This is a genomic window from Bacillus sp. FSL R5-0422 (assembly GCF_038610765.1).
GTDB lineage: Bacteria > Bacillota > Bacilli > Bacillales > Bacillaceae > Bacillus > Bacillus pumilus_O.
In genome coordinates this window covers 1,036,478-1,094,148 of sequence record NZ_CP152014.1, presented here as the reverse complement: position 1 = coordinate 1,094,148, position 57,671 = coordinate 1,036,478, and the positions used below count along the sequence as shown (strand labels likewise).

General features: G+C 41.9%; 61 protein-coding genes and 1 riboswitch (2 of these 62 running past the window's edge). Of the genes, 21 read left to right on the top strand and 40 right to left on the bottom strand.

The window, feature by feature from the left end:
- From MKX52_RS05390 to MKX52_RS05380, 3 genes are all read right to left on the bottom strand, one after another.
- Positions 1–260 carry the beginning of a BMP family ABC transporter substrate-binding protein gene (locus MKX52_RS05390; RefSeq protein WP_211063171.1) on the bottom strand. 703 nt of this gene lie to the left of the window's left edge, so the window shows 260 of its 963 coding nt (coding positions 1–260); it begins with the start codon at positions 258–260; the stop codon falls past the left edge of the window.
- 90 nt (positions 261–350) lie between these two features.
- Positions 351–926: a nad binding enzyme gene (locus tag MKX52_RS05385; protein ID WP_342491625.1), complete on the bottom strand. Its 576-nt coding sequence runs from the start codon at positions 924–926 to the stop codon at positions 351–353.
- Positions 927–1,001: 75 nt separating this feature from the next.
- Complete coding sequence (locus MKX52_RS05380) at positions 1,002–1,742, bottom strand: hypothetical protein (protein ID WP_342491624.1); 741 nt, start codon at positions 1,740–1,742, stop codon at positions 1,002–1,004.
- 211 nt (positions 1,743–1,953) lie between these two features.
- Between MKX52_RS05380 and MKX52_RS05375 the strand changes: the two genes are divergently transcribed.
- Positions 1,954–2,148 carry a YjzD family protein gene (locus tag MKX52_RS05375; protein ID WP_003211779.1) on the top strand — a complete coding sequence of 65 codons (195 nt, stop codon included), beginning with the start codon at positions 1,954–1,956 and terminating at the stop codon, positions 2,146–2,148.
- A gap of 113 nt (positions 2,149–2,261) precedes the next feature.
- Here the strand turns inward: MKX52_RS05375 and MKX52_RS05370 are convergent, their stop codons facing one another.
- The 13 genes from MKX52_RS05370 to MKX52_RS05310 all read right to left on the bottom strand — a co-directional run bounded on the left by MKX52_RS05370 (position 2,262) and on the right by MKX52_RS05310 (position 16,737).
- Positions 2,262–3,527: an MFS transporter gene (locus tag MKX52_RS05370; protein WP_342491623.1), complete on the bottom strand. Its 1,266-nt coding sequence runs from the start codon at positions 3,525–3,527 to the stop codon at positions 2,262–2,264.
- A 169-nt stretch (positions 3,528–3,696) separates the two neighbouring features.
- Complete coding sequence (locus MKX52_RS05365) at positions 3,697–3,876, bottom strand: YjzC family protein (protein WP_003211282.1); 180 nt, start codon at positions 3,874–3,876, stop codon at positions 3,697–3,699.
- Between the two features lie 102 nt (positions 3,877–3,978).
- Positions 3,979–4,929: an ornithine carbamoyltransferase gene (gene argF, locus MKX52_RS05360; protein WP_342491622.1), complete on the bottom strand. Its 951-nt coding sequence runs from the start codon at positions 4,927–4,929 to the stop codon at positions 3,979–3,981.
- A complete protein-coding gene (locus MKX52_RS05355; RefSeq protein ID WP_342491621.1) occupies positions 4,926–8,006 on the bottom strand; it encodes a carbamoyl phosphate synthase large subunit in 3,081 nt (1,026 codons plus the stop codon). The genes argF and MKX52_RS05355 overlap by 4 nt, the downstream gene beginning before the upstream one ends.
- Complete coding sequence (locus MKX52_RS05350) at positions 7,999–9,060, bottom strand: carbamoyl phosphate synthase small subunit (RefSeq protein WP_144481834.1); 1,062 nt, start codon at positions 9,058–9,060, stop codon at positions 7,999–8,001. Before MKX52_RS05350 ends, MKX52_RS05355 begins: the two co-directional genes overlap by 8 nt.
- A gap of 69 nt (positions 9,061–9,129) precedes the next feature.
- Positions 9,130–10,281, bottom strand: a complete 1,152-nt coding sequence (locus MKX52_RS05345) for an acetylornithine transaminase (RefSeq protein ID WP_216889250.1) — start codon at positions 10,279–10,281, stop codon at positions 9,130–9,132.
- Complete coding sequence (argB, locus tag MKX52_RS05340) at positions 10,278–11,054, bottom strand: acetylglutamate kinase (RefSeq protein WP_342491620.1); 777 nt, start codon at positions 11,052–11,054, stop codon at positions 10,278–10,280. Before argB ends, MKX52_RS05345 begins: the two co-directional genes overlap by 4 nt.
- A 14-nt stretch (positions 11,055–11,068) precedes the next feature.
- Entirely contained in the window at positions 11,069–12,289 is a 1,221-nt protein-coding gene (gene argJ / locus MKX52_RS05335; protein WP_342491619.1) for a bifunctional ornithine acetyltransferase/N-acetylglutamate synthase, read from the bottom strand.
- A gap of 20 nt (positions 12,290–12,309) precedes the next feature.
- Positions 12,310–13,347: an N-acetyl-gamma-glutamyl-phosphate reductase gene (argC, locus tag MKX52_RS05330; protein WP_041815394.1), complete on the bottom strand. Its 1,038-nt coding sequence runs from the start codon at positions 13,345–13,347 to the stop codon at positions 12,310–12,312.
- A gap of 137 nt (positions 13,348–13,484) precedes the next feature.
- Entirely contained in the window at positions 13,485–14,033 is a 549-nt protein-coding gene (locus MKX52_RS05325) for an MFS transporter (protein WP_012009539.1), read from the bottom strand.
- A complete protein-coding gene (locus MKX52_RS05320) occupies positions 14,030–15,475 on the bottom strand; it encodes an FAD-binding oxidoreductase (protein WP_342491618.1) in 1,446 nt (481 codons plus the stop codon). Before MKX52_RS05320 ends, MKX52_RS05325 begins: the two co-directional genes overlap by 4 nt.
- Before the next feature lie 122 nt (positions 15,476–15,597).
- On the bottom strand, positions 15,598–15,906 hold the full coding sequence (locus MKX52_RS05315) for a metal-sulfur cluster assembly factor (protein WP_003211530.1): 309 nt from the start codon (positions 15,904–15,906) through the stop codon (positions 15,598–15,600).
- A 45-nt stretch (positions 15,907–15,951) separates the two neighbouring features.
- On the bottom strand, positions 15,952–16,737 hold the full coding sequence (locus MKX52_RS05310) for an alpha/beta fold hydrolase (RefSeq protein WP_342491617.1): 786 nt from the start codon (positions 16,735–16,737) through the stop codon (positions 15,952–15,954).
- Positions 16,738–16,873: 136 nt separating this feature from the next.
- Here MKX52_RS05310 and MKX52_RS05305 point away from each other — a divergent pair, with 136 nt between their 5' ends.
- From MKX52_RS05305 to MKX52_RS05295, 3 genes are all read left to right on the top strand, one after another.
- Positions 16,874–17,686, top strand: a complete 813-nt coding sequence (locus MKX52_RS05305; protein ID WP_012009535.1) for a Cof-type HAD-IIB family hydrolase — start codon at positions 16,874–16,876, stop codon at positions 17,684–17,686.
- An 88-nt stretch (positions 17,687–17,774) separates the two neighbouring features.
- Positions 17,775–17,927: a hypothetical protein gene (locus MKX52_RS05300; RefSeq protein WP_008348539.1), complete on the top strand. Its 153-nt coding sequence runs from the start codon at positions 17,775–17,777 to the stop codon at positions 17,925–17,927.
- Positions 17,924–18,115, top strand: a complete 192-nt coding sequence (locus tag MKX52_RS05295) for a DUF3813 domain-containing protein (protein ID WP_003211719.1) — start codon at positions 17,924–17,926, stop codon at positions 18,113–18,115. The genes MKX52_RS05300 and MKX52_RS05295 overlap by 4 nt, the downstream gene beginning before the upstream one ends.
- A gap of 60 nt (positions 18,116–18,175) precedes the next feature.
- Here MKX52_RS05295 and MKX52_RS05290 read toward each other — a convergent pair whose 3' ends face one another.
- The gene (locus MKX52_RS05290; protein ID WP_041815389.1) at positions 18,176–18,631 is read right to left on the bottom strand and encodes a BsuPI-related putative proteinase inhibitor; all 456 of its coding nucleotides are present in this window, start codon (positions 18,629–18,631) and stop codon (positions 18,176–18,178) included.
- A gap of 14 nt (positions 18,632–18,645) precedes the next feature.
- Positions 18,646–19,488: a YitT family protein gene (locus MKX52_RS05285; protein WP_012009532.1), complete on the bottom strand. Its 843-nt coding sequence runs from the start codon at positions 19,486–19,488 to the stop codon at positions 18,646–18,648.
- Between the two features lie 140 nt (positions 19,489–19,628).
- Between MKX52_RS05285 and MKX52_RS05280 the strand changes: the two genes are divergently transcribed.
- Positions 19,629–20,486, top strand: a complete 858-nt coding sequence (locus MKX52_RS05280; protein ID WP_217015192.1) for a DegV family protein — start codon at positions 19,629–19,631, stop codon at positions 20,484–20,486.
- A 49-nt stretch (positions 20,487–20,535) separates the two neighbouring features.
- Here MKX52_RS05280 and MKX52_RS05275 read toward each other — a convergent pair whose 3' ends face one another.
- The 3 genes from MKX52_RS05275 to MKX52_RS05265 all read right to left on the bottom strand — a co-directional run bounded on the left by MKX52_RS05275 (position 20,536) and on the right by MKX52_RS05265 (position 24,229).
- Complete coding sequence (locus MKX52_RS05275) at positions 20,536–22,185, bottom strand: methyl-accepting chemotaxis protein (protein WP_342491616.1); 1,650 nt, start codon at positions 22,183–22,185, stop codon at positions 20,536–20,538.
- On the bottom strand, positions 22,182–23,159 hold the full coding sequence (locus tag MKX52_RS05270) for a BMP family ABC transporter substrate-binding protein (RefSeq protein WP_041816205.1): 978 nt from the start codon (positions 23,157–23,159) through the stop codon (positions 22,182–22,184). Before MKX52_RS05270 ends, MKX52_RS05275 begins: the two co-directional genes overlap by 4 nt.
- Before the next feature lie 221 nt (positions 23,160–23,380).
- Positions 23,381–24,229 (bottom strand): S1 RNA-binding domain-containing protein, encoded by an 849-nt coding sequence (locus tag MKX52_RS05265; RefSeq protein WP_012009528.1) that lies wholly within the window; start codon positions 24,227–24,229, stop codon positions 23,381–23,383.
- Positions 24,230–24,466: 237 nt separating this feature from the next.
- On the opposite strand from MKX52_RS05265, the gene MKX52_RS05260 reads away from it, so the two are divergent.
- The 5 genes from MKX52_RS05260 to MKX52_RS05240 all read left to right on the top strand — a co-directional run bounded on the left by MKX52_RS05260 (position 24,467) and on the right by MKX52_RS05240 (position 31,504).
- Positions 24,467–24,958 (top strand): YajQ family cyclic di-GMP-binding protein, encoded by a 492-nt coding sequence (locus tag MKX52_RS05260; protein ID WP_012009527.1) that lies wholly within the window; start codon positions 24,467–24,469, stop codon positions 24,956–24,958.
- Positions 24,959–25,039: 81 nt separating this feature from the next.
- Positions 25,040–25,158: riboswitch (SAM riboswitch) on the top strand.
- A gap of 78 nt (positions 25,159–25,236) precedes the next feature.
- Positions 25,237–27,078: a bifunctional homocysteine S-methyltransferase/methylenetetrahydrofolate reductase gene (locus MKX52_RS05255; RefSeq protein ID WP_342491615.1), complete on the top strand. Its 1,842-nt coding sequence runs from the start codon at positions 25,237–25,239 to the stop codon at positions 27,076–27,078.
- Positions 27,062–30,490, top strand: a complete 3,429-nt coding sequence (gene metH, locus MKX52_RS05250; RefSeq protein WP_342491614.1) for a methionine synthase — start codon at positions 27,062–27,064, stop codon at positions 30,488–30,490. Before MKX52_RS05255 ends, metH begins: the two co-directional genes overlap by 17 nt.
- Before the next feature lie 167 nt (positions 30,491–30,657).
- Positions 30,658–30,834: a hypothetical protein gene (locus tag MKX52_RS05245; RefSeq protein ID WP_342491613.1), complete on the top strand. Its 177-nt coding sequence runs from the start codon at positions 30,658–30,660 to the stop codon at positions 30,832–30,834.
- Complete coding sequence (locus MKX52_RS05240; protein WP_342491612.1) at positions 30,791–31,504, top strand: GNAT family N-acetyltransferase; 714 nt, start codon at positions 30,791–30,793, stop codon at positions 31,502–31,504. Before MKX52_RS05245 ends, MKX52_RS05240 begins: the two co-directional genes overlap by 44 nt.
- A gap of 42 nt (positions 31,505–31,546) precedes the next feature.
- Here the strand turns inward: MKX52_RS05240 and MKX52_RS05235 are convergent, their stop codons facing one another.
- The 6 genes from MKX52_RS05235 to MKX52_RS05210 are packed head-to-tail and all read right to left on the bottom strand — an operon-like array spanning position 31,547 to position 39,857.
- Complete coding sequence (locus tag MKX52_RS05235) at positions 31,547–33,361, bottom strand: IucA/IucC family siderophore biosynthesis protein (protein WP_217014630.1); 1,815 nt, start codon at positions 33,359–33,361, stop codon at positions 31,547–31,549.
- 13 nt (positions 33,362–33,374) lie between these two features.
- Positions 33,375–34,724, bottom strand: a complete 1,350-nt coding sequence (locus tag MKX52_RS05230; protein WP_342491611.1) for a lysine N(6)-hydroxylase/L-ornithine N(5)-oxygenase family protein — start codon at positions 34,722–34,724, stop codon at positions 33,375–33,377.
- Positions 34,699–35,253 (bottom strand): GNAT family N-acetyltransferase, encoded by a 555-nt coding sequence (locus MKX52_RS05225; protein WP_088002104.1) that lies wholly within the window; start codon positions 35,251–35,253, stop codon positions 34,699–34,701. The genes MKX52_RS05230 and MKX52_RS05225 overlap by 26 nt, the downstream gene beginning before the upstream one ends.
- Positions 35,250–37,031, bottom strand: coding sequence for an IucA/IucC family protein (locus MKX52_RS05220; RefSeq protein ID WP_342491610.1), 1,782 nt, complete (start codon positions 37,029–37,031; stop codon positions 35,250–35,252). Before MKX52_RS05220 ends, MKX52_RS05225 begins: the two co-directional genes overlap by 4 nt.
- Positions 37,028–38,524, bottom strand: coding sequence for an aspartate aminotransferase family protein (locus MKX52_RS05215; RefSeq protein ID WP_342491609.1), 1,497 nt, complete (start codon positions 38,522–38,524; stop codon positions 37,028–37,030). The genes MKX52_RS05220 and MKX52_RS05215 overlap by 4 nt, the downstream gene beginning before the upstream one ends.
- Positions 38,511–39,857: an aspartate aminotransferase family protein gene (locus MKX52_RS05210; protein ID WP_144456085.1), complete on the bottom strand. Its 1,347-nt coding sequence runs from the start codon at positions 39,855–39,857 to the stop codon at positions 38,511–38,513. The genes MKX52_RS05215 and MKX52_RS05210 overlap by 14 nt, the downstream gene beginning before the upstream one ends.
- Before the next feature lie 386 nt (positions 39,858–40,243).
- On the opposite strand from MKX52_RS05210, the gene MKX52_RS05205 reads away from it, so the two are divergent.
- On the top strand, positions 40,244–40,792 hold the full coding sequence (locus MKX52_RS05205) for a serine O-acetyltransferase (RefSeq protein WP_012009517.1): 549 nt from the start codon (positions 40,244–40,246) through the stop codon (positions 40,790–40,792).
- On the opposite strand, the gene MKX52_RS05200 is transcribed toward MKX52_RS05205, so the two are convergent.
- From MKX52_RS05200 to MKX52_RS05185, 4 genes are all read right to left on the bottom strand, one after another.
- A complete protein-coding gene (locus tag MKX52_RS05200; protein ID WP_217016535.1) occupies positions 40,774–41,028 on the bottom strand; it encodes a hypothetical protein in 255 nt (84 codons plus the stop codon). The two genes, MKX52_RS05205 and MKX52_RS05200, sit on opposite strands and share 19 nt — an antisense overlap.
- 37 nt (positions 41,029–41,065) lie before the next feature.
- A complete protein-coding gene (locus tag MKX52_RS05195; RefSeq protein ID WP_144470850.1) occupies positions 41,066–41,335 on the bottom strand; it encodes a hypothetical protein in 270 nt (89 codons plus the stop codon).
- 68 nt (positions 41,336–41,403) lie between these two features.
- Positions 41,404–41,961, bottom strand: a complete 558-nt coding sequence (locus tag MKX52_RS05190; protein WP_251184130.1) for a GNAT family protein — start codon at positions 41,959–41,961, stop codon at positions 41,404–41,406.
- 14 nt (positions 41,962–41,975) lie between these two features.
- Entirely contained in the window at positions 41,976–42,842 is an 867-nt protein-coding gene (locus tag MKX52_RS05185) for an AraC family transcriptional regulator (protein WP_144470848.1), read from the bottom strand.
- 113 nt (positions 42,843–42,955) lie between these two features.
- On the opposite strand from MKX52_RS05185, the gene MKX52_RS05180 reads away from it, so the two are divergent.
- Positions 42,956–44,332 carry an MATE family efflux transporter gene (locus tag MKX52_RS05180; protein ID WP_342491608.1) on the top strand — a complete coding sequence of 459 codons (1,377 nt, stop codon included), beginning with the start codon at positions 42,956–42,958 and terminating at the stop codon, positions 44,330–44,332.
- 25 nt (positions 44,333–44,357) lie between these two features.
- On the opposite strand, the gene MKX52_RS05175 is transcribed toward MKX52_RS05180, so the two are convergent.
- The 4 genes from MKX52_RS05175 to asnB all read right to left on the bottom strand — a co-directional run bounded on the left by MKX52_RS05175 (position 44,358) and on the right by asnB (position 50,168).
- Positions 44,358–45,197 (bottom strand): phytoene/squalene synthase family protein, encoded by an 840-nt coding sequence (locus MKX52_RS05175; RefSeq protein ID WP_012009511.1) that lies wholly within the window; start codon positions 45,195–45,197, stop codon positions 44,358–44,360.
- Positions 45,190–46,665 (bottom strand): phytoene desaturase family protein, encoded by a 1,476-nt coding sequence (gene crtI, locus MKX52_RS05170; protein WP_342491607.1) that lies wholly within the window; start codon positions 46,663–46,665, stop codon positions 45,190–45,192. Before crtI (MKX52_RS05170) ends, MKX52_RS05175 begins: the two co-directional genes overlap by 8 nt.
- Positions 46,662–48,179, bottom strand: coding sequence for a phytoene desaturase family protein (gene crtI, locus MKX52_RS05165; RefSeq protein ID WP_342491606.1), 1,518 nt, complete (start codon positions 48,177–48,179; stop codon positions 46,662–46,664). The genes crtI (MKX52_RS05170) and crtI (MKX52_RS05165) overlap by 4 nt, the downstream gene beginning before the upstream one ends.
- 147 nt (positions 48,180–48,326) lie before the next feature.
- Positions 48,327–50,168, bottom strand: coding sequence for an asparagine synthase (glutamine-hydrolyzing) (asnB, locus tag MKX52_RS05160; RefSeq protein WP_342491605.1), 1,842 nt, complete (start codon positions 50,166–50,168; stop codon positions 48,327–48,329).
- A gap of 155 nt (positions 50,169–50,323) precedes the next feature.
- Between asnB and MKX52_RS05155 the strand changes: the two genes are divergently transcribed.
- The gene (locus MKX52_RS05155; RefSeq protein ID WP_342491604.1) at positions 50,324–50,851 is read left to right on the top strand and encodes a DUF2777 family protein; all 528 of its coding nucleotides are present in this window, start codon (positions 50,324–50,326) and stop codon (positions 50,849–50,851) included.
- Between the two features lie 38 nt (positions 50,852–50,889).
- Here the strand turns inward: MKX52_RS05155 and MKX52_RS05150 are convergent, their stop codons facing one another.
- The 3 genes from MKX52_RS05150 to MKX52_RS05140 all read right to left on the bottom strand — a co-directional run bounded on the left by MKX52_RS05150 (position 50,890) and on the right by MKX52_RS05140 (position 52,720).
- Entirely contained in the window at positions 50,890–51,258 is a 369-nt protein-coding gene (locus tag MKX52_RS05150; protein ID WP_342491603.1) for a YisL family protein, read from the bottom strand.
- Positions 51,259–51,350: 92 nt separating this feature from the next.
- The gene (locus MKX52_RS05145; protein WP_144503566.1) at positions 51,351–52,256 is read right to left on the bottom strand and encodes a fumarylacetoacetate hydrolase family protein; all 906 of its coding nucleotides are present in this window, start codon (positions 52,254–52,256) and stop codon (positions 51,351–51,353) included.
- A gap of 41 nt (positions 52,257–52,297) precedes the next feature.
- Entirely contained in the window at positions 52,298–52,720 is a 423-nt protein-coding gene (locus tag MKX52_RS05140) for a hypothetical protein (protein ID WP_342491602.1), read from the bottom strand.
- A 449-nt stretch (positions 52,721–53,169) separates the two neighbouring features.
- Here MKX52_RS05140 and MKX52_RS05135 point away from each other — a divergent pair, with 449 nt between their 5' ends.
- The 8 genes from MKX52_RS05135 to MKX52_RS05100 all read left to right on the top strand — a co-directional run bounded on the left by MKX52_RS05135 (position 53,170) and on the right by MKX52_RS05100 (position 56,636).
- A complete protein-coding gene (locus MKX52_RS05135; protein WP_342491601.1) occupies positions 53,170–54,264 on the top strand; it encodes a CotH kinase family protein in 1,095 nt (364 codons plus the stop codon).
- Positions 54,265–54,386: 122 nt separating this feature from the next.
- Positions 54,387–54,548 carry an aspartyl-phosphate phosphatase Spo0E family protein gene (locus MKX52_RS05130; protein WP_012009503.1) on the top strand — a complete coding sequence of 54 codons (162 nt, stop codon included), beginning with the start codon at positions 54,387–54,389 and terminating at the stop codon, positions 54,546–54,548.
- Between the two features lie 127 nt (positions 54,549–54,675).
- Positions 54,676–54,897: a spore germination protein gene (locus MKX52_RS05125; RefSeq protein ID WP_003211745.1), complete on the top strand. Its 222-nt coding sequence runs from the start codon at positions 54,676–54,678 to the stop codon at positions 54,895–54,897.
- A 14-nt stretch (positions 54,898–54,911) separates the two neighbouring features.
- Positions 54,912–55,145, top strand: coding sequence for a spore germination protein GerPB (locus MKX52_RS05120; RefSeq protein WP_012009502.1), 234 nt, complete (start codon positions 54,912–54,914; stop codon positions 55,143–55,145).
- 31 nt (positions 55,146–55,176) lie between these two features.
- Positions 55,177–55,791, top strand: coding sequence for a spore germination protein GerPC (locus tag MKX52_RS05115; RefSeq protein WP_041815378.1), 615 nt, complete (start codon positions 55,177–55,179; stop codon positions 55,789–55,791).
- Entirely contained in the window at positions 55,788–55,964 is a 177-nt protein-coding gene (locus tag MKX52_RS05110; protein ID WP_003210893.1) for a germination protein GerPD, read from the top strand. The genes MKX52_RS05115 and MKX52_RS05110 overlap by 4 nt, the downstream gene beginning before the upstream one ends.
- Positions 55,964–56,395, top strand: coding sequence for a spore germination protein GerPE (locus MKX52_RS05105; RefSeq protein ID WP_088002135.1), 432 nt, complete (start codon positions 55,964–55,966; stop codon positions 56,393–56,395). The genes MKX52_RS05110 and MKX52_RS05105 overlap by 1 nt, the downstream gene beginning before the upstream one ends.
- Before the next feature lie 22 nt (positions 56,396–56,417).
- Positions 56,418–56,636, top strand: coding sequence for a spore germination protein (locus tag MKX52_RS05100; RefSeq protein WP_003211468.1), 219 nt, complete (start codon positions 56,418–56,420; stop codon positions 56,634–56,636).
- A gap of 46 nt (positions 56,637–56,682) precedes the next feature.
- On the opposite strand, the gene MKX52_RS05095 is transcribed toward MKX52_RS05100, so the two are convergent.
- Complete coding sequence (locus MKX52_RS05095; RefSeq protein WP_012009498.1) at positions 56,683–56,982, bottom strand: hypothetical protein; 300 nt, start codon at positions 56,980–56,982, stop codon at positions 56,683–56,685.
- Between the two features lie 19 nt (positions 56,983–57,001).
- On the bottom strand, positions 57,002–57,671 hold the final stretch of the coding sequence (locus MKX52_RS05090; protein WP_342491600.1) for an SMC family ATPase. 2,726 nt of this gene lie beyond the right edge of the window; only the last 670 of its 3,396 coding nucleotides appear in the window; its start codon lies beyond the right edge, outside the window; the stop codon is at positions 57,002–57,004.

Sequence of the window (57,671 nt, the reverse complement as noted above, 5' to 3'; positions counted from 1 at the left end):
ACTCCTTTTTTGTGAAATTCTTCAATGGCATCAACGATTTTCTCTTTGTCGACCATTCCTTCCTTATAATAAACATCTACACCAAATGTCGATTGAATATTTAATAAGCCTTTATAACCTTTCGTTCCCCAAACTTGATCATTAATTGTATCGGGGACGAGTAAACCCACCTTCTCAATCTGTCCTTTTAAAGGTGCCTGTGAGCAGGCAGATAATAGGAGAAGGAACGAAAAGATCATGACAAGCCGCTGATACTTCATGCCATGTTCAACTCCCTTTGCCACATGCAGGCATGAACCTGTATGTTAAATATAGGTTTATTTTATACTGAAAAAAGATAAGATGGAAGATCATTCTTGCTTTTTGTCGAAAAATGTTGAGTTTTGTCTTTTCCATTCTGCTATCATTTCTTCTGCTTGTTTGTCATCTGTTTGTCTCTCCACCTTCAATTCATGTGTTATTTCCTGTCTTTGTTCAGCGCCTGATGCCCAATTGTACAAATCCCTTGCGACATCTTCTACAAAAAATGCTTCTTCACGCTTCGTTCTTTCTTCATCAAGTGTCCATGGTCCAAACATGCGAGGTAGAATAACTACCGGCACATTCTGATTGGATGATTTATCTTCAGTTTTTTCATAAAGAACACGGTATATGCCATGCGTCGCTTTCAAGCCTTCTTGTCTTTTTTCTGGTTCTTCTGATTGAATAAAGATCAGATCGTACGTGTCTTTCCCATCCTGCAGGTCAATAACACGGAAAAGATCATTTCTGCCAAGCCACATCATTCGTTCTTCTAATAACATCTTTTGCTCTTTTGTTTGGTGATGAGGACATGTGATATCCACTTGCATGCCCTCTTTCATCATATATTCACACAGTGCTAGGCCAAAAAATTCATCTGCCCCTATGATCAGTCCTGTTTCCATGTTCATGTCCCCTTTTTTAGCTTATCGAATAAAAAGAAGAGCCCTTTCCATGAAGGGCTGTTATCATCCTATTCATCACAATTCTCTTTCATGCGATTTATAAAACTTGTGAATGGATTGAAAGATTCTTCTCGGATGATCAAACATATGCAAGGTGAGATCGATCTGACAATGCTCTGGATTCTTCATGTGCTGATCAATAAAAGGCTTTGCATGCAGTTCATATGCATAAGGTGCACCGTTTAGTCTTTGCCATATGTGAATTGGTACATGAGCAGCATGATCAGGGCAAGCTGGGAGCGGATACGTTTCCGCTTCCTTTTCAGAACAACCGTAGCTCTTCGCTAATTCTTTGATCAGCTGCTTATAAAAGAATTTGTGTTCCTTTTCTCTCTCTCGTTGTGCATGGAGATGCAGACATGGATTCACGAGCGCAATGGATCTTAGCACTTCTGGCATCTCTTCCGCAAGGCTCATAGCAACGAGTGCACCCATCCCCTCTGCTAGCACATGAATCTCCCGGTTTAATATTTCTTGTTTTAATGTGTGATGAACGAGCTGCTTTGCACTAAAAACAGCATCTTCGCATCCCCAGTGATTCCCATGAAGATGACTATTAAACAATGTATATCCTTCATCCTTTAAGGCAGTTAAAAGCTGGTTTCTTCCATAGTGCTGAAGCCAGAATGATGTATTTTCCTGCACAAAGTGATTTCGGTCACCGAGGATAAGAATGCCAAAGCCATTTGGTTTTTGAGGAAGGTGAATGACGTTCCACTGGGAACCAAGCTGGAAAAACCGTTCGCTTACACCCATATGGCCAGCCTCCTTTCAGTGATTCTGCTTTCTATGATATGAACAACAACTCTTGTAGGAATAAGGAAATCCCCTAATGACAGAAGAATTCTTTTTATTTTTATAGCAGAAGGTCTAAAAATGATCACATAAAGGCTAAAACAGTCTTTTCCCCTCACTCGTATCTATGGTATGATAATCAATAGATTGTTACATAAAGGACGGTGGGATTATGCATTATATTATCACCCTCATTTGGACTTTTCTGCTGACACATATGGCTGGTTACATCGTTGCTTCGATGAATGGCGCTGCTTATGACTTTACTTTGACTTCTATTCTTGCAGTGGTGTTTACGGTTATTTTATTCATCTTTGCTGAAGTAAGTCCAATGAAAGAAACGGAAAGTTCAACAAAACACTCTTAATACGTAAGAGAATGTGAGAAAGAGCTAAAATGATCTTGATTTTAGCTCTTTTCTTTTTCCTTGAAATGCGGTACGCTAAAACCCCCTGTAGCCACAGGGGGTTTTTTTATTGCTTACACTTCGACGGTTTCGGACTTCTGTTTGTCTGCTGTCAAATGGCTTTTCGCAAGCCCTGTAAACAGGAATATTGCGATACCTGATAAGATTTCAAGGACCCCACCGCCAGCAATGACAGGCCCCGCTCCAAATCTTTCTGCCAGGACGCCTGATGCGACAGCTGCAAGCGGGAGGAAAACATTTGATGAAGCATTGATCACCGCGTATACTTGCGGTTGATCATCTTGGTCGACAGACGTTTGAATAATGACCATTTCCGGTACATTGATCGCACTAACGGCGGCACCGAATATAAAGGAAGCAAGTAGAACAACCGGCAGCCATGTACTCATCCCTGTGATAAAGAATGCAGCCCCTTCAATCATACCAGCGACAATAAAGAACAAACCAAATCTCTTAATTTTCACTTTCGCTAGAGCAAAGCCCATCATAAACGCACCGACTGCAGCAACACCTCTTAAAATGGAATACACCATGGAATCGCTTTGCAGTGCTTCTGCTACATATACAGCAGAAAGTGCCTGCCACGGAGCTGCGGCGACATTCATTAAAATACAATACAACGTCAGCGCAAATAAAATATGATGATTTTTAACGACGAGAAACCCTCTTTTTAAGTTATACAAATATGTATTCTTTGCTTGTTTAATGCCTGCTGCTTTGTCTTCATCGTTTTTCTTTAATTTAACGCCGATAATAAACAGGCCGGATATGATAAATAAGGCAGTGGTGATAAGCAGGGTATCTGCAGGTCCGATTAATTTGACCAAGAGACCAGCCACCATGACTGCTGCAAGTGCAACAATTTCAAAAGAAGATTGCAGGATGGCGTTTGCTTTTTGAATGAGATGCTTCGGTACAATCTGAGGTAAAATCGCCACAGAAGCTGGGTTATACGCTGCACCAGTTGCCGATTGAATAACCATTAATGAGATCAATAACCATAAAGGCAATAGATGCGAAAAATGCAGTAGCGGAATAATGAGTACAATGGTTGCTCGAACGACGTCTGAAGCGAACATCCATTTAGACAAATGGTGCTTTTTCATAAGAGGTCCTAGTATTGGGGCTAGCAAAGATGAAGGAAGTACGGTTACTGCTAGGAGAAGTCCTGTACCGAGCGCTCCATCCCCTCTCAAAATCAATAGCCAAAGGACGGATGTAAAAGCAAAACTTTCTCCTGTGTTTTTAATGAGTCTTGATATGAATAATGAGGTGAAGCGTTTATTCCAAACACTTTCACTGAGATTCGTCTTTTCCATCACACAAATCCTTTCAACAATATATTACAATTACATATTTTACCTTATTTTCTCTTTTATTCATACTATTTATTTGAAAATTTGAACTTAATTGTTTTTTATTATAAAGAAAAAAGAGGCATGACACATGCCTCTAAAGACTTATTCCAACCGACTCTTAGTCAATTGCTTACGGCTTTCTCTGATAGGTCCAAACACGGTTATGGTTTGAGTTATCCGGAAAGACGTCGCCTGCTTGAAGCTTAATCTTTAAAGGATCTTTCACCATACTGCCGGTTTCACCGATCTCGACATACACACCATTATTTGGTGCTTTATTCCCTGATTTAAACTGATGCTGCTGACCCATTTCCATCCTCCTTTCTCGATGATGTTATTATGTCCCGTGACTTGCCTCTCCAATCCTTTATGCAAAAAGTCCCTGCTCATATGAGTCAGGGACTTTTTATATTTATTTAGATGGTTGATACATGAGCTCTTTGATTAATGCTTTTTGTACATGCAGACGGTTTTCTGCCTGCTGAAATACTTTTGAGTGCGGTCCGTCAATAATGTCTGCTGTCACTTCTTCTCCGCGGTGTGCTGGGAGACAATGAAGGAAAATATAATCTTTTGCTGCATGACGCATTAGTTCATCATTGACTTGATATTCTTTAAATTCAGCAAGGCGTTTCTCTGTTTCTGCTTCCTGCCCCATGCTTGTAAACACATCAGAATAAATGACATCTGCATTTTGGACAGCAGCGACAGGATCTGTCGTAACGATGACTTCTGCGCCTGATTGTTTTGCAAACTCACGTGCTGTGTCTGTTACTTCTTGAAGTGGTTCATAGCCTTTCGGAGATGCAACTGCAATATCACAGCCTAGCTGCGCACAGCCAACCATCAAGGAGTGCGCTACATTATTTCCGTCACCGATGTAAGCGACTTTGATTCCTTTTAATGTTCCTTTTGCTTCTTTTATCGTCAATAAATCTGCAAGTGCCTGGCATGGATGGGAGTAGTCAGTAAGTCCGTTGATGACAGGAATGGATGCATATTGTGCCAGCTCCTCGACCTTCTCATGTTCAAAGGTTCGAATCATAATGCCGTCTACATAGCCAGATAGCACCTGCGCTGTATCACTGATTGTTTCTCCTCTGCCGATTTGCAAATCATTTGAGCTGAGGAAAAGCGCATGTCCCCCCAGCTGCGTCATTCCCGCTTCAAATGATACACGGGTTCTCGTTGACGATTTTTCAAAAATCATCGCTAACGTTTTCCCTTTGAATAAATCTTGGTAGGGGTTTTGTTTCATTTCTTCTGCTTTTTCAATTAAATAAGCAATGTCATTGATTGAGAAATCTTTTAATGATAAAAAGTCTTTTCCGTATAATGTCGGTTGCAGGTCAACTTGACTCATGCCGTCACTTCCTTTTTGTATAATTCTTGGAGCGATACTGGTGATACATCTCCATTTTTCCCTTGCAGGAATGCTTGAACTGTTTCATATTCGGTAAGGACCTGGACCCCATGTGTGAGTGCTTTTACGCGTTGCTCTTTTGCCTCTTCATCTTCGCCTAAATGGATATGAAGGGTTTTATCTTCGTTTTGCAGCCAAGTGTCAAAGCTATCCGTCCAGACGTCAAAGCCTGCATGTTTTGCTTCATCTACCAATTGTTCATTGCATTTTATAAATAAGCTGCCTTTCTGATGCCAGATCGACGCAAACACTTTTTTCAAGGCGCTTTCGGCGTTCTTGCCTACACACATTCCTTCTCCTGTCGCTTTCATTTCAGGTGTCAGCTTTAAGTCAATATCTTGAATGGCATGTGATGAGAAGACTGGGAATTTGACCGCTGTTCCCCCTTTGTTTTTCGTTACTGGGTTCAGTTCGTCAAGCGTCGCACCCGCTAATAATTGAGTCGCAAGCGGAATCATGTCAATGCCCATTACTTTGCTGACAACTGGAACGGTCCGGCTTGCCCGCGGATTCACTTCTAGTACAAGCGCCTGATCCCCTTTGATCACAAATTGGATATTCATAATGCCCTTAAACGCTAATTTCTTCGCTATTTGTTCGGACGCAATATGCACTTGCTGTTTGATGTCTTCACTGATGGAGACACTTGGCAAGATGGCAAAGCTGTCACCTGAATGGACACCCGCTTTCTCAATATGCTCCACGATCGTTGGGATGAAGGTCGTTTTACCGTCAGAAATTAAATCCACTTCGACTTCTTTTCCAGTGACATACTCATCAATTAAAATGGGGTATGGCAAATGATCTGGCTGATCAAGTAGTGACGTCAAATGCGCTTCTGACTGGACAACCATCATTCCCATTCCACCAATGACATACGATGGGCGAATCAACACAGGGTAACCGATGCTTTTAGCATGCGTGAGCGCTTCTTCTTTTGAATGAGCTGTATCTCCTTTGGCATGAGGAAGGTTCAGTTCATCAAGAAGCTGATAGAACAAATCACGATCTTCCAGCGCATCTAGCGTGTCAAAGGATGTACCTAACAACGTAATGCCCGCTTTTTCCAAGCCTTCTGCTACATTGATCGCAGTCTGTCCGCCAAATTGAACGATGACAAAATCAATTTGCTCTGCTTCCACAACGTTTAAGATGTGCTCTAATGTAATGGGCTCAAAATATAAACGATCGGCGATTTCATAATCCGTACTGACCGTCTCTGGATTGTTGTTCATCATGATCGTTTCAAAACCAAGCTTTTGCAGGGTAAGAACGCCATGCACCGCACTATAGTCAAACTCGACTCCTTGCCCAATTCGAATTGGACCAGAGCCAATTATGAGTGCACGCTGTTTTGTTTTCTCTTGATGCTCTCCATCACTTTTGCCAAAGTATGTGGAATAGAAATAGTTCGTTTTTGCATCAAATTCCGCTGCACATGTGTCGACAATTTTAAATGAAGCCGTAATGCCATATTCTTGACGAAGCTGTCTAATCGCTCCTTCACTATTGCCTGTTAGAAGAGCAATCGTTTCATCAAGGAAGCCCTTTTCCTTTACCTTTTTCAAGGTGTCTTTGGAGAGCGTTCCCTCATGGTTCTTCAATTCCCGTTCGAGAGTAATCATATTGTTGAACACATGTAAGAAGAATCGATCGATTTTCGTCGCTTGATGGATCGCTTCAACTGTTTCCTGTCTTGAAAGTAGCTCCATGACAGCGAAGAAACGTCGATCGTCTGGTGTTTTGACTAGCTCAAACAGTTGTTCAGCCGATTGATCTTTCAATTCTGGCAGGTGGAAGCCCTTTGTTTTAATTTCAAGTGAGGCAACGGCTTTTTGGATGGCTGACTCTAAATTACGATCAATCGCCATGACTTCGCCAGTCGCCTTCATTTTTGTACCTAATTGACGATCTGCCTGTTTAAATTTATCAAACGGCCAGCGCGGGAATTTCACGACGACATAATCGAGTGCCGGCTCAAAACTAGCATAAGTTGTGCCTGTGAGCGGGTTTTTGAGTTCGTCTAGTGTATAGCCTACCGCAAGCTTTGCTGCCATTTTAGCAATCGGATAGCCCGTTGCTTTTGAGGCAAGAGCAGACGAACGACTAACCCGCGGGTTTACCTCAATGACAAAGTATTCTTTACTGAGTGGATCAAGGGCGAATTGGATATTACATCCCCCGACTACATCCAGTGCTGAAATGATTTTCAGGCTCGCTGAACGAAGCATTTGATAATCCTGATCCGTTAATGTTTGCGAAGGGGCAACGACAATCGAGTCTCCTGTATGCACGCCAACTGGATCAATATTTTCCATATTACAAACCGTAATACACGTATTTTGACGGTCTCTCATGACCTCATATTCGACTTCTTTAAAGCCTGCGATGCTTTTTTCAACTAAACACTGATGAATTGGGCTCGCTAAAAGGGCTCCTTCAATAAGAGGTTTAAACGCTTCTTCTGTTAAAGCGATTCCGCCGCCCTTACCGCCAAGTGTATAGGCAGGTCTTAGAATGACTGGGAAGCCTACTTCTTTTGCAAATAGAAGGGCATCCTGTGCATTATCCACAATTTCACTATCTGGCACAGGTTCGTTCAACTGCTTCATGAGAGCACGGAATTTCTCTCGATCTTCACCGTTTTCAATTGTTTCAACTGACGTTCCGAGCAGGGTTACCCCGTGCTTTTTCAGCACACCAGCTTTTTCTAGTTCGACAGCAAGGTTTAAAGCGGTCTGTCCGCCAAGGTTGGCTAAAAGCCCATCTGGTTTTTCCTTTTCGATGATTCTTGTCACTGAATCAACTGAAAGCGGTTCAAAATAGATTTCATCAGCAAATGATTCGTCTGTCATAATGGTTGCTGGATTGTTATTCACTAAAATCACTTTGTAGCCCTCTTCTTTTAGGGCCATACATCCTTGTGTTCCTGAGTAATCAAATTCTGCTGCCTGACCAATGATGATAGGACCAGACCCGATGACTAGAATGGTTTGTATGCTTTGATCTTTAGGCATGTGCGACTTCTCTCCTTGCTTGTTTCACTTTCTCAATAAAATCATCGAATACCCATTCACTTTCAGCAGGCCCTGGGTGTGCTTCTGGATGAAATTGAACTGACATAATGAGCTTCTCTTTATGAATGAATCCTTCGACAGATCCATCATTGACATGAAGGAATTTCACGTCCACTTCTTTGTCATTCATGCTTTTTTCATTCACTACATAGCTGTGATTCTGACTCGTCATGAAAACACGTTTGGATTCTGTATCTTGTACAGGGTGATTCGCCCCGCGGTGGCCAAATGGAAGTTTATACGTATCCCCGCCAAGTGCAAGAGCGATTAATTGATGACCTAAGCAGATCCCAAGTGTCGGGAAAGTCATCATGATCTCATGAATGGTTTTTAAATATGGCTTCATTGTTTTGGGATCTCCAGGACCATTTGATAGCAGGACCGCATCTGGCTTCATTTCAAACACCTTTTCCAGCTGTTTGTAAGGAATGACGGTTACTTTACAGCCGCGCGCTTCAAGCGAATCTGCTATTGATTTTTTAAAGCCAAAATCAATCAGCGCTACATGTTCCTCGCCGCTGCCTTGAGTGTAGATTTCGTCCTCTGTCACCTGTGCAACCACATTGTCTTGTTTCATGGCAGGCGGTGTTTCGTTTTCATCTAAACTGATCACAGCGTTCATCGTCCCATTTGCCCGGATGTTTTGCACGACTGCACGTGTATCTGTATGTGTCAGAAGCGGGATGTTCCACTTCTGCAAATAATCTTTTAAGCTAACCGCTGCAAGATGGTGAGAAAAATGGTCGGCTGCTTCATACACAACAACAGCTTTCACTTGTGGTTTTTTACTCTCAAAGTCTTCATGATTAATGCCGTAATTTCCGATAAGTGGATATGTGAAAACAATGATTTGCCCCTTATAGGAAGGGTCTGTGAGTACCTCTTGGTAACCAGTCATCCCTGTAAAGAAAACCACTTCACCTGTCTTGCCAGCTTCTCCTGTCAGATCTCCTTCAAAAGAGGCTCCATCTTCTAAATTTAAATAACCTTTCATGCTTGTGTCACCCCAAATTGAATAATTAGTAATATAAATGCATTTTTATGCGTTTTGGTGTAAAAAAATTTATACCTTCACTGTTTCATTTGCTAAAACCTGAGTTAGCGCATTTATCGCTTGATCTATTTCTGCTTTTTTTACATTCAGCGGAGGCAATAACCGAATCACATTTGGACCAGCTGGAAGTACTAGCACCCCTTGTTCTCTTAGGGCTGTGATATAATCCCCGACTGGCTGATGACATTCAACCCCTGCCATCAATCCTTTTCCGCGTACTTCTTTTACGATATTCAGTTGTTTCAGATCTTGCAGCTTTTCTAGTAGATAATCGCCTTTTTCTTTCACTTCTGTCAGAAACTCATCTTTGAAAATCACATCGAGTGTTGCATTCACTGCGGCCATGGCAAGCATGTTACCACCGAAGGTTGTTCCGTGTGAACCTGGTGAGAATGCGTCTCCTAATGCCTTTTTCCCGATGACTGCACCAACTGGGAAGCCATTTCCTAATCCTTTTGCAGAAGAGATAATATCAGGATCAAGTCCCGTTTGTTCGTATGCAAATGCTGTTCCTGTACGTCCTATACCCGTTTGAATCTCATCTACGATCAGCAGTGCTTCATGCTTTTGGCAAAACGCTTGAACGGCTTCTAGAAATTCTGTTGTTGCTGGATTGACGCCACCTTCTCCCTGCACAACTTCGAGCATCACCGCTGCCACATCACCGACTTCACATGCGGCAATCGCTTCTGGATCATTGAACGGTACATAATGAAAGCCTTCCAGCATAGGACCAAAACCCGTTTTAATTTTATCTTGACCAGTAGCAGCCATACCAGCATACGTGCGCCCATGAAAAGAGTGCAAAAATGTCACGATATTTGTTTTTCCTGTTGCTTTACGTGCTAATTTGATCGCACCTTCATTTGCCTCAGCTCCGCTATTACAGAAAAACACGAGATCACCTGAACTGTTTGCAGCCAGTTTTTCTGCTGCTTTTTCTTGCAGTCCATTTTCAAATAGATTCGATACATGCCAGACATGATCAAGCTGTTTCTTGATGGCTTGATTGACCTTTGGGTGATTGTGACCGAGATTTGTGACTGCTATGCCTTGGATAAAGTCTAAATATTTTTTCCCATTTGTATCGACTGCCCAAGAACCTGCTGCCTCTTTAATTTCAACATTCCACCGTCCATATGTTTGAAAGAGATGACTCACAGGACCGCCTCCTTTTCCTTCACAATTCTTGTTCCTTTAAAAGTTTCCCCTGTAAAGATACTGCCTTTGCCATTCACGATCATGACTTCATCCACATCTCCTGATAAAGCACTCAAAGCGGATTGTACTTTTGGAATCATTCCCCCGGAAATAATGCCTTCATCAATGAGCGTGAGAGCTTCTTGTTCGGTGACGACATCTAATAATTCACCATTTTTTAAAATGCCTTCCACATCTGTTACAAACATGAGCTTATCAGCTTTCATCGCTCCTGCAACAGCTGATGCTGCTAAATCCGCGTTTACGTTTAACGTTTGGCATTCTTCTGTCATAGACAACGGTGCAATCACAGGAATAAACTGTTTTTCCATTAATGCTTCTGCCATCTCTGGATGCACTTCTTTGATTTCACCAACGTACCCGTACACGTCTTGATCAAGAAAATCAGCGACAAGCATCTGCCCATCTTTCCCAGACACACCGACAGATGAGATATCATGCTTTGCGAGCTCTGATACAAAGTATTTATTGACCGTGCCCGAAAGGACCATTTCTGCTACCTCTAATACTGGCTTTGTTGTTTTGCGCTGTCCGTCAACAAATTCTGTTTTTACATTTAATTTTTGAAGCATGTTCGTGATTTCAGGACCTCCACCATGGACGATAGCCAGCTTATATCCAGCAGCTTGAAGTGATCGGACATTTTCATAAAAGGTATCTGAAAGTTCTCGAATGACACTGCCTCCACACTTGAATACGATCGTTTTATCCATGTCTATCTCCCTCATCATGTGCGATAGCTCGCGTTAATTTTCACATAATCATAAGTAAGGTCACAGCCCCATGCCGCTGCTTCACCATTTCCCTCATTCATTTGAATCAAAATTGTAATCTCATCCTGTTCTAGATACGCTTTTGCTTCCTCTTCTGAGAAAGGCTGTGGTTCATTATGTTTAAACAGACATTGCCCGCCTAAATACACTTCTACCTCTTGCGGTGTGACGGACGCTGCGCTATGCCCAATCGCTCCAATGATCCGTCCCCAGTTGGCGTCGGTACCGTATACGGCTGTTTTCACTAGACTTGAACCGACAATTTTCTTCGCTATGATACCAGCTTCTAAATGATTTTTAGCACCAGCAACTTGCGCTTCAATTAATTTCGTTGCACCTTCTCCGTCTCTTGCAATCTCTTTAGCAAGATCCTCACAAGCTAGCTTTAACCCTTCTTTGAACAACGGCCATTCTGGATGCTCTTCACTTAGAACTTCATTTTCTGCCATACCATTTGCCATCACGAGTACCATATCGTTTGTCGATGTTTCTCCGTCGACAGTAATTTGATTAAAGGTCACATCAGTTATATCACGCAGTGCGTTTTGAAGAGCTTCTTGTTCGACATTTGCATCCGTTGTCACGAAGCCAAGCATTGTTGCCATGTTCGGATGAATCATGCCAGAGCCCTTCGCTGCACCTGAAATGAGAATCTCTTTGCCGTTTATCGTCAGGGTGTATGTTGTGTTTTTAATGACTGTGTCTGTCGTTAAGATGGCCTCTTCAAAATGACCATTTCCTGCTTTTGCTTCTTTCAGCTGAGAGATGCCTTTTTTGATTTTATCCATATCCAGACACTCTCCAATAACACCAGTAGAAGAAACAGCAATGTAATCAGGTTCTACCCCTAACATATCTGCACAGGCTGCCTGCATTTCGTATGCGTCTTTCAAACCTTGCTCACCGGTACATGCATTGGCGATAGCACTATTGACAATGACACCTTTTAATTGCCCTGTCTTTTTTAAGCTTTTCTGAGTGACTTGGAGAGGCGCAGCTTGAAAGTGGCTTTGTGTGTATACCGCCGCACTCGCTGCCGGCACTTCACTGACGATCAGTCCAAGGTCTTTTTTTGAATACCGTAATCCAATATGAATCCCCTTTGCTTCAAAGCCTTTTGGTGAGGATACGTCACCGTTTATTTTAACAATGCTTTTTTCATTCAATTCAATCATATTTGTTGTCTCCCCTGTTCTTATGGATAGAGAGGTGTCATTGTGAGGCCCGCCTCTTCATCTAAGCCTTTGATGATGTTGAAGTTTTGAACCGCTTGGCCGGCTGCGCCCTTCATGAGATTGTCGATTACAGACACAATTGTGAGTCTGCCTGTACGTTCATCTAAATGAAAGCCAATGTCACAGAAATTACTGCCGTATACTTCCCTTGTTTGCGGATATACTTCGTGATCTCTCACTCTGACAAAATAGGAATCTTCATAAAAGCCTTTCATATGCTTCATCAATTCCTCTTTTGTGATATCTGATTTCAGCTGAGTATACATCGTCGCCATAATCCCCCTTGTCATCGGGACAAGGTGCGTTGAAAATGTGATGTTCGCCGTTTGCGGATTCCATTCTCTTAATATTTGCTCTATTTCAGGTGTATGTTGATGTTCATTTACCTTATAAATTTTGAAGTTGTCGTTTAGCTCTGAAAAATGCGTTCCAAGTGAGGCGGATCGTCCTGCACCGGACACTCCTGTTTTTGCATCTATGATGATCATAGATTCATCGATTAGATTCTGTTTCATCAGTGGTGCTAAGCCGAGAAGAACTGCGGTAGGGAAGCACCCTGGGTTTGCAATGACTTCCGCCTTCTCAATCGTTTCACGATTCAATTCCGATAACCCATACACAGCTTGTTGAACAGATGATTGATCAGCTGCCCTTCGTTTATACCAAGCTTCATAGGTTGCACCGTCTTGAATGCGCAAATCACCTGATAAATCAATGATAGGCACTCCTTGGTTCATGAGCTTCGGCGTGAGTTCACTTGATACGCCTGCTGGTGTCGCTAAAAACACAGCATCTGTTTCTCGCACAATGGCAGCAGGATCAATGGCTTTTAATGTTTGATCAGTAATCGTTGTTAGATGCGGATAAGATTGACTGTATAATTGCCCATCACCACTCGATGAATACAATATACATTCCTCCACATGTGGATGTTGCTTGAAGATACGAACTAATTCCGCTCCACCGTATCCTGTAGCACCTATAATACCTATTTTCAACGTCAATACACCCTCTTGATCTTTGTGAAATTATTTAACATTATAACATGTATAAAAATTAATTCAATTGTATATTTAATATTTCTTTTCATTTTTTTTCATAAAAAAATCCACATATCTTCGTGAGACATGCGGATTTATCTTTCATATTTCATCATGATGACGATGAGGGCACTGCATAAATATAATATGGAGCTTGCATAAAAAATGAAATAAACGGTGAAGAAATCTGCAAACAGGCCGCCAAGCATAATCGCTATCGATGAAAAAAGAGCTGTCCAAAAATGATAGCGGCCGACCTCTTTCATTCTTTTATTCTCTGTTGTCAGCTCCGTGACAAGCAGTTTTTCCCCGTGCTTTTGAAAGCCGCCTAGCGCACCAAGTGCAAGCTGAATCATATACACTTGCTCGACTTCTGTGATATGAGGAAACAGCAATAAAAGAAATGCCATTCCGAACGAATGAATAATTAAAAAGAGACGCCTATCAGTGGTCTCTGGTAGTTTCCCTAAGAGTAAATGAATAAACGCTCCGCTTAAACCAAACAGGCCATAGGCAAGACCAAACTGTGAATAGCTTGAACCAACATTTTTAATAAAAAGAATGTAAAAAGGGAAAATCAAACTGCTAGCGAAAAACAGCAGGCTTTGTGAGTAGACGAACCATTTCATTGCTTTTGCATTCATTGTGTATTGTACCTTTCATAAAAGTAATTGATAAACCTACCTTCTGGATCTGCTTGCTTTTTCTTTTGGAAAAATACATCGGTTTTAGGATAGGCCCGCTTCATTTGTGCCTTCGTTTGATAAGGCATGTACGGTAAGTAATAGCTTCCATGGTGCCGAAGCGTGATATCTGTCATTTGCCGGATGATCCGCTCTGCTTCTGCCGTCTCTTCTTTCTCAAAACCATAATTCACTAAAAGAACAAGGGCAAACATATCTTCTTTCGCATATGAGAGATCCGCTTTTTCATTTTTTTGTACGTAGCGTATTGTGATATTCATTAAGTTCAATTCTTCCTGTTGTAAATAACTTCTCATGTCATCGATATACGCACGAAAGCGGTCCACTGGGACGAAATATTCCTGAAGTACATCTGTATCTGACTCATTTTCATATTCTAAAAAAGCAGAATCTGAGCGCATCACATTGTTTCTAGTGATCAGCTGATCATTTTGACTTTGGAAATACTTCTTTTGCAAATGCCAGAGCAGATCTTTCCCCATATCAAATCTTCTTGAAAGACCAAGCATAAATTTGAGTGGCATGACGAGTTGATCCTCTTTCAGCTCTTGATATGATTCAATCTCTTGTTGTGAAGTGAGGGAATAATTCGTTACATACATCTCTTTCAAAAAGTTGGTTTTCGCTGTTGAGATTCTGGCAAGATGCATGCGTACTTCTTTATTTTGTTTCACATGCTTTTGAAAATAATCCGTATACTCATCGTAATCTAGAGAGGTTGTCTCCATTTTATATAGTTCATCTTTTGTTAAAGAAAGCTCAACATCTAAAATGACACCGAATAAACCGTATCCTCCAATGACCGCAGTGAACAAATCATCGCCCGGCTTCACTGTGACAATCTCGCCATCTGCTTTTAACAGCCTGAAGGAACGAACTGTGTCAATGAGTGACCCGTAACGAATGTCACGTCCATGTGCGTTTGCACTTAAAGATCCGCCAATTGTAAAGATATTTTGCGATTGCATCACCTTCACAGCAAGACCATATGGGTTCACATATGTTTGTATATCATCCCATGTCACACCGCTTTGGACCCGAATCGTTTTCTTTTTTTCATCAAATGCTAAAATCTGGCGAAATTCCGTCATATCGAGCACGATGCCATTTTCATAATACGTGTGGCCACCCATGCTATGCTGTTTCCCTGCAATTGATATTGGCAAGTTTTTTGCTTTTGCTTCTTTTAATACTTCTTTTAACGTGTCTATTTCTTTTCCTTGAACGACTTTTTTTATTTTCACAGGCATGAGATGACTGACATCTGTGAAGGCTTCAAGATCTTTGCTTTTGTGTACTTGCTCCTCACGAATGGTGATTGATGCAAAAAATGCAGCAGTGTATCCCATTAAAAGAACAATCCATAACCATTTTCGTTTCATTATGAGGTACTCCGTTCTGTCATATTACACCCATTATATCAATCCGTTCTCTTCCCCTACCTTATTTTTTCATAAAAAAACCTGGCATGAGTTCAACTCATACCAGGCATTTTTATTAGTGCTTATTGAATACCGAGTGCAATTTTTGCGTATCTTGACATTTTGTCTCGCGTCCAAGGCGGATTCCATACGATGTGAACTTCTGTTTCTTTCACTTCTGGAAGATCACTCAATGCTTTTTTCACTTCATCCACGATCACTGGTGCAAGGGGACACCCCATTGATGTTAAGGTCATCGTGATATCCGCTTTTCCATTCTCATCAAGATCGACATCATAGACAAGTCCAAGGTTGACGATGTCGACATTTAGCTCAGGGTCAATCACCTGTTCTAAGGCGCCTAAAATATTTTCTTTCAATGCTTCATCCATGATATCCACTCCTTTTCCATTAGTATAACGTACTTTTTCTTTTGACTAAACGTTTGTGCTTTTCAGATGTGTCACAAGCCAGTCAATCGTTTCAAACATTGCTTGTCTTGAGACCTTATGGCCAGCCTGTCCATCTGTAATAAAACGAATTAGCTGCGGATCTTCTTTATATTGGGTTGCTGCTAACTCATCATAAAGAGCTTTTGCATGACGGTAAGGGACAACTGGATCGTTTTCTGCATGCCAGAATAACAGTGGCCTTTTATTTAATCGATCTGTTTGCAGCGTTAAATCATAAGGACGCAGAGCGTCTAATTGCTTTTGAACCTCTTCGTCTGTAATGTCTTTCATCAATCCTTTGTGCCGCATGTCCATAATTTGTGCTTGTAGGAATGTCGTATATTTCGGACTGCCCATCAGGCTAACTGCCGCTTTAATCCAATCATGCTTGGCGAGTGCACCAAAGGTTGTGATGCCGCCCATGGAAGTACCTGCAACACCGATCAGATCGGCTTCAATCAATTGTTTTTCTTGAAAATATATTTTGAGTATATCGATTTCACGTATTTCGTTCAGGACAATTTCCCAGAACCTTGACGCCAGTTCCTCTAAGCTGAGGTTTTCTGATCTTACACCATGATAAGCACAGTCAGGCAAAATCACTCTCATGCCTTTTTCCGCCAAATGAAAGGCGAAGTGTAAGTTGTGCTCGCGTGCACTTGTAAATCCGTGTATAAAAAATACAAGCGGGAGCGGTTTGTCTTTATTTTCAGCTTTTACGATATGTAAAAATGGAATATCGCGCGTAATTTGCTCATCAATGCTGATCACAGCCTATGAATCCTCCTTTATCATTCCCGTCTTTGTTTATTTTAACATGTAGACAACAAAGATGTGATAAAGATACACTATAGGTAGAGGCGCCGCACGAACTGCCTCCTATCACTTACAGATCAAAGGAGATTTTATGGAGACTAAACCTTACCTAATCGCACTTGACCTGGATGGCACGTTATTAAAAGATGATAAAACCATCTCTACACACACACTTGACGTCATTCAAAAAGTGAAAGACAGCGGGCATCATGTCTGCATTTCAACCGGCCGTCCATTTCGTTCCAGCTCTCCTTATTATCAGCAATTACAGCTTGATTCACCCATTGTGAATTTTAATGGAGCGTTTGTCCATCATCCTCTTGATGAAAAATGGGGCAGATTTCATACGTCACTTGATCTTCAAGTCGTTAAACAGCTTGTAGACATTAGTGAAGAGTATAAAGTGCACAACGTGCTAGCTGAAGTGTTAGACGATTTGTATTTCCATTATCACGATGAGAAGCTCATTGATATATTTAATATGAATGCCAATAAAGTCACTGTTGGAGACCTTCGGGACAACCTTGGAGAGAATGTGACGAGCGTGTTGATTCACGCCAAAGAAGAGGATGTCGGAGCTATTCGAAGTTATTTATCAGATGTTCATGCAGAAGTGATTGATCATAGGCGATGGGCTGCTCCGTGGCACGTGATTGAGATCATTAAAACAGGTATGAACAAGGCCGTTGGGCTGCAAAAGATCAGTGATTATTACGGCGTTCCACAGGAGCGGATTGTGGCATTCGGAGATGAAGACAATGATTTAGAAATGCTTGAATTTGCCGGATGCGGAGTCGCAATGGGCAACGGAATCGATGCCGTTAAACGTGTTTCAAATGAAGTCACTGATACAAACGAACAAGATGGGATTGCAAAGTTTCTAACGAATTACTTCTCGCTTTAATTTTTCCATTCATACATACCAGATGGAAGCGGGCATACTACCTTTAGACAGGTTGTCCTGTCAGCTTGTGTAAAGGGGCGGATTCCGAATGGGTAAAAGAAGCAAATCGAAACGCTTTATACAACAAGGTAAAGATTCAGTCAGTCTGCATGATGCACGTTTTCCTTATCGTTCTACGCTTGAAGAAGCTGCGGAGGACAGGGGAAATATGAAGACTGATGCTTCTGGAGGTTCATTGTGAGAAACGAACTTTTTGATCAAGCCAAATCATTTACTGAAGAAGCCCTTACTTCTTCATTTCCATCTGGGTTAGAGCGTCAACAGGCGGTCAAACGAGCCAAAAATGCCGTATCTTCTGCATTTGCCAATTCGACAGATGCGGAAAGAAACCAGCTGCATACCTTCCAAGACTTGCTCGATGATCTCTAACATAAAAGAAGCTGTCCATCACTGGACAGCTTTTTCTGTTTCTCATGAAGCTGAAAGCACTTATTTCACTTGGAACGTTTTCTTTTCCGTGATTTGCTTCAGTCCTTCTGCTTTTCCTTTAAATGTGACGACCGCTTCATACGTTCCCGGCTTGACCCCATTTGACCACGTATCTTGAAAATCATAGGCTTCGCCTTTCTTCAGGACAAATGATTGGATGGCCTGTGTGAACATACGGTCTTTTGAATAACGGTATTGTTCATTTCCGTTTTCGTCATACACACTGAGCTCGAATTTCTGGCTTGTGTTAAAGGTAAATTCAATATCTCGATCTGATTCATTTTTCAGTGACATGTTAAATTGAACCGAAGAACCTTTCTGGACGGGATCTACTGTGAGCACAACCGTTTTTTCTCCCATTTGACCGGATACCTCCTTGTTTGGTTCATCCTTTTTTTGTTGTCCACAAGCGGTTAAAATCAATACAATGAGAAGAAGTACCAATCCTTTTTTCATTCGCTACCCACCTTTTAATCTCGTCTGAAAAATCCAAGAATATTAGTTGTTTGCACAATATTTGTAAAGGCTTTTGGATCGACTTCTTTAATAATTTGTTCAAGTTCATACAGCTCATACCTTGTAATAACGATCACCATCATTTCTTTTGGCTCGTTGGTAAAAGCTCCCTTTGCAGGTACAGTCGTAATGCCTCTGACCATTTTTCCATAAATGGCTTCCTTGATTTCATCAGCCTTCTTCGTCACAATCATCGCAGTCAGCTTCTCATGTCTTGTATGGATGGCATCAATGACCCTTGTGGTCACATATAATGTGACAAGGGTATATAATGCTTTCTCCCAACCTTGTAATAATCCTGCTGTAAAAATAATGATACCATTTAAAATGAAGAAATACGTGCCGACTGGTTTATCCTTCCATTTCGCTAAAACCATAGCAACGATGTCGAGTCCGCCTGTCGATGCCCCGTATTTGAGCGTGATCCCAATCCCTACTGCGGATATCACGCCGCCAAACACAGCATTTAGTAATATATCATGTGACACACTCGTTTCTGGTAAGATGCCGAGGAAAATGGTCGTCAGTGCAACACTGATAATGCTGTAAAGCGTAAAGGAACGGCCCACTTTCATCCAGCCTAAAATGCCGACTGGAATATTTAAAATAAATAATAGAATCCCTGTGGATATATAAAATGGCGCATATTGATCCATTAAGCTGGATAACAACTGGGCTACCCCTGTAAACCCGCTCGCGTATACATCAGCTGGGATTAAGAATAAATTCAGTCCAATCGCATTGAGCAGTGCACCAATGACGACGACAATGAGTTTTTTTGCTTCTCCGATGAACATATTGTCATTCCTCCACTTACCATTCTCTCTATGGTTTTCCCTAAAATTTAGAATTTGAACACGAAAAAATGATTTCTGTGATATAGTTAGGCTAAAAAGTTGCAAAATATGGCTGATTTTTTTAGAAAGAAGGGATTTTGATGACTGTTCATATCATAGCAGACAGTGCTGCTGATCTGCCTCTTTCTTATTATGATGAACATAACATGACGCTCATTCCGCTCCGTGTATTGCTTGGCGAAGAGGAATTTGAAGATTTGATCACCATTGAACCAAAACAAGTATTTGATGCGATGAGACAAGGTGCCAGCCCAAAAACGTCACAAGCTTCACCAAACCGAATTAAAGAAGCCTTTGTTTCTCTTGCACAAAACCATACATCTGCAATCTATGTTGCCTTTTCATCAGAGCTTTCCGGTACATACCAAACGGCTGTGATGATGGCAAACGAAGTGAAGGAAGAATACCCTGATTTTGATTTGCGAATCATTGATTCTAAATGTGCTTCACTCGGCTATGGGCTTGCTGTCAAACACGCTCAATCACTTGCCATTGACGGAAATACAATACAAGAAATTGAAACGTCTGTAAAGCATTTTTGCGAATCTTTACAACATATTTTTACTGTAGACGATTTATCGTATTTAGCAAGAGGCGGAAGAATCAGTAAAGCGTCCGCATTTGTTGGTGGTTTATTAAGTATTAAGCCCATTTTACACGTTGAGGATGGAAAGCTCATCCCCCTTGAGAAAATCCGCGGACGTAAAAAGCTGTTGAAACGCATTATTGAACTGATGAAAGAACGTGGAACGGATTGGTCAAATCAAACAGTTGGCATTAGCCATGGTGATGATCCTGCACTTGCAGAAGACATGAGACAATTGATTGAAGCCGAATTTCATCCAAAAGAAATTGATATTCAGATGGTCGGCGCAGCTGTTGGGTCCCATTCAGGTCCAGGCACACTTGCCATCTTTTTTACAGGCAAACCATCATAAAAAAGCACCCTTCCCTGACACATCACGGGAAGGGTGCTTTTCTTATCATTTATGAAAGTTTAAAACGGTGGACGGTTTCATTTAACCTTGCCGTCATGCTCATGAGTTCTTCTACCTGTTTGTTCATTTGATGGAATGATTGCAGCTGTTCATTGGCAGAGGCAGAAATTTCTTCACTGCCGGCTGCTGTTTCTTCTACAACCGCACTAATATTTTCAATTGAGTTGAGCACTTGTCCGCCAAGCTCTGTCGATTGGACAATTTGGTCGTTTAAGACCGCCATTTCTTGTTTAATGTGCTGCGCTTTTAATTCTATATCTTCAAAGGAGTGTGAGGTTTTGTCCATCGCATCCTGCTGCTGAAGTGAAAGCTCGACTCCTTCTTTGACAGTTTGACTAATGGATTGAATGCCTCTTTCAATATGACTGACCATATCAAAGATTTGTCTTGTAGCGGTAGATGATTCGTCGGCAAGTTTTCGAATTTCATCTGCTACAACGGCAAAACCTTTTCCAGCCTCACCTGCTCTTGCCGCTTCAATCGCCGCATTTAGCGAAAGTAAGTTTGTCTGATCCGCAATGTCCGAAACTGTTTTGGCCATAGCCGAGATCTCGCTGGCATATTGCGTGAATTCTCCTGCCGACTGCTCGATTTGTCTTGTGGCATGTGTGTTTTTTTCAATCGCCGTTTTGGTTTCTGTTAACGTGTGCTTTCCACTATCCACTGCTTCTATCGCATCCTCTGTACTTTGGATGACTGTTTGTGAACGTTCGGAATTTTTACGTCCATGCTGATCCATCTTTTCAATCAAACTGACGCCATGCTGAAGATCCTCTGAAATGGCTTGTGATCCATTCGCCATTTCGTCTGTCGAGACAGATACTTGATTTGCAGATTCCATCAACTTTTTATTTTCATCATCTAACTGGATCGAGAATGTCTCTACTTGACTTGATACATGACTGATTTCTTTAATCAAACTAATCAGTTGATCTGTCATTTGATTAAAGGATTCATTCAAGCCGCCGATTTCATCCTTACGCTGAATGTCCATTCGCTCGACAACAAGGTTGCCTTCTGCGATCTGCTTCGCTCGGTAGGAAAGTGATTTAATCGGTGTCACGATGGATCTTGTTAATCCAATATTTAAAAAGACAGCAATGACAATCAGTGTGAGGGCTGCGACGAGTGCACTTGTGATGATCCATTGCACATTATCCGCTGTATTCTCTAGATTTTGTTTATACGCTTCTTCTGCTCTTTTATTCATTGTATGCACGTCGTTTAAGACGCCATCAATTCTTGCTGCTACCCGTCTTGCATCTGATGCATTTTTTTCACCAATGGCACCATTCGCTTCCTTGGTCCACGTATCATATTTTGCATTTAACCTTGTTAATGCAGCTTTGTTGATATTCCCTGCGTTTTTGTTTAACGTTTGCAGCTGTTTTTTTGCTGTAGAAATATCGGTTTGAACAACTTCTAGCTGTTCATCAGAAAGTGTCATTGAGTAATTGGTCATGGCTTGTTCAACACTTTCAAAGCTTGCTTTTGTTTTTTGAACGTTTAATAAGGTTTGAACTTCTGTTTCATTTGAAGATTGGATCTTTGTCATACTGACAATGATAAAGGCGATGACGCCAACTGCTAAAAGAAGTGAGACGAGTGAGTTGAGTAAAATTTTGATGCGCAAGCTCATGATGCGTCCCCCTCTTCTTTTAGCAATTTCTGCTTCAGTTCATTTACTTTTTTGGTTAATGTTTCAGCATTCTTCAGCACCCGAATTCTTGCCATATCGATTCCGTCATTGCTTAAATCGTAAATAACATGCCCATTTTTAATTTGATTGCTCTTGACGAGCTGTTCGCTGAATTGATAGACCACTTCATCGACTTTTTTCACCATGGACGAAATCACCGCTTTTTCAGCAGTGTAGTATTGATCGCTATCGACACCAATGGCATACTTGCCTTCTGATTGTGCTTCTTTTAATACACCAACACCTGTATATCCTGCTGCAGCATATAAAACGTCTGCTTTCTTTTTGATCATGTCTTTAGCGATTTTACTGCCTTTGCCCGCATCACTAAACGTATTGGCATAGGTCGATAAAATCTTGATTTTCGGATTCACTGATTTGGCGCCTTTTTGGAACCCTTTTTCAAAACGATGAATGACATCTGCATCGACACCGCCAACAAATCCAATGACATCACTTTTTGTTGTCATGGCAGCAAGCGCGCCTGCTAAATAGCTACCCTGCTCTTCTTTAAACGTCACGGAGGTCACGTTTTTCAGTTCAGATACGGCATCAATGAGCAAGAACTGCTTCTTCGGATATTTCTTTGCGACTTTTTCTAAGTCTTCTTGCATACTAAAGCCTACCCCGATGACGAGGTCATTGCCAGCTTTTACGAGCTCGGTCAGCCCTTTTTCATATGTATCGGTTTCTGCAATTTCTCTATAATCAAATTCAATTCCTAGGTCATCACGTGCTTTTTCTAATCCTTTAAATGAAGAATCGTTAAATGATTGATCACCAAGACCATCATCTGTGAGCATAACGCCAATATGCTTCGCATTTGATGCTGGTGGTTTCCCTTGTTGATTGCTGCATGCGGCTAGCACCATAAGCATGGCTACCAACAGAAGTAATGAAATTTTCACTTTCATCCAAACACACACTCCTTTTATCATCCTTACTCCTTTCTTATCGGATTTGAGAGGCGTTGTTTCAATGGCTATGTGAAGGTTTTTCATGACTTTTTTCACTGAAAAAAACCAATATTTATACAAATATAAAAAAAGGGATAAAACCATGATGATTTTATCCCTTTTTCTTTATTTCATTGTCATATGAAAACCCATAAGGTTAAGGTTCTCTTTCACGCTGCTCATTTTTTCTCGTATGTCCAGCCCTCTTTTTGGTAGACTAGGCCGTTTTTCATCAAATGACCTAATGCCCGTTTAAAGGCTGCCTTGCTCATTTGGAATCGTTCGCGGATGTCTTCTGGATCGCTTTTATCTCCATAAGGCATCGCACCATTTCTCGTTCTCATATAAGTTAAGATTTCTTCTGCATCGACAGATAACGCTTCCTGTTTTCTAGGAAGCAGAGACACGTTCACAGTTCCATCCTCTTTCACTGCAATGACGCGTCCTGTCACGGTCGATCCTAATCTTGGCTCTTCCTTTCGTTCTGTCCGGTGGATAAACCCTCGCACCCCTGTATCTGTCAGCATAAACGAGCCTGTCGCAATTAAGCGATAAATTGTTCCAGTGATTTCTTTGTTCATTAAGGTTTCGGGTGCCTCAGTAAATAAGTCACTGATCACATCTTCTGTGGCTGGCTTCGCGAACATTCTACCGTAGCTTGTGACTTTCAGCATACAGTAAAGTTTGTCTCCTTTTTTCGGCCATGCTTCCTCAAAAGGAGGGAGATGTTCTGTTGCGACAAGTGCATCCTTTGACAAGCCAACATCCACAAATGCACCCATGTCTTCTACGACGTCTACGACTTCTACCCAGCCATATGTATGCGCATTGATTGTCGGTATTTTCATCGTTGCAGCTAGCCTTTCTTCATGATCTACGTATAAGTAGACCTCTACTTCATCTTGGTCATCAATATCTTCTGTCATTTCACTACGGTGCAAGAGGACCGAATCTTCACCATCTGTCAAAAAGTAGCCGTATTCCATCTCGTTCTCTATTTGCAAGGTCAGTTGCTCACCTGGTCTCATGTTCTCTTCCTTCCTATCTGCTCGTACAAGAGCGTTCGTTCATCTTTTGATTCACTTTATTCTACTATAATTCTCCTCACATGAACATCTCTAGTTCTGTTAGCTAAAGTGGACAAGCCGGACACGATTTATACCGCTGCCAGCAGAACTCTTTGACTCGTCTCTTCGATAAAGTTTCTTCTTCTCCACGTTGCATGATAAAATAGACGCAATATCTATACATGGAGGTCATGTGTTATGGCAAAAGAAAGCTCATTTGACATTGTATCGAAGGTTGAACTGCCAGAGGTGCAAAACGCCGTTCAAGCAGCGCTCAAGGAAATTAAAAATCGTTATGATTTTAAAGGAAGCAAAAGTGATATTTCTCTTGAAAAAGAAGAGCTCGTGCTCATCTCTGATGATGATTTCAAGCTGGAGCAACTAAAAGATGTACTTGTGACAAAGCTGATCAAACGAAATGTTCCAACTAAAAACATCGACTACGGAAAAACCGAGCATGCCCTTGGCGGAACCGTACGCCAGCGCGCGAAGCTGATCAGCGGAATTGATCAGGACAACGCCAAAAAGATCAATGCACTCATTAAGCAATCCGGCATCAAAGTGAAATCACAATTTCAAGATGACCAAGTGCGTGTAACAGGAAAAAATAAAGATGATTTACAAGAAGTGATTTCTCTTATGCGTAAGGCAGATTTACCGATTGACGTTCAATTTATAAATTTTCGATAAATTTCAAATTTTCCATTGATTATTTCCGATTTTTTCGATACAGTGGATGGAAGTTCAATTCATTGACATGTTCATATCGCTTTCTTATCAAGAGAGGCAGAGGGACTGGCCCTGTGAAGCCTCAGCAACCGGTGTAGTAGAAATCTATTTTCTATGACCAAGGTGCTAAATCCAGCAAGCAACTGCTTGGAAGATAAGAAGAAGAATTACGATACAGCCAAAAAGTCTTCTTCTTATCAGAAGGCTTTTTTTGTTACATAGAAATAAGGAGGAAACCAATGGGCCTATTACAAGACTTACAAAACCGCGTACTGATTGCTGACGGTGCAATGGGAACACTTTTATACTCTTACGGCATTGACCGCTGCTTTGAAGAATTAAATTTATCGAAAGAAGATGAAGTAAAGCGCGTGCACGAAGCATATGTGCAGGCTGGTGCGGACATCATTCAAACAAATACGTACGGCGCAAATTATATTAAACTATCCCGTTACGGTTTAGAGGAAGAAACAAAGCGTATCAATACAAAGGCGGTACAAATCGCAAAAGCAGCCGCAGGTTCTGCTTATGTCCTTGGAACGATTGGTGGCATTCGAACGTTTAACAAAAATGCCTACACGATTGAAGAAATTAAAAGAAGCTTTAGAGAGCAGCTATACATCCTATTAAATGAAGAACCCGATGGAATATTGCTAGAAACGTATTATGACATGGAAGAAGCGAAGGCCGTTCTCCAAATTGCACGCAAAGAAACGACGCTCCCCATTGTCATGAACGTCTCCATGCATGAACAAGGCGTGTTACAGGATGGAACACCGCTTAGGGATGGTTTATCTGAATTGTCCTCTCTTGGCGCAGATGTCGTTGGCATTAACTGCAGGCTAGGTCCTTATCATATGATTCAGGCACTCGAGGGTGTACCGATTTTAGAAAATTCTCATTTATCAGTCTATCCTAACAGCAGTCTTCCCTCACTTGAAGAAGGCAGACTCGTCTATGATACAGATAACGATTATTTCCGAAAAAGTGCACTCGAATTTAGAAATCAAGGCGCACGTATTATCGGAGGCTGTTGCGGAACAACGCCTCAGCATATTCACGCAATGGCTGAAGCGGTCAAGGATTTAGCCCCGATCACTGAAAAAGAAGTGAAAGTTTTAAAAGAAGAAATCATTTCGATTCAAGATCAGCGGACCGAACCAGGACTTGATGAGCTCGCTACGAAAAAACGGACGATCATTGTAGAGCTTGACCCACCGAAGAAGCTGAACTTCGAAAAATTTCTCGTCGCGGCAAAGGAATTAAAGAATGCAGGCATTGATGCCTTGACATTAGCTGATAATTCTCTTGCAACCCCGCGCATTAGCAATGTGGCTTGCGGCGCATTATTGAAACAGCAGCTTGATATGCGTTCACTCGTCCATATCACATGCCGTGATCGTAATTTAATTGGACTTCAATCCCATTTGATGGGTCTCGATACCCTTGGTTTAACTGATATTTTAGCCATTACAGGCGATCCTTCTAAGATTGGGGATTTTCCAGGAGCAACGTCGGTTTATGATTTAACCTCGTTTGATTTGATCCGCCTGATTAAGCAGTTTAACGAAGGCCTTTCTTTTTCAGGAAAGCCGCTTGGGAAAAAGACCAATTTTTCAGTAGCTGGCGCGTTTAACCCGAATGTTCGTCACATTGATAAGGCGGTTAAACGTCTTGAGAAAAAAATTGAATACGGCGCTGATTATTTTATTTCACAGCCTGTATATTCTGAGGAACAGCTTGTGAAAATTCATGAGGAGAGCCGTCATTTAGATAAACCGATTTATATTGGCATTATGCCATTAACAAGCAGCAGAAATGCGGAGTTTATTCACCATGAAATTCCGGGCATCAAATTATCTGATTCCATTCGTGACATTATGGCGAGGGCCGGTGAGGATAAAGAAAAGCAGCGAGCAGAAGGCTTAGCGATTGCCCGCTCTTTATTAGATACAGCCTGCGATTTGTTTAATGGCATTTATTTAATTACCCCTTTCCTACGATCAGACTTAACAGCAGAACTAACCACCTACATTCATCAGAAAGAAAAGGAGTCAAACATCCATGTCAACTATCACTGAACAGCTTAAGAAACGCATCCTCGTCCTTGATGGTGCAATGGGGACCATGATTCAAAATGCCAATCTCACAGCAGAAGACTTTGGCGGCGAAGAGTATGAGGGGTGTAACGAGTATTTGAATGTGACAGCCCCTCACATCATCCGCACGATTCATGAAGAATACCTTGAGGCAAGCGCCGATCTCATTGAAACGAATACGTTCGGAGCTACAAAGCTCGTCCTTGATGAATACGGGCTTGGCCACCTTGCCTATGAACTCAATGTACGGGCTGCGCAGCTGGCAAAGGATGAAGCTAAGCGTTTCTCCACACCCGAGCAGCCTCGATTTGTTGTAGGTGCGATGGGGCCGACTACGAAAACATTATCTGTGACAGGCGGCACAACCTTCGATGAGCTCGTTAGAAACTATGAAGAGCAAGCCCGTGCCCTGATTGATGGCAAATGTGATGCCCTTCTTTTAGAAACAAGCCAAGACATGCTCAATGTAAAAGCTGGTTTCAAAGGCATTCAGGAAGCCTTCCAGCAGACAGGTATTGAGTTGCCTCTCATGGTATCAGGTACGATTGAACCAATGGGCACGACCCTTGCTGGTCAGGATATTGAAGCCTTTTATATCTCTCTTGAGCATATGAAACCGATGAGTGTCGGCCTGAACTGTGCGACGGGTCCTGAATTCATGACAGACCATATCCGCACCCTATCCTCCATCGCCAAATCAGCGGTTAGCTGCTATCCAAATGCTGGTCTCCCAGATGAAGAAGGTCAATATCATGAATCCCCTGCTTCACTTGCTAAAAAGATTTCCGCCTTTGCCAAAGAAGGCTGGTTAAATATTGTTGGCGGCTGCTGTGGAACAACACCTGCACATATACAGGCATTATCAGATGAAGTACGCATGATTCAGCCGCGTCACATCGCACATGAATCGTCTCAACATACCGTATCAGGAATTGAGCCCCTAATATATGAGGAATCAATGCGGCCTCTTTTTGTAGGAGAACGGACCAACGTGATTGGTTCACGCAAATTCAAACGACTCATTGCGGAACAAAAGTTTGAAGAAGCATCAGAAATTGCTCGTGCACAGGTAAAAAACGGCGCTCACGTGATCGATGTGTGTCTCGCTGATCCAGATCGAGACGAGATAGCTGACATGGAAGGTTTTTTACAAGAGGCCATGAAAAAAGTGAAGGCTCCTTTTGTCATTGATTCAACGGATAAACACGTGATCGAAAAGGCACTCACCTATTCCCAAGGGAAAGCCATCATCAATTCCATTAACCTTGAAGATGGCGAAGAACGCTTTGAAGAAATTCTTCCTCTTGTGAAGCTGTACGGCGGTGCACTTGTTGTCGGCACGATCGATGAAACAGGGATGGCCGTAACTGCAGAACGAAAGCTCGAGATTGCGGTACGCTCTCATGATCTATTAACGAAGAAATATGGCATTCCCGCAAGTGACATCATTTTTGATCCACTGGTCTTTCCAGTAGGCACTGGAGACGCGCAGTACATTGGCGCTGCCGAAGAAACGATCAAAGGCATCAAAATGATCAAGGAAAAACTGCCTGAGTGTTTGACGATTTTAGGCATCAGCAACGTGTCTTTTGGACTCCCGCCTCTTGGGAGAGAAATCTTGAATGCCGTCTACTTGTATCACTGCGTCCAAGCAGGACTTGACTATGCCATCGTCAATACAGAAAAACTTGAACGCTTCGCTTCTATTCCAAAGGAAGAAATCAAGCTCGCTGAAACGTTGCTCTATGAAACAAATGATCAAACCCTTGCTGAATTCACCCAATTTTACCGCGGCAAAAAGAAAACGGAGAAAAAACCAAAGGTCTCCCTATCACTTGATGAAAGGCTCGCACTATACGTCGTCGAAGGAACAAAAGAAGGTCTTATTGATGATTTATCCCTTGCTCTAGAGCAATATGAATCACCACTTCATATCATCAATGGTCCGTTAATGCAGGGAATGGCTGAGGTTGGACGTCTTTTTAATCAAAACGAACTGATTGTGGCAGAAGTGCTTCAATCGGCAGAGGTCATGAAAGCATCTGTATCGTATCTCGAGCAATATATGGAAAAGCAGCATGCAAGCGGGAAAGGTAAAATCCTACTTGCCACTGTAAAAGGAGATGTCCATGATATTGGGAAAAACCTTGTCGACATCATTTTGAGCAACAACGGCTTTCAAGTGGTCGATCTCGGAATTAAGGTGACACCACAAACATTGATCGAAGCTGTGCAAAAGGAAAAGCCCGATATGATTGGATTATCAGGATTACTTGTAAAATCAGCCCAGCAAATGGTTCTTACCGCTCAAGATTTACAAAAAGCGAATATTTCCGTGCCCATTTTAGTCGGTGGCGCTGCTCTTTCTCGTAAATTTACGAAAATGAAAATCTCGCCTCATTATGACGGACCGGTTCTTTATGCCAAAGATGCCATGGACGGCTTATCTTTAGCCAATGACTTAAAAGCAAATCCTCTTCAATTTCAAATAAAGCCCGATGAAGAGCCTGTGGCACCTGTCAAAGAGAAAGAAACAAAGCAGCCACAAGCTGTCATTGAATTACTAGAAAAACGTGCGGCGCTCCCTGAGGCACCTATTTTTACGCCGGAAAATACGGCACGTCATTATGTAAAGGATATCGACCTGCACCACATTATGCCTTATGTGAATGAACAAATGCTCATTGGTCACCACCTTGGATTAAAAGGAAAGGTGAAAAAGCTCTTGGCCGAACAGCATCCAAAAGCATTGGAATTAAAGCAGCTTGTCACAGATCTTCTAAATGAAGGCAGAGAGAAGAACTGGTTTGCCCCTGCATTTGTCTATCAGTTTTATCCTGCCAGTTCTAACGGAAATGATCTGCATATTTATGATCCCGAAGTGCCTGACCGTATCATTGAAACGTTCCAATTTCCAAGACAAGAGAAGCTTCCATACCGGTCCATTTCTGATTATGTGAGGGGAAGCGGTGAAAAGGAGAAAGATTATATTGCCTTATTTGCCGTCACAGCTGGAGCGCGTATACGTGAAGTCGCACAGCAATTTAAGCAAGAAGGAGATTATTTAAAAATGCATGCGGTTCAAGCTCTGGCACTTGAGCTTGCCGAAGGATTAGCCGAAAGAACCCACCAAGTGATTCGGGACAAATGGGGCTTCCCTGATCCAGTCGATTTCACAATGGAAAAGCGATTCCAAGCGAAGTATCAAGGGCAGCGCTATTCCTTTGGTTATCCTGCTTGTCCAAACCTTGAAGACCAAGAAAAGCTGTTCAAGCTGCTTCAGCCTGAGAAAATCGGCATCCATTTGACAGAAGGATTCATGATGGAACCTGAAGCATCTGTTACAGCGATCGTCGTTTCTCATCCTGAAGCTCGATATTTTAATGTTCATTAATGCTGAACCTCCAAAAGAGGAATTGGAGCACCTTTATCCAGACAGTGATTACGCCAACGAGGGTTTGTCTACACGCTGAAAAGAAAAGGGAAAGCCTTTTCCTTTTTCTCATCCTTCTTATGATACGATACACATAGATGAATTCAGCTAAGAAGGAGTTGCGTGTCATGACAAACGTTGTTCAACGAGCATTAACACTCGATGACATACCAGATCTTATCGCCTTGTCTCAAGAGGTGGACTGGCCTGATTACAATGCGGAAGAGCTCACATCTCTTTTAACAAATGGGTTTTTCAACAGTGGATGGACAAGTCATCTCGTGTGCAGGACTTTTCCAGTATGATCGAATGGCGTCAATTGGTGCCGTCATTGTATCTAGGACACATCGCGGCTTAGGTCTTGCAAGAAAAATGATTGACACCCTGCTAGATCAATGTGATCAAAGCATTCCTGTCGTCTTAACCGCTACTGTCCAAGGACGGCCAGTTTACGAAAAAATCGGGTTTCACACGGCAGGTTATATTACGACTTACAAAGCGCAAAAAACAACCCCAGAGACGCTTCGTGTGTCAGATGACATTCACCTGTCTTCTGCCGATGAATCGCACCTTCCGTGTATTGAAGCATTAGATGAAAAAGGCGCAGGCACAAATCGTTCAAGCTTTCTAAAAAACCGGATGAACCGAGCAGCGCAGCGTATCATTGCAAAGAATGAACATCACGAAATAACTGGTTTTGCATTTGGTGTTGAAACACCTGCTAATTTAATGATTGGACCGCTTGCTGCAAATGATGAAATTACAGCTCTCTCGCTGATTCGTTCGCTTATTTCGTCTTATTCCGGTCCGATTCGTTTAGATATGCAGGAGGAAACAGCCAAGCGCCTCCATGAATCGCTTGTTGAAGCAGGTTTTACGAAAACAAACAAAGCGCATTATATGATGATTCGCGGGAAAGAAAAGCTGAACGATCCTGCACTTCTTTATTTCCTCGCCTCTCAAGCATTCTCGTAAAATATAAAAAGCTGTAGACACTTGATGTCTACAGCTTTTCTATTACTTCTCCCAGGCGGGTGATAGAACATGCGCGAGTGCATTTGTAACCTTTCCATGCTCTGATGCATGCGGGCGGTCATCTCCATCTCCATACCCATAATCAATCATTCGATTACGATTTAAGCACAGCTTTGTCAGCTTCGGCTGGAAGAGATCAAATAGTTCAAAACGGTCTTTCAGCTGCGGGAATTGCTTTTGATACTGCTGTATTTCTTCGGCAAGCAAGCGCCAAAGTGTTGCTTCATCTAACAGCTGATGATTGTCTAGCACATTTGATACGTAACGCAGGTTACAAATAAACAAACCTGTAAAGATAAACTGCACTAAACCTTCTGGCGGTTCACTCCGCAGCACTTCTTTTAAATCGTCTCCTAGAGAAGCCAATTCAGGTAGCGGCTGATCGCTAATGTTTACATCGTCAACGAAATCTTTGATCGCTAAACGATGAGGCTGATGATCTTTTAACACAAGAATCGTATTTTGTCCGTGCGGTGAAAAGACGGTGCCGTATTGATACATAAAGTGGAGTAGCGGCGGCATGACCACATGGAAAAATTTCGCCATCCACTCTTTTGCTGAGAGACCTGATTTTTCAATCAGCTGTTTCACATAGGGCTCACCTTCATGATCCTCATAAGTGAGTGCCGCAAGTGTAACAGGGTTCTCTCCTTCATCTAAGTACGAGTAAATACTCTCTCTAAAAATCACACCGAGCATCTCAAGATATTGATACGGCGCACCAGACAGCTTGCTATAGTAAGGATGATCAACATTGATACTTGCATTCTCACCAGGTAATATCACGCGGCAGACATCAGATAAAAATGAATCTTGATCTGCAATCCCTTTAATATGCGTTGTAATGCGAGGGGCAATGACTGTCCGTTCTGATGGAAGTCCGCGATACACAAGCGTATTTAAAATACTCATTGGCAGTTTAATATGATGCTTGCCTTTATTTGAGATGTTCGTAAAGGTTCTGATCGACTGCTGCGGGATATATTGATCCAGTCCCTCCCCTACATATACAATCCGGCGCAATGCCAAATCTTCCGGGAAATGCTGAATAATCATATGTGTCCACTGCCATTTATGAACAGGCATCAAATAATATTCCGCTTCATTCAATCCTTCATCCTTTAGCACACGGTGAAATTGACGGATCGTGACTTCATCTAACTCTTTGGTGATTATCTGCTCATAGTTTTCATGATCGACAGCATGGAATGTGGCAAGATCTCGGTGAACAGCAATCCAAGACAGCTGCACACTTTCTTGCCTTTCAGGTGCATAGGCTAGGTAGTCATCATAACTGAACCCAATACGTCCTTTGTTATACACAATCCAAGGATGCCCTGTCATTTCTCCTTCAATCCATGCATAATCAGTATCTGTCAGTTCGTCCGCACGAAGGGCTTTTTTCGACAGCAAATGGACATCTGCTAACAGGGTGTGATGAAGCTCTTTTATTAGATGTCCTGTTGTCTCAGAAGCCATTGGAATGAGCGGCTGAATATCTAGTAAAAACACGATTGCACTGACATCCTTTGACCATTTTCCATCTTGACAGCACTCGATTGATTCAGCGATCGTATCAAAACTATCAAACAAACGAGGTTTTGCAAGATAACGATATTTCTTTTGTTCGTGAATGATTAATTCATACTGAGCAATGCCATCCTTATGATCTAGCTGCACGGGATGAAGCATATCCTCATACATGTATTCAGACAGCATTTTTGCCACCATTCGCTGATTTGCCTTTTTCCAAGCAGCAGGATTCACCGCTTTTTTCAATTCATCTTGTACACTCATCACTGCATCCTCCTTAACCTTTGATTTCTTCGAAAGTGTTGACGTTCTTGTGTGTACCAAATGTCTGGAAGACGTGCTTTTGATAAAGTGGATACACAGTTTGATGAGCAAGTTCATTGATAATCACACTATTTCGGTAAGCACCAAGTCCTAAATCTGGAGCGCCAACACCATGTGTATGAAGCTCTGCATTTTGAACAAAAATATCATTTTCGCCCATTGTATTTGTTTTCAAGCGGTACTCACGTTCAACTTGGAACCGCCCTTGATCGTCCCATTGAATAAGATGAGAAATTGGGTTGATAAACGGCGGCAGTACGGATTGATAGCCCGTCGCCAGTACGACAATATCTGTCTCGTGAGTAAAGGAGTCCTCTTTGACCCATTGCGTGCATGAAAGGGACAAACCACCCGCTGTTTCCTCAATCAAGTTGACCTCCGTCATCGCTTGGAGCACTGTGTTCAACTGCTCTCCGCAAGCAGAACGTTCATATAGCAAATGATAAATATCACGAATCATTGCAGAGCTGATACCCTTATAAAGCAAGTCCTGCTGCTTTAACAACGCATCCTTTTTTGTTTGCGGGAGCTCATAAAAGAAATCAATATAATCTGGAGAGAAATATTCAAGACCGAGGTTTGAATATTCCATCGGGAAAAATCCTTTAGAGCGTGTGAACCAGTGAATATCCTTCGCCTCATCATCTGCTAAAATATCATAGAACACTTCTGCCGCACTTTGACCAGAGCCGATGACGGTCACAGATTTCCCTTTGAAACAGCCTTCTTTCTTTCGTTTTAAATAGTCGGCAGAATGAAAAACTTTCTCTCCTAAAGCTGGTTGGAGAGATGCTGGTATCGCCGGCTGTGTACCAATTCCTAAGACGAGATGCTTACTTTCAAACACCTCTACCGTTTGTTCTTTCACATGGCGAACATGCACTTCATATCGCTTTTCTCCTGCTTTTTCGATCAATGAGACAGATTCGACGTTCATGCCAAATCGGCAAGAGTCTAACTGGTCTGCGACCCAGCGGCAATAATGACTATATTCCTTGCGCGGGATATGAAAATCTTCTAGAAAGTAAAATGAATACAAACGGTTTTGTTCCTGTAAATAGTTAAGGAAGCTATATTTACTTTTCACATCTGCCATGCTGACAAGGTCCGCTAAAAAAGGAACTTGTAGTGTCGTTCCCTCAATGAGCATCCCTGGGTGCCAATGAAAGGATTCACTTCTTTCAAAAAACAAAGCGTCAATTTCCTTTACTTCTTCAGATAATGCGGCAAGTCCTAAGTTAAATGGGCCAATGCCGATTCCGATTACATCCACTACATTATTTTGCTTGTTGAACCGCGTCATGGTTATACTTCCTTTCGAATCGTTCTCGATCACAAAACATCAAAAGACCTGTTTTATCGGGTAAATTGACTGGTTTTACACGTTCAAATCCACATTTTTCAAATACATGGATCATTTTTTCATTGCGAATATCCGGCTCAGCAACGATTTTTTCTGTTCGTTTGTTTTGCTCAAACTGAAATGCTGTCATGGCCTGAAGCAGCGGAGTCGCAAAACCTTTTCCCACATAATCCGGCTCCCCTATTAATAGATGGATTCCTTGATCATGCGGAGATGGCTGATAGTAAGATTCAATGATGTCACCTTTGACGTTGTATGCCTCAAAATAACTCATGGGCGTCCCATCAATTGTGCCTAAATACAGGGTTTGATGCGGATCATGTATCGCCTGATAAAAATGCTTTTCAAAAGAAGGAAACGGAATATTCAAATGCCAAAATGGGTGAACATACTCCTCTTGCATCCACTTGTGGACAAGCCGTACATCTCTTTCATATTCAGCTCGAATAAAATGAATACGATGCCTCATCCAATCAGCGCCTCCTTATGTAAAAACAGCGGATTCAAGACAGCTGTGTAACGAGACTGTGTTTCCAATGACCCTGTCAATTCATCCATGTCTTCAAATCGTGTCAGCAAGTTCGCTTTCGAAGGCAGTTCCTTTGAGCGAAGTAGGCTGTTTGTTAGTTCAGATGCACCGTAAGTCTCCTCATGAACGAGTAATGTATCTCTCACAAGTGCGAGCAAGTCTTCTTCTTTCGCCAGACCTTCTGTACCAAAGCCGTTAATGAGACCAAATAAATGATTAAAGAAGAAATAATAGCGCAGCCTCTCAACGGCTACATCATCTGCACAAATGGTTTCACTTCTCACGCTCAGGTTTTGGACAAGATTTGCGAGTTTATCCTTTTTCGATTCACTATAATAGTAGCCTTGGTTGTCACGATAATAGAAGGTGTGCGGGTAACCATCCTTCATTTGCACAACAGCATTTTGCTGATGGGCTTCAAGGGCAAGACCGTACGTTTCAAACAGCCAAAGCATCGGTTCTAACGAAATGGTTAAATATTGCTTAAACCAATCCTCGCTCACAGCCTCCGTTGATCGGCCTTCTGCGCCTGCAAGATCATGAATGATCCCTGCTAACCGCGATTTTCCACCATACGCATGATCCTGACATAATCCAGCAATTAAGCTTGCCCCTTTTTCTTGATGTAAAAATGGATTTTGACGAATGACTACTTCAAAGCCAGATTCCGCTTCTTCTCCTTGAATGGATAAATAGGCTGGATCTTCAATAACCCGGAACCCAGAGAATTTGTCGTATAAAGAAATGCCCAGTTCAGTTTTTAGAATGCGTGACATCTCTACTCCGCGATCCAGTTCCTTTTGTTTATTGACACGTAAGGAGTTTGTAATTTTCACAGGAACAGAGAATTTGAGCATATAAGCAGAATCCTTTTGATAGACGGTTCTGAAAGAAGAGGTCGCTGTGTATTCAGAACCCATCGGTCCTAAATAAGTCAGTTTTCCTTCCTCTATATAACGGTTGACGAATGCTTTCTCCATAACCACCTTCACTTGAAGCGGGTGAATCGGAATGAGCACATATTCTCCGTTTTCTACTAACGTATTCAGTCTCTCTTTTTCTTCTGGTACTTGGCGCAAGAGCTCTTCTAGCATAAGGCTTGCCGCAGACTGTGTAATTGACGAATCCTGTAGCACAATCGAATGATGCGCTTTAAAGTAATGAAGCTGGAAAGTCCCTTTCAGCTCAGGAGAATAGATCGCTTCCTCCTCTTCTGTCATTCCTTGTCTGCTTTTTGGGGTAGGATGCGTTAAATGACCAAGGAGAAGTGACTGCTCTGCCTCGATATACTCAAAATCGGCTGCAGAAAGAGCGGCTCGATCAGTTTCTCGCTCCTTTAAGAATCGTTCAATATTTCGGCAGCTTAAAATGATGCGAAGCATGAATTCATCCTCTGCATCTGTACGGCCATATTCAATGAGAAGCTCCTTTGAACATAAAGCAACAAGTGTCGTGTAATCGACAATTGTGCCCTCTTGCTCACTGCCTTGCGGACGAAAGCGAATCGGAAAATCAAAGAGGTGGCGGCCAACAGGTGAAACATATCGCATCGGAATCACAAGCTCAAGATCTTGCTTTACTAGTTTTGCGATGAAGACAAGCGAGCCATCTGCTCTCGTCTCTTTTTTGGCAGATCGATCGATTCCTGTTTCGCGTAAAAAACAGTTTAAAAAGCTTTGCATGGTTGCATTTTCAGCCATTTGTTTATATTGACTCAACGTAGTACCCTCCCGGATTGAATATGAGCGATCCCGATATCAACGATGTCAGAAAGGATTTCCTCAATATGTGTGATTGTCGTTCTCGGATTTAACAAAGTGAATTTTAAGCATGTTTGACCATGAACCACTGTTTTCGCAATGACAGCAGTTCCTGTTTTGAATAGTGTCCGGTGAATGATTTTATTGACATCATCTGTTTGGTGGTGATCCTTAAATCGGAACACAACTGCATTGATTTCTGGCTCAGGATTGATCACTTCAAGGTCATCATTTCTCTCAATAAGCGCGGCCACATCCTTTGCAAAATGAATGGTATAGTCAATGATCTCTCCAAATCCTTCTTCTCCAATTAGACGAAGAGAGAGAAGTAATTTGAGAGCATCAAACCGGCGCGTCGTTTGAACAGATTTATTGACGAGATGTAGAATACCATCGAGTTCGTCTTCCTTTGGATTAAGATAATCCGCATGATAATTGATCAAACCAAAATGGCTTTTATCCTTTAGCAAAAATGCTCCGCAGGATATCGGCTGATAAAATTGTTTATGAAAGTCAATCGTGATTGAATCAGCAAGCTCAATACCGTCTAATTTCTTACGGTAGGTTTCGCTTAATACAAGTGCTCCGCCGTAGGCAGCATCTGCGTGAATCCACAGACCGTATGGCTTGACGATGTCATATACCTCTCGAACTGGGTCAATACTGCCAAAATCCGTTGTTCCGCAAGTGGCTACTACCGCAAAAGGCAGCAAGTTCTGCTCCTTCAACTCAACCAGCTTCTTTTTCAAATCATTGACGTCCATTCGGTGATGTTCATCTGTCTCGACTAGTACAACTGCCTGCTCTCCTAAACCTAACTGGGAAGCAGATTTTTTCACAGTGAAGTGAGCATTCTTCGAGCAAAGAATTCTCATGCGGTGAGATTCACTTGGTAAGCCTTTCTGCTGAACATTCCAATGCCATGTGTTTTCACAAAAGGCATCTCTCGCCAGAAGCAGCCCCATGTAGTTAGATTGGGTTCCACCGCTTGTAAATGTCCCATCTGCTTGGTCGCCATAAGAAAACTTTGCACATAGCCACTTGAGGATTTCTTCCTCAACCAAAGAAGCAATACCACTTTGATCAAAGGAGTCCATTGATTGGTTAAAGGAACTCACCATCACCTCTGCGGCAAGTGCAGGAATGAGCGGTGGACAATGCAGATGTGCCAAGCATTTAGGATGCGATACATCAATCAAATGCGGTAAAAGATGCTCTTTTATATCTTGAAAGACAGATTTGATAGATTCTCCAGACGGTTGAAATCGGAATAGCGATTCGACACTTGCCGCTAATTTCCCAGGCAATATTCCACTGTAAGGTCCTGTGTCTTTTTGCCATTGATCCAGTAAGCTGTCGATAGATGTATGAAGAGCCGCTTGGAAGGACTCTCTTCCAAGCTGGCTTTGATTTATAAATAATGAATCTACTGGAGCCTTAGTTGATTGCATCGTACACGGCCTCTTTAAAAATAACGATGACTTTTTCAAGCTGTTCTTCTGTCATAATGAGTGGTGGCAAGAATCGAATGACACTTCCAAAACGGCCCCCTGTCTCCACAATTAAGCCTTTGTCGAAGCAGTTCTTTTGAATAAGACTGGCCAGCTCTGGATTCGCTGGATAGCTTCCGTCCACATCCTGTTTCTCATTTGGATCGACTACTTCAACGCCAATCATTAAACCTCTTCCTCGAACATCACCTAGAGCAGGGACTTGTTTTTGGATGTCTTTTAGATGCGCCTGCATACGATCTCCTAACCGTTCTACATGATCAAGCAGGTTGGTTTCTTTGATAAATTTAAGCGTAGCGGTTCCAGCAGCCATCGCCATTTGATTTCCTCTAAAGGTCCCAATATGTGCACCTGGATTCCATTGATCTAAATCTTGATCATAAATCACAACTGAAAGCGGCAAGCTTCCACCAATGGCTTTTGACAGCACAATAACGTCAGGTATAATTCCTGCATGTTCAAAGGCAAACATCTTACCTGTTCGGCCAATGCCTGATTGAACCTCATCAATAATGAGCGGAATCCCTTTTTCTTTTGTGATTCTTCTCATTTCCTTCATCCATTCAATCGATGCTGGAATGGAGCCTCCCTCGCCCTGCACTGCTTCAAAGATCATACCTGCTGGCGGAAGAATACCACTTTCAGGATCATTTAATACGCGCTCAATATACGAACTTGAAATGCGGTGCGAATCCTTCCCACCAATTCCAAATGGACAGCGATATTCATATGGGTAAGGCATAAAATGAACATCAGGTATTAACCCTTGCACTCTTTCTTTTGGAGATAAATTTCCGCTTAATGACATCGTGGCATGTGTCGCACCGTGATACGCACCATGGAATGATAGAATGCTTCGATTCCCTGTCGCTGTTTTGACTAATTTAATTGCTGCTTCTATGGCATCACCACCAGTTGGTCCACAAAATTGAATTTTGGCTCTCTTTGCAAACTCTTCTGGCAAGTGAGAAAAAATTTCATTCACAAACTCTTCTTTAATTTCTGAGGTTATGTCCAACGTATGCAACGGTCTTTTTTCATGAAGCATACGTTCAATAGCTTCTATCACAACTGGATGATTGTGACCAAGTGCAAGTGTTCCTGCTCCTGCCAGGCAGTCATAAAACTCTCTGCCATCCGCATCTGTCACGATCATACCTTCGGCTTTTTGCATGGCTAATGGGAACCGTCTCGGGTAAGACCTTGCATTCGATTCTCTTTGACTTTGCTGCTCTAAAAATTGCTGATTTTTAGAAACGGTTTTGATGGACATAATAAAACACTCCTCCAATTGATAAAGATTATCATTTTCATTTACTAGCCTAGAGGATGTGAGATATGAAAGTCAATTGTATTCAAAAAGATGATTCTAAAAGCATATGAATGCTATATTCTCTATTTAATGAGTAATTTCGTGTCATTTTGACAAACCTCTACTGCTATAAGGAGAATAAACGCGTGAGACGGAATAATGTAGAAAAAAATTACAAATCATTCTTCCTGGTTCTTTTGTTCTATTCATGAAAAAGCAATTATTTTATACAGGAAAGTGGATAAAAGTGATGTAGAAAAAGAAAGAAACAAACGTCATTCCACATTGATATAAATGGTTATAATGGTATAATTTCTCTGAAACAAAAGGGATTGGAGAGGAATCTGATGATTGTAACGAAGCATGATCTTCACTACTACTTAGCTCAGGACAAGAAAGCATTAGCCATTAAGCGCAAACGGCCTAAGTGGTTTGGGGATGATATATGGAAATACCAAAGGATTTTACGAAAATATGAATACTATTCTAATAGCGGTGCTACAATTCGCAAATGGCTTTATCGCTATTTACATAAAAAGAAAGGCATGCAACTTGGCTTTGATATCCCAATTGGTGTTTTCGGGCCCGGCCTTAGAATCAATCATACGGGGCTCTTAATTGTGAACAAACATGCAAAAATTGGAGCATATTGTGATATTCATCAAGGGGTGAATATTGGTCAAAATCATCATGAAAAAGATGTGCCAACCATTGGGGATCATGTATGGATTGGCCCAGGCGCAAAGCTGTTTGGGGATATCTATATTGCAGATCATATTTCAATTGGAGCAAATGCTGTGGTAAATCGTTCCTTTCATGAGGAGAAAATTGTAATTGCGGGTGTGCCGGCGCAAAAGGTAAAAGAAAAAGCCCTTCATCATGAAGGACCCACTTGATAAAAAAGAATGACGCCGATTAAAATAGAGATGAGCAGCATGAGGTAAAACAAAATCGTTAAAATAAGAATGGTCCAGCCAAGCCCCTTCCTCTCTGTCTTGATCAAATAAATACCGAGAACAATCGTACTAAATAGGACACCTAAAATGGCCCACAACCATTTGTCTTTATCATGCTTTGGCGCATCAAACCATAAATAAATGGCAACAGCCAGCGAAACGAATAGACCCGTCATTCTCAAGATTAAACTCCCCCTTATGTATACGCGTTCTCTATGATGCGTTTGAGTATCCGAAGATCAGAAGCAGGAAATAAAAGACATAGACTATGATCACAATAGAATAGATGATGATAGACACGATCAGAACTGGCCAGCCCAATCCTTTTCTTCCTGTTTTGATGAGGTATATCCCAAATGCAAAGAGCCCAAATAAAAGACCTAAAATAGACCATAACCATTTATTTTTCCCATGTTTTGGTGCATCTATAAATAGATAGATGGCGACTAAAATAGAAACAAACCATCCAGTTATCCAGCCCACATTATCTGCCACCCTTCTTCTTCAGTTTATTCCATTATATGGTATTTTTATCCTGATAAAATAATAATTCAAAGGATATTGCGCGGGAGGCTTTTCCATTCCTCCCGCAGCATCCCATAGCGCATCGAATCATAATATTCTCCTTGATAGTAACGGACCTTTCGCAGTCTTCCTTCAAGGACAAATCCGCATTTCTCTGCGCATCGCATCATCCGTTCATTTCCCGACCATGTAGTAAGACCAATTCGAGGAATATCAATGTGTGTAAATAACTCATCAGCCCATAGACTTAACGCCTTTGTCCCAACGCCACCGCTCCAAAAGCGCGAATCATAAATGAGAATGCCGCATTCAAGCCACCGTGTACGTTCATTCTCCCAATAATATGACACGGTACCTTTGATCTCGCCGTCTATTACAATACCATATAACTTTGACGGAATGGATGTATCCTGTAAATATCGTTTTTTAAATGCAGCAAGCGGGATTTCGTGTTCATGAAAATAAGGGGCGTTCCACTCTCGGTAGGACTGGTCTGGTGCTTTGAATTTCAAATGCCATACCAACTCTAAATCAGCTTCGTTTAATGGTCGAATGCTCACAAGCTTTTCCTTTTCTCTTTTCATCTGTTCACGTTCCTTTACTTGGTCGTTCTTTTTGCGAGATGACGGTACTCGATAGGTGTCATGCCTTCGTTTTGCCGAAACAGCTTAGAAAAATACGTAGGGTCGTCAATGCCTACCTGTTCAGCGATCGCTGCGATTTGATCATTCGTTGAGGCAAGCATGCTTTTGGCTTTTTCAACCTTGAGACGATTGATGTATTGGTTTGGCGTGAGTCCATACACCGTCTGCATGCACCTTGTTATGTAATCAGGATGATAGTGCAATTTCTCTGCAAGCTCCTCCATTTGCAGTTTCTTCATAAAGTGACGCTCAAGGTAATGAACCACTTCTGAAGCGACATTCTCCTTTGCACTTGGAATATGAAAGGCTTCTTTTTGTAAATGAATGAGCAGTTCCTCAAACTGAAGCTGTTTTTTCAGCGGCAGTTCAGATGCGTCATCATTTAGGGCCCGCATCTGTGCAAGGTGCTTTTCTAATACATTTCTCCCTTTCACTTTTCCTTTACGGGGCAAGCTAAATTCATAGGTCGCCGGCTTTTCAAAGGTGGCTTGATTTTGTTTCATATCAAACCAGTGTTCTCTCGGCCGATTCGTCAACTCAAAAGGATCAATCGAAAAATGGAGCCACTCATAGTGTGTTTCTTCTTCGCATGGCAAGTGTCCGCCATGCGACAAGCCAGGTGAGAGAATGATATATTCTCCTTCTTTTACGTGATGAGCCTCCCTGTCTTCTGTGATCCATAGCTGCCCTCTTGTGACATAAAGAAGATCAAACACGGTGAAGGTTCTAGAGATATGTCTTTCTCCTTGATCAAATACGCCTTTGCCAGAAGCGATATAAACTGGGAACGGCGGTACAGTAAATGTAATAAATCGATTCATATGCATCCCCTTATGAAGTCGGATTTCTCCAATAAGTTTCGGTTTCATCTCTTCTTATTATAGTCGATGCAGGGTACACTATAAATCGGATTTATACGAAAGGAGGTTGATTGATGAAACCTCAATCACTACCAATTCAACAGACTCAAGCTAAAGGGAAGAAAAACCACCCTTCATTATTTGCATTAACTTGGCCTATTTTTATTGAAATCTCTTTATATATGCTGATGGGAAGCGCTGATACCCTCATGCTCAGCCAATATTCCGATAATAGTGTTGCCGCAGTTGGTGTAAGCAACCAGCTGCTGAATTTATTGATTGTCATGTTCAGTTTCATTACAACTGGAACAACAATTGTGATTGCACAGCTTTTAGGAGCAAGCCGCAGGCAGGAAGCGGCTCAAGTCGCCTATGTCTCACTAGGAACCAATTTCTTGATTAGCTTTGTTATTAGTCTTCTCATGTTTGTATTAGCTGTTCCCATTTTACACCTCATGGGCTTATCAAGTGAGCTCATGCCGGATGCGACTGTATTTTTACAAATTGTCGGGCTGCTTTCTTTTATTCAAGCGCTCATTATGACGTATAGTGCTATTTTAAAAAGCTATGGATATACAAGAGATACGATGTATGTCACTATCGGAATGAACTTGCTAAATGTCGCTGGTAACTATTTGGTGATTTTCGGTCCGTTTGGCTTCCCTATATTAGGTGTCATGGGGGTCGCTTTTTCAACCTCACTCGCTCGATTGATCGGATTAATGGCCATGATCCTCATTGTACGCCGCCGAATTGGCTTACGCTTTTCCCTGAAGAAGATGTTTAATATCCAGCGGACATATTTAAAAAAGCTGCTGAAAATTGGCATTCCTTCTGCTGGAGAACAGCTTTCTTATAATGGCTCTCAAATGATCATTACACTGTTTATTACATTTATGGGGACGCAGGCATTAGCTGCAAAGGTTTATACTCAAAATATTATGATGTTCATCATGCTATTTGGTGCAGCCATTAGCCAAGGGACACAAATTTTAATCGGACGCCATATTGGGGCGAAGGAATTCGATGCTGCCTATCACAGATGCATGAAAAGTTTATACTGGGCCATTGGCATCTCCCTTCTTTCTTCTACTGCCTTATCTTTATCATCGACGCATTTGCTTGCTTTCTTTACTAGCAACAGCGAGATCATTCAAACCGCCGCCACACTCCTCCTTTTGACCATTATTTTGGAACCAGGCCGTTCGTTTAATATGGTCATTATCAATTCCTTGCGGGCTGCTGGCGATGCGAAGTTTCCAGTGTATATGGCAATGATTTCAATGTGGGGCATCGGGCTTCCGATCGCCTACTTATTGGGTATTCAGTTTGAGATGGGTCTCATTGGGATTTGGATTTCTTTTATCGTAGATGAATGGGTAAGAGGCATCTTTATGTATAAGCGGTGGCGTTCAAGGGTTTGGACGGAATATCGGTTTTCTTCCACATAAAAAGGACTGCGGGTGCAGTCCTTTTTTACGTAATATCTTCTAAAATAAGTGCTTTTTCTTGGTTCGAAATAAATGATCGCTCTGTAAATACGCGGTATTCATTTTCTCTTGTTTTATCTAAAATGGCTTTATAAAAGTGAGCAGCTGCTTTCACTGGTATACGTGAATAAAGCGGGAATTCATGAAGATGGTCAAAAAACTCCTCGTAGTATGCCTCTGCTTCAAAGGCAATGTACTCCCATACGTGCTGGAATGCTTGATTGACAATGCCTTCTTGCAATTCTTGCTCTGTATATCCGAATTGATCCATGACTTGCTTTGGCAAATAAATGCGGTCTCTTTCGGCTTTATCCTCGCCGATGTCACGAAGGATATTGGTCAGCTGCATAGCAATCCCTAATGAAATCGCTGCTTCTTTCAGCTGTTCTTTTTTACGCGGTGCAATAATGGGAAGCAGCATAAGTCCAACGGTACTAGCAACATGGTAGGAATAAATGAGCAATTCATCTAACGTTTCATATCGGTGCTGCTCTAAATCCATCTCCTGACCTTGGAGCAAGTCACGGAACGGTGCTTCATCCATACGAAACTCTTGAAAGGTATGTTCTAGCGCTACCCACATCGGATCATTCCGATCTACCTCACCTTGTAAAAATCGATCAAACGTCTCTCGAAAGGAGGCAAGCTCCTCTTTTGGCGAGGGTGATTCATCTACAATATCATCTGCTTTCCGGCAAAAGGAATACACAGCCCAGACAGCCTGCCGTTTCTTTTTAGGCAGCATGGAAAAGGCACGGTAAAACGTTTTGGAATGGGTTTGAATGGTCTCCTCACACAATTTCAATGCTGTTTGTACATCAACCACTTAGTTTCACTTCCTTTCTGTCATTCAAATCTTTTAACAGCACAGACGCCATCAGTTTCGCACTTTGCATCACGATCGGCACTCCGCCACCAGGATGGATCGAAGCACCTACCGCATAAAGATTATCGGTCTCAGCTGCCTTCACTTGCGGGCGGAACACACCTGATTGAAATAAGTTAGGCGCAAGTCCAAAGCTTCCGCCTTCAAACAATCCTTCTCGCAAGGAATCATTTGGTGTTCTGACTTTTTTCCAGACAATCGACTCTCGCAATCTTGGAAAGCCTCTTTTCTCAAGTCGATCCACCATTTGCTCTACAAAATCTGTCTCCTCTTCCCAGTTGATATGATCTCCTGAGGGAACGGGAATCAGCATATATAAAACACTACAGCCTTCCGGAGCAAGAGTTGGATCAATGACCGATGGATTAAATGTATAAAACGACGGATCTTGAGGAATCGTCTTCGATTGAAAAACCTCTTTCATATGCTGATCAAAGTCTTCTCCCATAAAAAATTGGTGCACAGGCGCATCATGGTAGATTTTATTTAGCCCGAGATATACCATCACACAGCCAGAAGACGGCACGTATTTACGCCGATCTTGTTCGCCTAAACCAAGTTGTTTTAACGCAGCTGGATAATCCCCGTTGATGACAAAAGCATCAGCTGCTATATGGTCGTCACTGACTTTTGCTTTAACTACGCGTTTCCCCTCAAACTCAAGCTCCGTGACTTCTGCATTTTTTCTCACATACACACCCATTTTCATGAGCTGCCTTTCCAATATATCTACTAAACTCGCATAGCCACCTTTTAAATAGTAGATGCCATGCGCGTGCTCACTATATGAAACAAGCGAATAAATAGCAGATGCTTCATATGGATTCCCTCCGACATAGAGGGTTTGAAGTGCATATGCATCTCGCAGGCGTTCGTCTGAGAAATACTTTTTCAAGGCACTTTGAACCGTGCGATACGCCTTTAATTTCATTAAAATCTTCATATTTGCTTTTGTAAAAAATGTTCGCTTTTCATGAAATGATTTCTCTAGAAAGGCTTGCTGCCCTTCTTGAAACCGGTCGGTCATTTCTTCCATAAACTTTAGGAATCCTTGATCTTCGTTTGGAAATACACGTCTGATTTCCTCTAGCTGACGAAGTGCATCGGAGTACTTCGTGTAGGAGGTTCCATCTTGAAATTGAATTGTATACAGCGGATCAAGCTGCAAAAGATCAAGAGATGCTTCGTCAATTCCAACCTCATGTAAAATACCTTTTAACATATCTGGAAGTAGGACAATGGTCGGACCTTCATCTACTTTATATCCTTTCTCACGTACAAAAGCAAGTCTTCCGCCAAGTCGCTCGTTTTTTTCGACAAGCGTCACATCATGTCCAGCTTTTTTTAAATAAAGTGCTGAGATCATCCCGCCAATACCGCCACCTGCAATCAATATATGTTTTTTCATGAGGCGCTCCCCTTTTCTTGTTGCGGCAATGTTTTGTGTGTATGTTTCTCTTTTGAAAGAATCGCATTTGTGGTGATACGTGCTGATTCTAAAATGGTCGGCAGTCCGCTTCCTGGATGCGTTCCTCCTCCTACAAGCCAGCAGTGATCCAATTCATCAAATTCATTGTGCGGCCTTAGAACCATCATCTGCGTTAGCTGGTGACCAAGGTTAAATGTGGCACCTTCGTATACGTAAAGGTCTTCCTCCCATTGCTTCGGTGTGATCATCCGCTCAACTTCTATATGCTGCCTTACATTCTTAAAACCGGTTTTTCGCTCGAGTGTATCCAGTACAAGCTCTCTGAATTCATCTTGATGCGCTTCCCAATCAATGCCACTTTGATTGTTGGCAACAGGTGCCAATACATAAAGAGCTGACTTTCCTTTTGGCGCAAGTGAGTCATCTGTGACACTAGCATTTTGAATATAAATAGATGGATCATCTGGCAGCTCATATGTTTTCGTAATGCCTTTGACGAATTGCGCATAATCATCAGAAAAAACGATGGTATGATGCGGCTCCTCATACATAGTATCTAGTCCTAAATAAAGCATAAAGGTGGAGCATGAGAATTTTTTCTTTTTTAATTTTTTCTCGCTATATTTCTTTAAAAGTCCTGGCTCTACAAGCTTTGTCATCACATGTGCAAAATCTCCATTTACGACAACCTCATCTGCCTGTATTTCTTCTCCAGATTCTAAGCGAATGCCTTTTACTTTCCTGCCTTCTGTCAGCAGTTTTTCGACGCCGGACGACAGATGAATTGTTGCTCCATCTTCAACCGCTGCTTTTGCCATCGCTTCTGACAGCTGATTGACCCCGCCCTTCGGATGGAACACACCTGTGTCATGCTCCATAAATGATAAAATGGAGAAAGCACCTGGGCACTCCCAAGGTGACATGCCTAAATACTTTGATTGGAATGTAAAGGCATATTTCACTGATTCATTTGAGAAATAATCTGACAGCACATCATATAAACTCTTATTCAATGAAAGCTGCGGAAGTGCTTTAAGCACTTTTGGACGCAAATAATGATGAAAACGATCCATTTTACTTTGTAAAATAGGAGTAAGCCGATCCATTTTTCGCTTCGTATCGTTCATAAACCTTATATATCCTTCGCCCTCTCCAGGTGCAAAGGCTTCTAACCGTCTATACATTTCATCACGATCTCGTATCATATCTAGCTGATCGTCTTGGAAAATCAATCTATACATTTCTTTTAATTCAATCACATCAATATAGTCATAAAGATTTTTACCAGCAAAGGTGAACAGTTCCTCTGCAATATGAATCATGCTGAGAAAGGTAGGACCCGTATCAAACGTGAAATCACCCAGTTGAAACTTAGAGTTACGTCCGCCAACAAAGGGCTGTTTTTCATAAACATGAACATCATGTCCTTTGCTTTGAAGCATCATAGCTGCCGCAAGTCCCCCTGGTCCTGCTCCGATCACAATGATTTTCATTATCCTTTTTCCTCCAAATTAATTCACTTTAAGTTAATTATACAAATTAGAAAGATTAGATCAACTTTCAATGTGCTCTTTTCGTCTCATGTTATGTATCAAAAAAGCCGGCTTCCCTTCAACAAATGTAAGAAAGCCGACCCTTTATTACGCTTCTATATCAATTCGATACGTCTCAAACCAATGATGAATTTGCGCCAGATGAGCGATTAATTGCGGGCCCTTCATGAGCTGACCATACCAAGGGACTTGAAAGGAAGCTCCTTCCGTTTCAATCAACTGCTTTAATTGATTCGGATCTAGAAATTCGTGAAGGACAGAATCTTTTTGCGCAAGACAATCTGTTAACATCTCTTTCACAGCATGGGTATAGGCTGGATGATGTGTTTTCGGATAAGGACTCTTCTTGCGATAAAGCACTTCATCCGGTAAAATTCCCTCTAATGCTTTCCGTAAAACCCCTTTTTCACGATTTCCATACATTTTCATTTCCCAAGGAATATTCCATACATATTCGACAAGGCGATGGTCCGCAAATGGCACACGTACCTCAAGGCTCGCACCCATACTCATTCGGTCTTTTCGATCTAGCAACGTTGTCATAAACCAGACCATATTTAAGTAAAAAAGTTCTCTCCGGGCTTTATCTACTCCAGTTTCTCCATCTAAAAGAGGTGTTTCAGCCACGGTTTCTTCATACTTGCTTTGTGCATATTCTTTTAGTGACAGCTTTTTTTGCCACGAGTCTTGTAAGAGCTGCGTTCTAGCTTCCGTCGATCTCATCCAAGGAAAACCATTCGTTTCACTTGCAGAATGGAACCAAGGATAACCTCCAAAAATTTCATCCGCACATTCACCTGACAAACCAACCACAAAGTCCTTTTTAATTTCACGACAGAACCAAAGCAAGGAAGAATCAATATCTGCCATACCCGGTAAGTCTCGGACCTCAACCGCTTCCTTTAAATAAGCAGCCAACTCCTTTTGTCCAATGATGCAGCTGTGATGATTCGTTTGAAACGCCTTGGTCATGCGGTCAATCCATGGACCGTCCGCATTCGGCTGGAAATGACTTGCTTCAAAAAATTGATCATTCCCTTCATAGTCAACGGAATACGTATGAAGTGGTGCTTTCCCTATTTTCTCAAAGTGCTTAGCGGCAATGGCGGTAATAGCACTCGAATCGACGCCACCCGATAAAAATGTACAAACAGGCACATCAGAGACGAGCTGCCTTGTGACGGCATCTGTAAAGAGGTCCTTGACGTTCTGTGCGGTGTCATCAAGTGAGTCCGTATGCACCCTGCTTTTGACATTCCAGTATCTCCACACACGCAATCCGTCTTTTGAAAAGGTCAAGGCATGAGCAGGTCTCAGCTCTTTTATCCCTTTAAACACTCCTTGCCCTGGTGTTCTAGACGGTCCTAAACCAAAAATCTCCGATAATCCCTCATGATCGACTTTTGCTTTCATATCAGGGTGAGCAAGAAGCGCTTTGATTTCTGAACCAAATAAAAAGGAATGATGACGTTCTGTATAGAAAAATGGCTTGACGCCGAGCCGGTCTCTCCCTGCAAATAATAATTCACGCTCACTATCCCAAATGACAAATGCAAAAATACCATTAAAATGGGTCACACACTCTTCCTTCCATTCTGTGTAGGCGTGAAGAAGCACCTCTGTATCAGAATGCCCAAGAAAGCGGTGGCCCCTTTTTAACAATTCTTTTCTTATATCCTCTGTGTTATAGAGCTCTCCATTGTATACAACGGTATAAGCATGGTTTTGATGTGTATATGTCATCGGCTGTTTTCCGCCTTCTACATCTACAACCGCTAACCTTTTATGCCCAAATAAAACGTGCTCACTTTTCCACGTATTTGTATCGTCTGGCCCTCTTTTAGATAATGTATCTGTCATTTGATTGATTACATGATCCTGTTGGATGAGCTGCTTTTTAAAGTCTGCCCAGCCTGTTATTCCACACATCATCATCAGCTCCCATCCGTTTTTCCATAAGTGATCTCATTCAGCCTTTCTTAGTTTATGCATCGTCTCCTTGATAGTTGATTTGTCCTTTTTTAACGGGCGTATAGGACAAGCATGATTTGGTAAGAAAAGAAAGAGGAAAGGAGCGTCTGCAAATGGAAAAACGAATGAAGCAGCTTGAACACTGCGACCGAAGATGGTGCAACGGATATTTACTCATTGAAAACGGGCATTGTCTGATTGAAGATGAAGAAGGAGACATCATGCTACCAGAAAGTCTTCAAAGCACGATGATCTGTTTAAAGGAAAATGATAGATGGACAAAAGGTGAACTGCTCGGTTCCATGATACTTTATGAAAATGGAGAGCTGTTAGACATACAAGGCGGTGAAGAGATTCAATATACGGCATCACTTGCCAAAGGCTTGCTTGACCTTCTCATGTTTGTTCCTGAAAACGTCTTTTATGACATCATTGCACAGATCGAGCAACTTGGCTTTTCTGTCTATGATTGTGTGTTCTCTTCCTTTCATTCTTTTCAACAAGTTTCTTTCTTTCAGTTTTCGACAGATACACAATCACTTGGCCTTCAATGTCACCACGATTTCGCTTTGGGACAAATTCGTTTTGAATGGACCACTTCTGATGGTCACCGTTCAGTTTCGCAGTTTGATGGCATATAAAAAGGACACTGCTTCGTATAAGCAATGTCCTTTTTCCATTAAAAGATATGGAAACCAATCGGCAGACGTAAACCGAGAAGAATGGTCACAATCGTGAATATGATAAAACCAATCAATACACCAGTCACCGATTTCCCTTTTTTCTTGCGTACAAGTGTCATTTCCATGAAGCCGATCACTAGAATACCGAAAATCATTTTACCGATATACTCGCCACCGAAACCTGGAATCTTCATTCCTGTGCGAACATACAGCTCTACGCCTGTGGCGATAATGATCAAGTACAATAATCTGACAATCATGTGCACAATTTTAGCACCTTTGTCGTTTTTACCTGCTAGAGCGAAGGCTACGAAGAATAAAATAATTCCTAGCACCCATGCTGTAATATGTAAATGCGTTCCCATTTGTTATTTCCCCCTTTATCAGAACAATTACCTTCTCATCGTACCACGAAATAAGTCGAACACAAAGCGACAATCCTGTGTCATCTTACTCTTTATTTGACGCGATTTGATAGCGTTCCAATCGGTTCAATCGTAATGTCGATTTGATCTCCTGAAGCTAAGAATTTTGGCGGTTCAAAGCCTTTGCCAACCCCAGAAGGTGTCCCCGTTGCAATGATGTCACCAGCTTCTAATGTCATCCCTTTTGAAAGTGTAGACACAATGTTCTCGATGGAGAAAATCATTAATTCTGTACTTGCAGACTGGCGAACTTCTCCGTTCACCTTTGTTTCCACATGAAGCGCACCGTGATCCTCAATCACTGACTTATGCACAATATAAGGTCCTATCGGGCAGGTTGTATCTAAACTTTTACCTATGAAAAATTGTTTGTGTTTTTTCTGTAGATCTCTTGCCGTTACGTCATTTAAAATGGTGTAACCAAATAGATAATCGCGGACATCTTCAGGTGCAATATTCTTCCCTGTTTTGCCGATCACGATCGCAAGCTCCCCTTCATAATCTAGTTCACTCGTCACATCTTCATGAAGGAGGATATCCGCTTCATGTCCAACGACTGAAGTAGGTGCCTTCGTAAAGATCATCACATCTTTAGGAATATCCGCTGCACTTCCCATTTCCATGACATGATCTTGATAATTCTTTCCAACACACATAATGTTTTTAGCTGGCTTTGGAATTGGCGCATGGAGTTTCACGTCCGACAGCGGATAAACATAAGAACCACGGTCTTCTTGTTTTTTCTCAGCCCAGTCAAGGAGTTGTTTGACATGCTCAACAAACTTGTCTCCCATATGAATACATTCAGCTAAAGAGTTTGGCAATGTCTCAAGCTCGAATAATTTGGCTTCTGCCTTTTTGACGTCCATGACCCATTCATCATCAATGACTACCCCAATAAACATTCTGCTATGTATCTCACCTGTAAAAAACTTCATGTCTTCCCCTCACAATCTTCATTTCGCTAAGTGGTGATGTCTCATTTTATTTCTCTATGAAATAAAAAAAACCCTTTTTTATCATACTCTCTTTTAAAAAGGGTTTCAAAAAAGATGATCTGATGTTTAGCGGTAGCGGCGATACTCCCACATGTTCCCTTGATCCCATTTGCGATCAACATTTCCACTTCTACGGGAATGATGCTTTTTATTTCCACATCTTTTGCAAGAATGACTGCGGCGCGACTTGCGGCTCTTCTTATGATGCGATCTGTGCTTGCTGCGATGTGACTTGCGACAGCTCTTCTTATGATGCGATCTGCATTTGCTGCGGTGTGACTTACGGCAGCTTTTCTTATGATGGGATCTGTGCTTGCTGCGGCATGATTTTTTCGGCTCACTTTTTTTGCTTCTGCAAGATTTCTTGCTTTTGCACGACTTTTTACTTTTGCATGGTTTCTCACTTTTCACGCTTTTCTTTGAACAGCGGCTTTTTTTCGAACGATAGCTCTTATAGCTTTTTTTGCTGCGATGTGATTTACGGCATCCTCCTCCACCAAAGAACCAATGACGGCGATTTGAATGGCGAGAACGTGCTGACTTGTGCGAGCGTCTCGATTCTGGTTCACGATCTAAGTGATGATCACGTCCTTCACTTCGAAGTGAATCCACTGCATGTTCAATATGTGAATGATCAAATGTGCTCACGAACGATTCCCCTCCCAGTCTATACTTTGACAAAACAAACAGATCAAGCTGTTTATCTTCTCTGCTTTATGTTACGAGACTTGGTAGACAACTGTTCTTGGCGGATGCCCCTTTCTTTTAAAACTCCATGAATACCTAACAAACGGGTACAGGACATTCCTTCATTTTCATATCGTAAAGAAGAACATAGGAGGAGGATGAACGCATGACCACAGAACCTTTAAAGCAAATGGATATTTGGATTCATCCAAAGGACCTGATTGAATTAAGAAAAGACATATGGAACGATGAACCCGTTGAGGGTATTTTGAAAACTGGTCAGATCAAATCACACATTTACGCTTCCTACCGGGGATCTCACATCAGAAAGCTGAAAAAAAAGTCCTATCAAATTGAATATCGAAAGCCAAAGCAAAGACAAGGCGAATCTATCTTTCATTTAAATGCAGAATACAATGACCCTTCATTTATCCGAAACAGACTGTCCTTTTATTTCTTTGAGCAGATAGGAGTGCTAAGCCCTGCTGCGTCTCATGTGTTTCTCACGATAAACGGAAGAAAAGAAGGCATTTATTTAAAAATAGAATCCGTCGATGAGCACTTTTTTCAAAAAAGGCAGCTTTCAGGAGGCGGCATTTATTATGCAGTCGATGACGACGCCAATTTTTCCCTTTTGAGTTCATTTGATAAAAAGCCAAAAAAACACCTTCTCCTCGGGTACGAGAAAAAAACAGGGACTTCTCAACATAATCAGCAGCTAAGTGAATTTATTTACTTTCTCAACACAGCGAAAGATGACATATTTGCAGAAAAGATTGAACATTACCTAGATGTGACCCAGTATTTCCGCTGGCTCATTGGTGTCGTGTGCACACAAAACTTTGACGGCTTTGTCCATAACTACGCTCTTTATGTGAATGAACAAGGCAGATTCCAAGTGCTTCCTTGGGATTATGATGCGACATGGGGCCGTGACATCCATGGAGAAGAAATGGCATTTGATTATATTCCAGTAAGCGGCTTTAATACGTTAACTGCGAGATTACTAGATATCCCTTCATTTAAGAAAGCCTATTACACGCTTTTCCAGCAAGTGCTCGATACACATTTTTTAGCAGACCAGCTTTGTCCAGTGATTGAGAAATGGCATGCTTCTATTGAGAAGCGAATTGGAGATGATCCTTATACAAGAGACCGCAAAGACATCCTACAATCAGAACGAGAAATCATCCGCCAATATATCAACAAAAGGCGACGTTATTTACAAACTGAAATAAGAAAAGAGATAGATAGAACGTAAGGACGTTTTCGAATTTTGTCACTTTATTACTCATATTGACGAAACAACTTTTTTTATAGAAAAATAGGGTATACTAGCCATATCCTTCTATTTGATAAAAAATGTGAGAGTTGGCGTCCGTTATGATCAATTATGAAATTGAACAAAAAAGATTACATTTAATTGAGACCGCAAAAAAATTCGGGATGAATGCCGAAGAAACCATCAGGTGCAGTCAAGAGCTTGACACACTCTTAAATAAAGGCATCAAATACACCTCGAATGAATGCTCTAAAAAAGGGTAAACCATACACCTCATTCCTCTCATCAAAAGCTTTCAAACAGACAATCACACATTAAAAGACTCATCATAAGCTATGGTGAAACGCCCAAAAACAAAGTGCCTTATTTTTATAAAGGATGTGCACCGCTATGCCGGCTATTGTTGGAGCCTTTAAAGTAAATGCCGTCGGAACGAGCGGAGTCGTTCATGTTGGAGACTGCATCACCATTTCTCCAAATAGTCAGGTTAAAACGTTTGCTGGCGCAGGCAGTTTTAACACTGGTGATCAATTGCGCATTAGCAACTATAAAAGTGTGACAAATACGTACGACAGTGATGTCATTGATCAACCGCTTGTTGGTAACTTGTAAGGAGTGAATATTCATTGAACTTCTATATTAATCAAGCGATACAAATTAATTATTTGCGTGTAGAGTCTGTTAGTAACTCCTCTGTGCTACAAATTGGGAGCGCTGGGTCAATTAAAGCTCTTTCTAATTTGTATAACACGGGCAGCTACGTAGAAGCAGCACCTGCCGCAGCAGGCACACAAGGAATTCAAGAATCCCAAGGCGCAAGCACAACACCTTTTGTACCGCTTCAGTCACCAACAACTTAAGTTCATCTGCAATCCCCGGAGGTGTATGTCAATGTATGAATATCAAAGCAACGCTTCACAGGTGCATGGCATCATTCAAAAGCAAACACAACAAATCATGATGCTTGAAAAAAGGCTTAACGAGCTTCAGCAGGAAATGCAAATGATCAAGGATAAACCGACAACGACGATTGAACGGATTGATTATCAATTTGATCAACTGAAAATCGAGCGGCTGGAAGGTACGCTGAATATCGGCCTCAATCCATCTGATCCAAACAGTGTTCAAAACTTTGAAGTGGGCCAAACAACAACCCCGGGCATTGGAATGATGCAGCAAGAAATGGCTGATCAATTTTTCAATCAAACACGCCAGCTTGTCGACGCATTTTTAAACGAAGAAGCGCCAGAACTTCTTGAAGAGCTAGAGCAACGATACGAAGGGTCTCTTGATGAAAGCAACAAACACCACATCATTGAAGACATCCGAAAACAAATTGACAGCAGAATCAAATATTATGCAGGACAGCTCCCGCACCGGGAAGATATGACCCCGCTGCAGCGTTCAGAGCAAATTGCAGAATATGTGAAGCATGATGTCAAACGGGCAATTGAACACTTCTTAGCCCATATTCCAAATGAAACGAAAGGAGAGGAAAACGGATGAATTTCACAGTCGTCAACCGCAACATCGAGACCGGAAGCATTAAAGTAGTTGGGGTTTCGTCTTCTTCCCTATTTATCATTGGGGACACAGATCATGTACAATTATCCTCCATCTTTGATACACCGCCAGAATCTTTGATCATTGGCCCGTTTGTTCCTCTTGCACCTCGATAATGATAAAGCGCACATCTAAAGTGAAGTTCTCGAAGGTGAATTCTGTCGGGATCTCAAGTGTTGTTCAAATCGGTGATACACAGGAGCTATGCCCGAAAGTGAAGGTGTTAGCTGTTCAGCGAACCGTTAGTTTGTTTTATGGGAATGAAGCAGAAAACTTAGATGCGAAAGAATTTGAAGTGTATTATGAGCCTATTCCATTGATGCTGCCAGAACGATCTGTCAGAACAGCTTTTTATCACGAGAAGCCTGTGATTAAAGTTTCTTCAATACATGTAGAAGGGGTGTCTTCCTCCTCTGTGTTTCAAATTGGCTCTACGTGTGGAATGAATGGCGTTGCAAGAGTGAAGCATATTCGAGAGTTATTTAGCAACGACGAAAGTCCGCCAAACTCACAAATGGACCTACCTGCGCATATGATGGTGATATGACTTCGAATAAAGGATGTCGATTATGCCAGCAATTGTCGGACCCATTTACATTAACTCTATTTCTGGAGGCGTCGTCAACGTCGGTGACTCATTCTACTTGTCGCCTAAAAGCTCGTCAAAATCTGCTTTAGGCTCTGGAGCGGGAAATACCGGAGATTTCTTGATCTTAAATAATGGCATTAGCGCCACCAACTATGTGGATCCTGACTTAAATGATCAGAATATGGTAGGCAATGCATAAAGCAGCTCCTCTACAGACATTTCATTAAGAGGAGCGCTTTTTATGCTTATTTTTTTCTGCGTTGTCTTGATTTTTTTGTTTTAACCAGTTTGCTTGCCGGCTGTTTTCGAATCCATTTGATGTACGAAGCAAGCTTTTCATCTTGTCTTAGTGCATCAAGTGTGCTTAAGCGCGCGGCAAGCTCCTGGTTTGTAAAGAGGGCATGCACTTGTTTATGGCAAGGTATACACAGGAAGGCAGTCGGTAAAAAAGCCCCACCTTCTTCTCTTGGTGTTAAGTGGTGTTCTGTAAGCAGGACATTTTGCCTTCCGCACAGCTCACATAATCCAATCGTTTGCTTTGCCATCCTGTTATCACCTCGACATTTACATTAATTCCATTGAGACCGTTGTCCCTCTCCCGCTTGGATCTGCTGGATGGACAATCAGTTTCTTCGGTAGTCTCATTTTCAATTCTTCCACGTGGCTGATAACACCAACTGCTAAATTGTGAGACTGAAGCTTCTCTAATGCGGTAATGACCGTATCAAGCAAGTCTTGATCGAGCGTACCGAATCCTTCATCAAGGAAAAAGAATTGCAACGGGAATTCACCTCTCAGCTGAATTTGTGCAGAAAGAGCAAGCGCAAGCGCTAGCGATGTCAAGAAGGTTTCCCCACCGGACAAGCTGGACACAGGACGCCTAACACCACCATTTGCATCATCACGCATCACGAAGCCGCCTTCTGAGTCAACCTCAATCGCATATCTTTGTCTCGTCAACATACTTAAGCGGGCGGATGCATCACGACTGACACTTTCCAGCTGTTCTTCTGCTAAAAATTCAACAAACGTATTTCCTTTAAAAACAGTTTGCAGTTTATCAAGGCGATCAATTTCTTGCTGCAATGCTTCCAATCGTTCGTGAATACTTGCAAAGCGCTGATGATTCTCTTCTATCACACGCAGGTGTTCATGTGCCGACCCATTCATTGCTGTCGCTTCTTCCAATGCTTTTTCAGCTGCATCTTTTCTGTGCTGAATGTCTGTCCACTGC

Bases quoted from the DNA above. Each gene is read 5' to 3' on its own strand.
- MKX52_RS05385 (WP_342491625.1), bottom strand. From the start codon at position 926: ATGGAAACAGGACTGATCATAGGGGCAGATGAATTTTTTGGCCTAGCA.
- MKX52_RS05380 (WP_342491624.1), bottom strand. From the start codon at position 1,742: ATGGGTGTAAGCGAACGGTTTTTCCAGCTTGGTTCCCAGTGGAACGTC.
- MKX52_RS05375 (WP_003211779.1), top strand. From the start codon at position 1,954: ATGCATTATATTATCACCCTCATTTGGACTTTTCTGCTGACACATATG.
- MKX52_RS05370 (WP_342491623.1), bottom strand. From the start codon at position 3,527: ATGGAAAAGACGAATCTCAGTGAAAGTGTTTGGAATAAACGCTTCACC.
- MKX52_RS05365 (WP_003211282.1), bottom strand. From the start codon at position 3,876: ATGGGTCAGCAGCATCAGTTTAAATCAGGGAATAAAGCACCAAATAAT.
- argF (WP_342491622.1), bottom strand. From the start codon at position 4,929: ATGAGTCAAGTTGACCTGCAACCGACATTATACGGAAAAGACTTTTTA.
- MKX52_RS05355 (WP_342491621.1), bottom strand. From the start codon at position 8,006: ATGCCTAAAGATCAAAGCATACAAACCATTCTAGTCATCGGGTCTGGT.
- MKX52_RS05350 (WP_144481834.1), bottom strand. From the start codon at position 9,060: ATGAAAGGTTATTTAAATTTAGAAGATGGAGCCTCTTTTGAAGGAGAT.
- argB (WP_342491620.1), bottom strand. From the start codon at position 11,054: ATGGATAAAACGATCGTATTCAAGTGTGGAGGCAGTGTCATTCGAGAA.
- argJ (WP_342491619.1), bottom strand. From the start codon at position 12,289: ATGATTGAATTGAATGAAAAAAGCATTGTTAAAATAAACGGTGACGTA.
- MKX52_RS05325 (WP_012009539.1), bottom strand. From the start codon at position 14,033: ATGAATGCAAAAGCAATGAAATGGTTCGTCTACTCACAAAGCCTGCTG.
- MKX52_RS05320 (WP_342491618.1), bottom strand. From the start codon at position 15,475: ATGAAACGAAAATGGTTATGGATTGTTCTTTTAATGGGATACACTGCT.
- MKX52_RS05315 (WP_003211530.1), bottom strand. From the start codon at position 15,906: ATGGATGAAGCATTGAAAGAAAATATTTTAGGCGCCTTAGAACAGGTG.
- MKX52_RS05305 (WP_012009535.1), top strand. From the start codon at position 16,874: ATGGAGACTAAACCTTACCTAATCGCACTTGACCTGGATGGCACGTTA.
- MKX52_RS05300 (WP_008348539.1), top strand. From the start codon at position 17,775: ATGGGTAAAAGAAGCAAATCGAAACGCTTTATACAACAAGGTAAAGAT.
- MKX52_RS05290 (WP_041815389.1), bottom strand. From the start codon at position 18,631: ATGAAAAAAGGATTGGTACTTCTTCTCATTGTATTGATTTTAACCGCT.
- MKX52_RS05285 (WP_012009532.1), bottom strand. From the start codon at position 19,488: ATGTTCATCGGAGAAGCAAAAAAACTCATTGTCGTCGTCATTGGTGCA.
- MKX52_RS05280 (WP_217015192.1), top strand. From the start codon at position 19,629: ATGACTGTTCATATCATAGCAGACAGTGCTGCTGATCTGCCTCTTTCT.
- MKX52_RS05275 (WP_342491616.1), bottom strand. From the start codon at position 22,185: ATGAGCTTGCGCATCAAAATTTTACTCAACTCACTCGTCTCACTTCTT.
- MKX52_RS05270 (WP_041816205.1), bottom strand. From the start codon at position 23,159: ATGAAAGTGAAAATTTCATTACTTCTGTTGGTAGCCATGCTTATGGTG.
- MKX52_RS05265 (WP_012009528.1), bottom strand. From the start codon at position 24,229: ATGAGACCAGGTGAGCAACTGACCTTGCAAATAGAGAACGAGATGGAA.
- MKX52_RS05260 (WP_012009527.1), top strand. From the start codon at position 24,467: ATGGCAAAAGAAAGCTCATTTGACATTGTATCGAAGGTTGAACTGCCA.
- MKX52_RS05255 (WP_342491615.1), top strand. From the start codon at position 25,237: ATGGGCCTATTACAAGACTTACAAAACCGCGTACTGATTGCTGACGGT.
- metH (WP_342491614.1), top strand. From the start codon at position 27,062: ATGTCAACTATCACTGAACAGCTTAAGAAACGCATCCTCGTCCTTGAT.
- MKX52_RS05245 (WP_342491613.1), top strand. From the start codon at position 30,658: ATGACAAACGTTGTTCAACGAGCATTAACACTCGATGACATACCAGAT.
- MKX52_RS05235 (WP_217014630.1), bottom strand. From the start codon at position 33,361: ATGAGTGTACAAGATGAATTGAAAAAAGCGGTGAATCCTGCTGCTTGG.
- MKX52_RS05230 (WP_342491611.1), bottom strand. From the start codon at position 34,724: ATGACGCGGTTCAACAAGCAAAATAATGTAGTGGATGTAATCGGAATC.
- MKX52_RS05225 (WP_088002104.1), bottom strand. From the start codon at position 35,253: ATGAGGCATCGTATTCATTTTATTCGAGCTGAATATGAAAGAGATGTA.
- MKX52_RS05215 (WP_342491609.1), bottom strand. From the start codon at position 38,524: ATGCAATCAACTAAGGCTCCAGTAGATTCATTATTTATAAATCAAAGC.
- MKX52_RS05210 (WP_144456085.1), bottom strand. From the start codon at position 39,857: ATGTCCATCAAAACCGTTTCTAAAAATCAGCAATTTTTAGAGCAGCAA.
- MKX52_RS05205 (WP_012009517.1), top strand. From the start codon at position 40,244: ATGATTGTAACGAAGCATGATCTTCACTACTACTTAGCTCAGGACAAG.
- MKX52_RS05200 (WP_217016535.1), bottom strand. From the start codon at position 41,028: ATGACGGGTCTATTCGTTTCGCTGGCTGTTGCCATTTATTTATGGTTT.
- MKX52_RS05190 (WP_251184130.1), bottom strand. From the start codon at position 41,961: ATGAAAAGAGAAAAGGAAAAGCTTGTGAGCATTCGACCATTAAACGAA.
- MKX52_RS05185 (WP_144470848.1), bottom strand. From the start codon at position 42,842: ATGAATCGATTTATTACATTTACTGTACCGCCGTTCCCAGTTTATATC.
- MKX52_RS05180 (WP_342491608.1), top strand. From the start codon at position 42,956: ATGAAACCTCAATCACTACCAATTCAACAGACTCAAGCTAAAGGGAAG.
- crtI (WP_342491607.1), bottom strand. From the start codon at position 46,665: ATGAAAAAACATATATTGATTGCAGGTGGCGGTATTGGCGGGATGATC.
- crtI (WP_342491606.1), bottom strand. From the start codon at position 48,179: ATGAAAATCATTGTGATCGGAGCAGGACCAGGGGGACTTGCGGCAGCT.
- asnB (WP_342491605.1), bottom strand. From the start codon at position 50,168: ATGTGTGGAATAACAGGCTGGGCAGACTTTAAAAAGCAGCTCATCCAA.
- MKX52_RS05155 (WP_342491604.1), top strand. From the start codon at position 50,324: ATGGAAAAACGAATGAAGCAGCTTGAACACTGCGACCGAAGATGGTGC.
- MKX52_RS05150 (WP_342491603.1), bottom strand. From the start codon at position 51,258: ATGGGAACGCATTTACATATTACAGCATGGGTGCTAGGAATTATTTTA.
- MKX52_RS05145 (WP_144503566.1), bottom strand. From the start codon at position 52,256: ATGAAGTTTTTTACAGGTGAGATACATAGCAGAATGTTTATTGGGGTA.
- MKX52_RS05135 (WP_342491601.1), top strand. From the start codon at position 53,170: ATGACCACAGAACCTTTAAAGCAAATGGATATTTGGATTCATCCAAAG.
- MKX52_RS05130 (WP_012009503.1), top strand. From the start codon at position 54,387: ATGATCAATTATGAAATTGAACAAAAAAGATTACATTTAATTGAGACC.
- MKX52_RS05125 (WP_003211745.1), top strand. From the start codon at position 54,676: ATGCCGGCTATTGTTGGAGCCTTTAAAGTAAATGCCGTCGGAACGAGC.
- MKX52_RS05115 (WP_041815378.1), top strand. From the start codon at position 55,177: ATGTATGAATATCAAAGCAACGCTTCACAGGTGCATGGCATCATTCAA.
- MKX52_RS05110 (WP_003210893.1), top strand. From the start codon at position 55,788: ATGAATTTCACAGTCGTCAACCGCAACATCGAGACCGGAAGCATTAAA.
- MKX52_RS05105 (WP_088002135.1), top strand. From the start codon at position 55,964: ATGATAAAGCGCACATCTAAAGTGAAGTTCTCGAAGGTGAATTCTGTC.
- MKX52_RS05100 (WP_003211468.1), top strand. From the start codon at position 56,418: ATGCCAGCAATTGTCGGACCCATTTACATTAACTCTATTTCTGGAGGC.
- MKX52_RS05095 (WP_012009498.1), bottom strand. From the start codon at position 56,982: ATGGCAAAGCAAACGATTGGATTATGTGAGCTGTGCGGAAGGCAAAAT.